Source organism: Halalkalibacter akibai JCM 9157 (assembly GCF_000513135.1).
GTDB classification, from domain to species: domain Bacteria; phylum Bacillota; class Bacilli; order Bacillales; family Bacillaceae_D; genus Halalkalibacter; species Halalkalibacter akibai.
Window position 1 is genome coordinate 1 of record NZ_BAUV01000021.1, and the last position, 57671, is coordinate 57671.

General features: G+C 37.7%; 54 protein-coding genes and 2 pseudogenes (1 of these 56 running past the window's edge). 40 read left to right on the forward strand and 16 right to left on the reverse strand.

Translation table 11 applies throughout. The features are described 5' to 3' along the window. Positions 1–511: 511 nt before the first annotated feature. The 4 genes and pseudogenes from JCM9157_RS12395 to JCM9157_RS12410 all read left to right on the forward strand — a co-directional run bounded on the left by JCM9157_RS12395 (position 512) and on the right by JCM9157_RS12410 (position 4504). A pseudogene (locus JCM9157_RS12395) lies at positions 512–1683 on the forward strand (pyridoxal phosphate-dependent aminotransferase). Between the two features lie 84 nt (positions 1684–1767). Next, positions 1768–2664 carry a manganese catalase family protein gene (locus tag JCM9157_RS12400; RefSeq protein ID WP_035665112.1) on the forward strand — a complete coding sequence of 299 codons (897 nt, stop codon included), beginning with the start codon at positions 1768–1770 and terminating at the stop codon, positions 2662–2664. A gap of 435 nt (positions 2665–3099) precedes the next feature. Beyond that, positions 3100–3714 (forward strand): fumarylacetoacetate hydrolase family protein, encoded by a 615-nt coding sequence (locus JCM9157_RS12405; protein WP_035665113.1) that lies wholly within the window; start codon positions 3100–3102, stop codon positions 3712–3714. A gap of 28 nt (positions 3715–3742) precedes the next feature. Next, positions 3743–4504, forward strand: coding sequence for a glycerophosphodiester phosphodiesterase (locus JCM9157_RS12410; protein WP_035665115.1), 762 nt, complete (start codon positions 3743–3745; stop codon positions 4502–4504). An 83-nt stretch (positions 4505–4587) separates the two neighbouring features. Here the strand turns inward: JCM9157_RS12410 and JCM9157_RS12415 are convergent, their stop codons facing one another. From JCM9157_RS12415 to JCM9157_RS12430, 4 genes and pseudogenes are all read right to left on the reverse strand, one after another. Beyond that, positions 4588–7032, reverse strand: coding sequence for a glycogen/starch/alpha-glucan phosphorylase (locus JCM9157_RS12415; RefSeq protein WP_035665117.1), 2445 nt, complete (start codon positions 7030–7032; stop codon positions 4588–4590). Next, positions 6968–8464, reverse strand: a complete 1497-nt coding sequence (glgA, locus tag JCM9157_RS12420) for a glycogen synthase GlgA (RefSeq protein ID WP_052013119.1) — start codon at positions 8462–8464, stop codon at positions 6968–6970. Before glgA ends, JCM9157_RS12415 begins: the two co-directional genes overlap by 65 nt. Before the next feature lie 25 nt (positions 8465–8489). After that, complete coding sequence (gene glgD / locus JCM9157_RS12425) at positions 8490–9596, reverse strand: glucose-1-phosphate adenylyltransferase subunit GlgD (RefSeq protein WP_035665119.1); 1107 nt, start codon at positions 9594–9596, stop codon at positions 8490–8492. Between the two features lie 23 nt (positions 9597–9619). Beyond that, positions 9620–10773, reverse strand: a pseudogene (locus tag JCM9157_RS12430) (glucose-1-phosphate adenylyltransferase). Between the two features lie 918 nt (positions 10774–11691). Here JCM9157_RS12430 and JCM9157_RS12435 point away from each other — a divergent pair. The 15 genes from JCM9157_RS12435 to JCM9157_RS12500 all read left to right on the forward strand — a co-directional run bounded on the left by JCM9157_RS12435 (position 11692) and on the right by JCM9157_RS12500 (position 29887). Then, positions 11692–12393 (forward strand): DUF2225 domain-containing protein, encoded by a 702-nt coding sequence (locus JCM9157_RS12435; RefSeq protein WP_035665121.1) that lies wholly within the window; start codon positions 11692–11694, stop codon positions 12391–12393. Between the two features lie 98 nt (positions 12394–12491). Continuing rightward, positions 12492–12968, forward strand: a complete 477-nt coding sequence (locus JCM9157_RS12440; protein WP_035665122.1) for a chemotaxis protein CheX — start codon at positions 12492–12494, stop codon at positions 12966–12968. Positions 12969–13091: 123 nt separating this feature from the next. Then, on the forward strand, positions 13092–14633 hold the full coding sequence (locus JCM9157_RS12445) for a bifunctional GNAT family N-acetyltransferase/carbon-nitrogen hydrolase family protein (protein ID WP_035665123.1): 1542 nt from the start codon (positions 13092–13094) through the stop codon (positions 14631–14633). Positions 14634–14698: 65 nt separating this feature from the next. Next, positions 14699–15226 (forward strand): FixH family protein, encoded by a 528-nt coding sequence (locus tag JCM9157_RS12450; RefSeq protein ID WP_052013120.1) that lies wholly within the window; start codon positions 14699–14701, stop codon positions 15224–15226. A gap of 210 nt (positions 15227–15436) precedes the next feature. Next, positions 15437–17173 (forward strand): phospho-sugar mutase, encoded by a 1737-nt coding sequence (locus JCM9157_RS12455; RefSeq protein ID WP_035665124.1) that lies wholly within the window; start codon positions 15437–15439, stop codon positions 17171–17173. Between the two features lie 159 nt (positions 17174–17332). Further along, entirely contained in the window at positions 17333–18748 is a 1416-nt protein-coding gene (locus JCM9157_RS12460; protein WP_035665125.1) for a SpoVR family protein, read from the forward strand. Between the two features lie 389 nt (positions 18749–19137). Then, on the forward strand, positions 19138–20886 hold the full coding sequence (locus tag JCM9157_RS12465; RefSeq protein WP_035665127.1) for an ABC transporter ATP-binding protein: 1749 nt from the start codon (positions 19138–19140) through the stop codon (positions 20884–20886). A 13-nt stretch (positions 20887–20899) separates the two neighbouring features. Next, on the forward strand, positions 20900–22708 hold the full coding sequence (locus tag JCM9157_RS12470) for an ABC transporter ATP-binding protein (protein WP_035665129.1): 1809 nt from the start codon (positions 20900–20902) through the stop codon (positions 22706–22708). A gap of 94 nt (positions 22709–22802) precedes the next feature. Next, positions 22803–23504: a response regulator transcription factor gene (locus JCM9157_RS12475; RefSeq protein WP_035665130.1), complete on the forward strand. Its 702-nt coding sequence runs from the start codon at positions 22803–22805 to the stop codon at positions 23502–23504. After that, positions 23504–24850, forward strand: coding sequence for a sensor histidine kinase (locus JCM9157_RS12480; protein ID WP_035665131.1), 1347 nt, complete (start codon positions 23504–23506; stop codon positions 24848–24850). The genes JCM9157_RS12475 and JCM9157_RS12480 overlap by 1 nt, the downstream gene beginning before the upstream one ends. Positions 24851–24868: 18 nt before the next feature. Then, positions 24869–25612: a PepSY domain-containing protein gene (locus tag JCM9157_RS12485; protein WP_035665133.1), complete on the forward strand. Its 744-nt coding sequence runs from the start codon at positions 24869–24871 to the stop codon at positions 25610–25612. A 99-nt stretch (positions 25613–25711) separates the two neighbouring features. After that, positions 25712–26191 carry a PepSY domain-containing protein gene (locus tag JCM9157_RS12490; protein ID WP_035665135.1) on the forward strand — a complete coding sequence of 160 codons (480 nt, stop codon included), beginning with the start codon at positions 25712–25714 and terminating at the stop codon, positions 26189–26191. Continuing rightward, positions 26188–26325: a PepSY domain-containing protein gene (locus JCM9157_RS26075; protein WP_369384745.1), complete on the forward strand. Its 138-nt coding sequence runs from the start codon at positions 26188–26190 to the stop codon at positions 26323–26325. Before JCM9157_RS12490 ends, JCM9157_RS26075 begins: the two co-directional genes overlap by 4 nt. 398 nt (positions 26326–26723) lie before the next feature. After that, on the forward strand, positions 26724–28484 hold the full coding sequence (locus tag JCM9157_RS12495) for a methyl-accepting chemotaxis protein (protein ID WP_035665136.1): 1761 nt from the start codon (positions 26724–26726) through the stop codon (positions 28482–28484). 194 nt (positions 28485–28678) lie between these two features. Continuing rightward, complete coding sequence (locus tag JCM9157_RS12500; RefSeq protein ID WP_035665137.1) at positions 28679–29887, forward strand: aminotransferase-like domain-containing protein; 1209 nt, start codon at positions 28679–28681, stop codon at positions 29885–29887. Between the two features lie 461 nt (positions 29888–30348). Here JCM9157_RS12500 and JCM9157_RS12505 read toward each other — a convergent pair whose 3' ends face one another. The 5 genes from JCM9157_RS12505 to JCM9157_RS12525 form a co-directional block, all read right to left on the reverse strand. Further along, entirely contained in the window at positions 30349–31701 is a 1353-nt protein-coding gene (locus tag JCM9157_RS12505) for a sodium-dependent transporter (RefSeq protein WP_439644346.1), read from the reverse strand. A 124-nt stretch (positions 31702–31825) separates the two neighbouring features. Next, positions 31826–32701 carry a zinc metalloprotease HtpX gene (htpX, locus tag JCM9157_RS12510; RefSeq protein WP_035665204.1) on the reverse strand — a complete coding sequence of 292 codons (876 nt, stop codon included), beginning with the start codon at positions 32699–32701 and terminating at the stop codon, positions 31826–31828. 46 nt (positions 32702–32747) lie between these two features. After that, the gene (locus JCM9157_RS12515; protein WP_035665141.1) at positions 32748–33299 is read right to left on the reverse strand and encodes a LemA family protein; all 552 of its coding nucleotides are present in this window, start codon (positions 33297–33299) and stop codon (positions 32748–32750) included. A gap of 145 nt (positions 33300–33444) precedes the next feature. Continuing rightward, entirely contained in the window at positions 33445–33810 is a 366-nt protein-coding gene (locus JCM9157_RS12520; RefSeq protein ID WP_035665142.1) for a globin family protein, read from the reverse strand. After that, positions 33807–34112, reverse strand: a complete 306-nt coding sequence (locus JCM9157_RS12525; RefSeq protein WP_035665144.1) for an antibiotic biosynthesis monooxygenase family protein — start codon at positions 34110–34112, stop codon at positions 33807–33809. Before JCM9157_RS12525 ends, JCM9157_RS12520 begins: the two co-directional genes overlap by 4 nt. Before the next feature lie 100 nt (positions 34113–34212). On the opposite strand from JCM9157_RS12525, the gene iadA reads away from it, so the two are divergent. From iadA to JCM9157_RS12575, 10 genes are all read left to right on the forward strand, one after another. Beyond that, a complete protein-coding gene (gene iadA / locus JCM9157_RS12530; RefSeq protein ID WP_035665145.1) occupies positions 34213–35382 on the forward strand; it encodes a beta-aspartyl-peptidase in 1170 nt (389 codons plus the stop codon). Between the two features lie 167 nt (positions 35383–35549). Next, complete coding sequence (locus JCM9157_RS12535) at positions 35550–36692, forward strand: acyl-CoA dehydrogenase family protein (protein ID WP_035665146.1); 1143 nt, start codon at positions 35550–35552, stop codon at positions 36690–36692. A 15-nt stretch (positions 36693–36707) separates the two neighbouring features. Further along, the gene (locus JCM9157_RS12540; RefSeq protein ID WP_035665147.1) at positions 36708–38051 is read left to right on the forward strand and encodes an acetyl-CoA carboxylase biotin carboxylase subunit; all 1344 of its coding nucleotides are present in this window, start codon (positions 36708–36710) and stop codon (positions 38049–38051) included. 7 nt (positions 38052–38058) lie between these two features. After that, positions 38059–38277 (forward strand): acetyl-CoA carboxylase biotin carboxyl carrier protein subunit, encoded by a 219-nt coding sequence (locus JCM9157_RS12545; RefSeq protein WP_035665148.1) that lies wholly within the window; start codon positions 38059–38061, stop codon positions 38275–38277. A 7-nt stretch (positions 38278–38284) separates the two neighbouring features. Further along, positions 38285–39220: a hydroxymethylglutaryl-CoA lyase gene (locus tag JCM9157_RS12550; RefSeq protein ID WP_035665205.1), complete on the forward strand. Its 936-nt coding sequence runs from the start codon at positions 38285–38287 to the stop codon at positions 39218–39220. Next, positions 39201–39980 (forward strand): enoyl-CoA hydratase, encoded by a 780-nt coding sequence (locus JCM9157_RS12555; RefSeq protein WP_035665150.1) that lies wholly within the window; start codon positions 39201–39203, stop codon positions 39978–39980. The genes JCM9157_RS12550 and JCM9157_RS12555 overlap by 20 nt, the downstream gene beginning before the upstream one ends. 12 nt (positions 39981–39992) lie before the next feature. Beyond that, a complete protein-coding gene (locus tag JCM9157_RS12560; protein WP_035665152.1) occupies positions 39993–41522 on the forward strand; it encodes an acyl-CoA carboxylase subunit beta in 1530 nt (509 codons plus the stop codon). 17 nt (positions 41523–41539) lie between these two features. Then, positions 41540–43480, forward strand: coding sequence for an AMP-binding protein (locus JCM9157_RS12565; RefSeq protein ID WP_035665153.1), 1941 nt, complete (start codon positions 41540–41542; stop codon positions 43478–43480). Between the two features lie 287 nt (positions 43481–43767). Continuing rightward, on the forward strand, positions 43768–43974 hold the full coding sequence (locus JCM9157_RS12570) for an alpha/beta-type small acid-soluble spore protein (protein ID WP_035665154.1): 207 nt from the start codon (positions 43768–43770) through the stop codon (positions 43972–43974). Between the two features lie 90 nt (positions 43975–44064). Further along, complete coding sequence (locus tag JCM9157_RS12575) at positions 44065–44310, forward strand: hypothetical protein (protein ID WP_035665156.1); 246 nt, start codon at positions 44065–44067, stop codon at positions 44308–44310. A 90-nt stretch (positions 44311–44400) separates the two neighbouring features. On the opposite strand, the gene JCM9157_RS24910 is transcribed toward JCM9157_RS12575, so the two are convergent. The 3 genes from JCM9157_RS24910 to JCM9157_RS12585 form a co-directional block, all read right to left on the reverse strand. Continuing rightward, positions 44401–44571, reverse strand: a complete 171-nt coding sequence (locus JCM9157_RS24910; RefSeq protein WP_162831764.1) for a hypothetical protein — start codon at positions 44569–44571, stop codon at positions 44401–44403. A gap of 55 nt (positions 44572–44626) precedes the next feature. Continuing rightward, the gene (locus JCM9157_RS12580) at positions 44627–44842 is read right to left on the reverse strand and encodes a DUF5342 family protein (protein ID WP_035665157.1); all 216 of its coding nucleotides are present in this window, start codon (positions 44840–44842) and stop codon (positions 44627–44629) included. Positions 44843–44908: 66 nt separating this feature from the next. Further along, on the reverse strand, positions 44909–45376 hold the full coding sequence (locus JCM9157_RS12585) for a hypothetical protein (protein ID WP_035665158.1): 468 nt from the start codon (positions 45374–45376) through the stop codon (positions 44909–44911). 162 nt (positions 45377–45538) lie between these two features. On the opposite strand from JCM9157_RS12585, the gene JCM9157_RS12590 reads away from it, so the two are divergent. Both JCM9157_RS12590 and JCM9157_RS12595 read left to right on the forward strand, forming a co-directional pair. After that, on the forward strand, positions 45539–46669 hold the full coding sequence (locus JCM9157_RS12590) for a DUF445 domain-containing protein (protein WP_235714982.1): 1131 nt from the start codon (positions 45539–45541) through the stop codon (positions 46667–46669). A gap of 82 nt (positions 46670–46751) precedes the next feature. Continuing rightward, positions 46752–47105 (forward strand): YlbF/YmcA family competence regulator, encoded by a 354-nt coding sequence (locus JCM9157_RS12595; RefSeq protein WP_035665160.1) that lies wholly within the window; start codon positions 46752–46754, stop codon positions 47103–47105. A 244-nt stretch (positions 47106–47349) separates the two neighbouring features. On the opposite strand, the gene JCM9157_RS12600 is transcribed toward JCM9157_RS12595, so the two are convergent. Next, positions 47350–47535 carry a hypothetical protein gene (locus tag JCM9157_RS12600; protein WP_035665161.1) on the reverse strand — a complete coding sequence of 62 codons (186 nt, stop codon included), beginning with the start codon at positions 47533–47535 and terminating at the stop codon, positions 47350–47352. Positions 47536–47724: 189 nt separating this feature from the next. Between JCM9157_RS12600 and JCM9157_RS12605 the strand changes: the two genes are divergently transcribed. Beyond that, positions 47725–48567, forward strand: a complete 843-nt coding sequence (locus JCM9157_RS12605; RefSeq protein ID WP_035665162.1) for a Cof-type HAD-IIB family hydrolase — start codon at positions 47725–47727, stop codon at positions 48565–48567. Positions 48568–48729: 162 nt separating this feature from the next. Then, positions 48730–50577, forward strand: a complete 1848-nt coding sequence (locus JCM9157_RS12610) for an LTA synthase family protein (RefSeq protein ID WP_035665163.1) — start codon at positions 48730–48732, stop codon at positions 50575–50577. Positions 50578–50630: 53 nt separating this feature from the next. Here the strand turns inward: JCM9157_RS12610 and JCM9157_RS12615 are convergent, their stop codons facing one another. Beyond that, positions 50631–50813 (reverse strand): YhzD family protein, encoded by a 183-nt coding sequence (locus JCM9157_RS12615; protein ID WP_035665165.1) that lies wholly within the window; start codon positions 50811–50813, stop codon positions 50631–50633. Between the two features lie 189 nt (positions 50814–51002). Here JCM9157_RS12615 and JCM9157_RS12620 point away from each other — a divergent pair, with 189 nt between their 5' ends. The 7 genes from JCM9157_RS12620 (at position 51003) to JCM9157_RS12650 (ending at position 56645) form a co-directional block, all read left to right on the forward strand. Beyond that, positions 51003–51275, forward strand: coding sequence for a hypothetical protein (locus tag JCM9157_RS12620; protein ID WP_035665167.1), 273 nt, complete (start codon positions 51003–51005; stop codon positions 51273–51275). 31 nt (positions 51276–51306) lie between these two features. Continuing rightward, positions 51307–52071 (forward strand): membrane protein insertase YidC, encoded by a 765-nt coding sequence (gene yidC / locus JCM9157_RS12625; RefSeq protein WP_035665168.1) that lies wholly within the window; start codon positions 51307–51309, stop codon positions 52069–52071. 165 nt (positions 52072–52236) lie between these two features. After that, positions 52237–52680 carry a hypothetical protein gene (locus JCM9157_RS25900; RefSeq protein ID WP_035665169.1) on the forward strand — a complete coding sequence of 148 codons (444 nt, stop codon included), beginning with the start codon at positions 52237–52239 and terminating at the stop codon, positions 52678–52680. Between the two features lie 452 nt (positions 52681–53132). Next, positions 53133–53816, forward strand: a complete 684-nt coding sequence (locus tag JCM9157_RS12635) for a response regulator transcription factor (protein ID WP_035665170.1) — start codon at positions 53133–53135, stop codon at positions 53814–53816. After that, positions 53813–55180, forward strand: a complete 1368-nt coding sequence (locus tag JCM9157_RS12640; protein WP_035665172.1) for a sensor histidine kinase — start codon at positions 53813–53815, stop codon at positions 55178–55180. Before JCM9157_RS12635 ends, JCM9157_RS12640 begins: the two co-directional genes overlap by 4 nt. Positions 55181–55348: 168 nt before the next feature. Then, positions 55349–56308 (forward strand): 3'-5' exoribonuclease YhaM, encoded by a 960-nt coding sequence (yhaM, locus tag JCM9157_RS12645; protein ID WP_035665173.1) that lies wholly within the window; start codon positions 55349–55351, stop codon positions 56306–56308. A gap of 61 nt (positions 56309–56369) precedes the next feature. Further along, entirely contained in the window at positions 56370–56645 is a 276-nt protein-coding gene (locus tag JCM9157_RS12650) for a sporulation YhaL family protein (RefSeq protein ID WP_052013122.1), read from the forward strand. A 55-nt stretch (positions 56646–56700) separates the two neighbouring features. Here the strand turns inward: JCM9157_RS12650 and JCM9157_RS26080 are convergent, their stop codons facing one another. Continuing rightward, on the reverse strand, positions 56701–56799 hold the full coding sequence (locus JCM9157_RS26080) for a YjcZ family sporulation protein (protein ID WP_081734166.1): 99 nt from the start codon (positions 56797–56799) through the stop codon (positions 56701–56703). 125 nt (positions 56800–56924) lie between these two features. Further along, on the reverse strand, positions 56925–57671 hold the 3' portion of the coding sequence (locus tag JCM9157_RS12655) for a peptidylprolyl isomerase (protein WP_035665175.1). 156 nt of this gene lie beyond the right edge of the window; 747 of the gene's 903 nt are visible here — the last part of the coding sequence; its start codon lies off the right edge, out of view — the gene reads right to left on this strand; the stop codon is at positions 56925–56927.

The window sequence follows — 57671 nt, forward strand, 5'->3', positions numbered from 1 at the left end:
GCTTCGCACTGTGGGGTCTCACCTTTGCTTTTCATCCCGCAGGAGTCTACGTGTATTTCATCCGCTAAGTGACTTCGATAACGACGTTAGTTATCTCCCAGCCTTTTTCAACCATAGTGTAATGGAGCGGAAGGCACTTGACTCCTGCGGGAAGAGAGGGAAGGGCAAGACCACACAGACGACGTCGTGGGGGCTTGGCAACACCCCTCGGAGGAGGAGCCTTTTTAGCAGGTTCAAGGAAGCAGCAATGGATCCACACGTTGCGTGCCTGCTATGAGAAACCCACTCATAGCAAGCTTAAGAGCATGCAACGGCTCCTCTCATTGCTTAGAGACCACAAAAAAAGGGGAAAAACACACCTTTTTTTGTGGCCTTGGAAGCAAGTGCCTGCAGCGCAATGGAACGAAGCCAGAAAGGGAAACAAAGTATACAAACAAATAAGACTTGAGTCCATTTTAATTACCTAAAAGTGGCTCTTTTTTCGACACATAGAAAAGGTGGCATTATTATTATGAAAACATTCAGTCAATCAGAGGCGTTACAACGTTTACCAGAACAATTTTTCTCGAAACTCGTAAACAAAGTGATAAAAGTAAATCAGAAACATGATGATGTGATTAATTTAGGTCAAGGAAATCCTGACCAACCTACTCCGCAAGGAATTGTTGAGAAACTTAAAGAAGCTGCAGATAATCCGACATATCACAAATATTCTCCTTTCACTGGCTATGCTTCTTAAAGGAAGCTGTTTCGACTTATTATCAAAGGGAGTTTGGAGTCGAAGTAGATCCGAATAGTGAGATAGCCGTATTAGCTGGTACCAAAACGGGGCTCGTCGAAATAAGTCAATGTTTTTTAAATGCAGGAGATGTTGCTTTAGTTCCTGATCCTGGCTACCCAGATTATTGGTCAGGCATTGCATTAGCTGGAGCAAAAATGCACGGAATGCCACTTCGAAAAGAGTTAGGATTTCACCCCGATTACTCAGAAATTGATGAAAAGACTTGGAAAGCAGCGAAGTTAATGTTTTTAAATTATCCTAATAATCCTACCGGAGCTGTTGCAACAAAGGAACTTTTTGAACAAACGATTCAATTAGCAGATGAACATGATGTATGTGTGATTCATGATTTTGCTTATGGAGCGATTGGGTTTGATGGAGAGAAACCATTAAGCTTTTTACAAGTAGAAGGGGCCAAAAATGTTGGGGGAGAGATGATTACCCTTTCCAAAACCTACAATATGGCAGGATGGAGAGTGGGCTTTGTTGTTGGAAATCCAAGTGTCATCCAAGCAATCGAATTAATACAAGACCATTACTATTGTTCTATTTTTGGTGGTATACAAGAAGCGGCAGCTCACGCTTTATTATCCGATCAAACAAGCGTTAAAGAGCTGGTTAGCCTTTATGAAGGAAGAAGAAAGGCTCTTGTTGCTGCCGCTCAAGATAATGGTTGGAAGGTTGAAGCTCCAAAAGGATCTTTTTTTGCGTGGTTTCCTGTTCCACAAGGACTTAGCTCTGAACAATTCGCCGACCTGTTATTAGAAAAGGCTAGGGTCGTTGTCGCTCCAGGAATTGGGTTTGGCGAACATGGTGAAGGGTATGTACGAATTGCATTATTAAGTGATGAAAAAACGTTAGAAGAAGCGATGAAACGAATTGGAGAGCTTCACCTATTTTAAGAAGTTAATATTGTGTCATAGGACAATCGTCTTTTCTCATATGAACATAAAGAAGCAAATATTGTTCGAATGGAGGGAAGGCGAATGATCATACGCCTCGATAAGTTGCTTATTGACCTGCCTAAGCCTGAGCATCCAGATGCCAATGCAGCTGCTGCAGTTCAAGAGCTACTTGGTGGTAAATTTGGTGAAATGTCGACACTTAATAATTACATGTACCAATCTTTTAATTTCAGAAGTAAGAAGAAGTTGAAGCCTTTCTATGATCTGATTGCTAGTATTACCGCAGAAGAATTTGGTCATGTTGAACTTGTTGCCAATACGATTAACCATATGATTGAGGGAACGACTTTTCCAGGCGATCCGGATATCACACCGATGCAAAATGCCAAGGATAAAAGGGTAACAAGACATTTTATCGAAACGGCTCAAGCGTCTTATCCGATGGACTCAATGGGAGCTCCGTGGAGAGGAGATAATGTTTTTAATAGTGGGAATCTGATATTGGATTTATTGCATAACTTCTTCCTTGAGTGCGGAGCGAGAACACATAAGATGAGAGTTTATGAAATGACCGATAATCCAGTAGCGAGAGAAATGATTGGCTATCTCCTTGTTCGTGGGGGAGTTCATGTTGTTGCTTATGCGAAAGCATTAGAAGTAGCAACAGGTGTTGATATGACGAAGATGGTTCCGATTCCTAACTTAGAGAATAAAGCATTTGATTATGCTCGCAAATTTGAAGATCAAGGAATCCATCGTAAACTGTATACGTTTAGTCCAACTGACTATCAAGATATTGACAAGATCTGGAAAGGAACACACCCATCTGACGGAAAGCCAGTAGAAGTGATACGAGGTGCACCAGAGGGAGCGCCAATGCCAGATTACCCTGAAATCCCAGAAGAATTCGCCCCAGGAATTTCTTATGAAGATTATTTAGAAATCGCAAAAAGATTACAGCGCAACGCCGGAATTTAGATAGGGTTACTCAAAGCCTATTTTTAAGATTAAAACATAGAAAAATTAGAGCGTCACAGCTCTATAAATTAAGGATGTCTTAAAAGGGCCAGTAAAAACCTTTAAGGCATTCTTTTTTTACTAGATGTAATGATTATTGCTTTGTAATTTTTTTAACCTCTTAGTGTAGTGGAGCGGAAGTCACTCGACTCCTGCGGGATTAAGAGGTAGGGTCAAGACCCCACAGGCGCAGCCGAGGAGGCTTGACACCTCCCCGCGGAAAGCGAGTGACTGGAGCGAAACGAAACGAACCGAATACGGCACTTTTCTCTCTTTTTTTCAAAGTACAAACTATACGAAAACGACAATATTAATAATAAGTACTTTTAAACAATAATCGCTATTTAGTACAATAGAAAAGAACAAAGAGAACGGTTAAAAAACCATAAAGAGGTGATGAAATTGAATATATATTGTATAGGACGAAACTATGTCAATCATGCCAAGGAATTAGGAAACGAAGTACCAAAAGAACCTCTATTATTTTCAAAACCAAGTCACGCCTTAGTAGAAACAAAAGGGCAAAACATAGCACTACCTCAACAACTAGGAGATATTCATCATGAAATAGAGATTGTTTTAAGAATAAATAAAGATGTGAAATCAGGCGACCGTCTTGAAGACGTAGTGAGTCAAATGGCACTTGGTTTAGATTTAACCCTACGAGATGTGCAATCAAAGTTAAAAACAAAGGGGCATCCATGGCTGAGAGCAAAGGGATTTAAAAACTCAGCCATCATTACTCCATTCTGGAATATCAGCAAAAAAGAAGATTTAAGTGAGTTTGATTTTTCTTTGTTCAAAAACGGTCAAGTTGTTCAAAAAGGGAATAGTCAAGCAATGATTTTTGATTTTCAAAGAATCATTGATGAATGTGAGCAATTTTTTGGCTTAGGAGAAGGAGATCTCCTTTTTACTGGAACTCCTGAAGGGGTAGGACCTATAGTTTCAGGCGATGTCTGTCAATTATTTTGGGGAGAGATAGAGAAAGGCTCTTTTACAGTTGAATAGAAGGTTACATAGAGAAGGGGAGAGATGAATGGTGGTAACACAAATTTTGGCACACCGTGGTTTTTCTAGTCAATACCCTGAAAATACAATGGCAGCTTTTCAAGCTGCGATTGATATCGGAGCAGATGGAATTGAATTTGATGTCCAACTTACCAAAGATCATGTGGCTGTCGTCATCCACGACTTGACATTGGAGAGAACTACGACAGGGACTGGTTTTGTACGGCAACATACTGCTAGCGAATTAAAGGAATTAAGTGCAGGTGCTTGGTTTAGTGAGAAGTTTAAGGAAGAAAACATTCCAACTCTAGAAGAAGTATTAATTTGGGCCAAAAACCATAAACAGTCTTTTACGTTGAATGTTGAGGTGAAAGGTAGGGTAGAGGACAGGGACTTGGCTCTTAAGACGATTTTACCGCTTATCAGAAACTATAAAATGGAAGATAGAATTATTGTATCTTCTTTTGATCATAAAACGGTCTGTCGTTTTAACGAACAAGCCCCTTTTATAGAGACAGCTGTAATTGTCATGGCGGCTTTATATAAGCCAGAAGATTACCTAAGGCAAATGAACGTTTTAGGCTATCATTTTTCTTTTGTTAGTTTATTAGAGGAAGAAATTCAATCCCTATTAAAAAAGGGGTTTCGACTTAGACCTTACACGGTTAACGATGAAAAAGGGATGAAACGGTTTATTGAATTGGGCTGTGATGCGATCTTTACTGATGAAGTTCAAAAGGCTTTGGAGATTCGAGATAAGTGCTTAAAGGAAGTTCGAAGAGAACAATAAAAGGGTTGAATTTATTGCTGGATCATTAATAAAGGCTATCTTAGAAGGTCAACTAGTTCCCTCTTAGATAGCCTCTTTTTTGTTTAATTAATAATCAAATTACCTATTTTCGTTGGCTTAATGTTCCAAATATCATTAGCGTATTCTTGTATCGTTCGATCACTAGAGAACTTTCCAGATCTCGCGATATTAATGATGCTTTTATTTACCCAGTCTGTTTGATTTTGATAAGTTTGCTGAACATCATTTTGAATTTTAATATACTCATCAAAATCTCTCAAGACGAAGTACTCATCGTTATTATATAAAAGAGAATAGAATATATCTTTGAATTCTACATCGTCTCCAGAAAAGTGTTGATTCACTAATAAATCCATGACGTTGCGAAGTCTCCGGTCATTATTGTAATAATCTCGGGCACGGTAGTCACCGCTTCGCTGATAGTTAAAAACTTCATCAGATGTTAAGCCAAACGTAAAAATATTTTCTTTGCCGACTAATTCTGCAATTTCTACATTCGCACCATCTTGAGTACCAATCGTAAGAGCTCCGTTCATCATTAACTTCATATTTCCTGTGCCAGAGGCTTCTTTACTAGCTGTTGAGATTTGTTCACTTAAATCAGCTGCCGGTATGATTCGTTCAGCAAGCGTAACGGAATAGTTTTCTAGAAACAGCACTTTAATCTTAGAGCTAATTTGCGGATGCTTATTGATTTTCTCTGCAACTGCATTTATTAATTTAATGACTTGTTTTGCAAACGAATAGCTAGGTGCTGCCTTTGCGCCAAAGATAAACGTACGTGGCGTTAAATCAAGATTAGGGTCTTCGAGACAGCGATTATAAAGGTGAATAATATGAAATAAATTTAAAAGCTGTCGTTTATAACCGTGTAGTCGCTTAATCTGAACATCAACAATCGACTGATCATCTATCGTAATTTGATACTGCTCTTTGATGAGAGCAGCTAGCTTCAGTTTGTTATCATGTTTTACTTTTGCAATAGCTTCTTGAAAGCTTGAGTCTGAGGCAAAAGAGATAAGGTCTGTTAGCTTTTCAGGAGAGTGAATCCACTCTTTTCCAATTGCTTCTGTGATCACATTCGCTAACTCAGGATTGGCATTTAATAACCATCTTCTATGGGTGATTCCATTGGTCTTGTTATTGAAACGCTCTGGAAATACAGTATAAAAAGGTTTCATCACGCGATTCTGTAGGATACTTGTATGTAATTTCGCAACCCCATTTATACTGAAGCTTCCGACCATAGCAAGGTGTGACATATGAACTTGTTCGTAGGAGATAATTGCCATCTCTGCGATTTTATCTCTTAACTCAGGATAATCATACCAAAGCATTTTACAAAAACGTTCGTTGATTTCATGAATAATTAAATAGAGTCTAGGAAAAAGGGTTTTAATCATTTCTTCTGGCCATTTTTCTAGAGCTTCACTTAATGTTGTATGATTTGTATAAGCAACGGTTTTCTCAGTAATCGTCCAGGCTTCATCCCAACCTAGTTTTTCCTCATCAATTAATAGTCGCATTAATTCTGGTACGACTAAGCTAGGGTGAGTGTCGTTAATCTGAATGACGACATGATCAGATAATTGACTAAGTGGTTTATTTCTTTTTTTATAGCGCTGAAGGATGCTTTGAAGTCCGGCAGAAACTAAGAAATATTGTTGTTTTAATCGTAATATTTTACCTTCATAGTAGGAATCATCCGGATATAGAAATTCCGAGATTTTTTCAATCGACCGTTTATAATCAAGATAGTGATAATAATCATGTCCACGACTCGAATGAAAGTGAAAAGAATTCGTGGTCGATTCAGCACTCCAAAGGCGAAGCGTATTCACTGTATTGTTGTCATAACCTACAATCGGTACATCATATGGAACGGCAAGAACACGTTCGTAATCATGATGAGAAAATTGTAAGTGTCCATTTTCCACTTTGGATTCAACCGTGCCACCAAACCGGACTTCAATTGCCTTGTCATCACGTTTCGTTTCCCACATATATTCATCTTTCAACCAATTGTCTGGTAACTCTACTTGATAACCATTAACAACCTTTTGTTGAAAAAGGCCGTATTTGTATCTGATACCCATGCCGTGACCTGGTAGTTGAAGAGAGGCAAGAGAATCTAGGAAACAAGCTGCAAGCCGTCCGAGACCTCCGTTACCGAGCCCAGCATCATGCTCTTCTCTAAACACTTCTTCTGGATTGAAGCCTAACGATTTCAATGTGTCGTGATAAAGATCAAGCATGCCCATATTTAATAGGTTAGACTCTACTAAACGACCTAACAAGAATTCCATAGAAAAGTAGTAAACTTGCTTACTTTCGTTTTCATCGTAGGTTTGTTGAGTCATTTGCCAATTTGCGTGAATGGAATCTTTCATTGTGAGACAAATTGACTGAAACAATTCTTTTGTCGTAGCATCTTCAATATTTTTACCGAATGACGAGGTGAGCTTCTCTTTTAGAATTTGGCTCAGTTGATCTACTGTCAATGACATAAGGATCCTCCTTATTTGTTGGGTTCAGTAGCTTCATATAGATGTTTTCATACTGTGCCGCCGAATGTTCCCAGTTCAATTTGCTTTTGTATACATTTTTTAGAATCTGATTCCAATGCCTTGGTTGATGATAGAGATGGATGGCGTAGCGAATTGTATTTAGAAAGTCATCTGCATTATAATTCGTGAATGAAAAGCCATTTCCTTCTCCAGTATATTCATTATAAGGAACAATCGTATCTTTTAGACCACCTGTTTCTCTTACAATTGGAACACTCTCATAACGAAGAGCGATTAATTGACTTAACCCGCAAGGCTCAAACCTAGATGGCATCAGGAAAAAGTCAGAAGAAGCGTATAATCTTCGAGCAAGTCCTTCTTGGAACACATTCATAAACCGGCATGAATTAGGATAGCGGTTTGCAATTTCCTGAAAATGTTCTTCAAAGCGTGTTTCCCCGGTTCCCATTATCACAACTTGAACGGATTCAGTTGTGAGTAATTCATCAAGAATATGAACGAGAAGAGGCAGACCTTTTTCCTCGACTAATCGACTAATTAAGACAAACATAGGAATTTCCTTTGAAACGGTCAGGTCAAACTCTTGTTGCATGATGCGTTTGTTTTCTTTTTTTCTTGCAAAGTGTTTCTTATAAGGAACAGACACATAAAGATCGGTAGCTGGGTTATAAACGTCTTCATCAATACCATTTACAATGCCAGTTAAGCTAGTATTCCTAGCATGTAGAAATGCTTCTAAGCCTTCACCAAAATAGGGATCCATAATCTCTTGCGCATAAGATGGACTTACAGTTGTGACCCAGTCAGCATGAATCAGAGCAGCCTTCATAAAGTTAATAGCTCCTTCATACTCCAATCCGCCCAAATGAATACGATCTAAGTGTAACAATTCATCAAAAACAGAGAGTGGGAAAATCCCCTGGTATTTTAAATTATGAATCGTAAAAACAGTTTTCGCCTTTGTGTTCACGACACCCGCTTTTGTGTAAAGAGGAATTAAGGCAGTTGGCCAATCATGGCAATGGATGAAGTCAGGATCGACTTCAAGAACATCCAAGGCTTTAAAGAAAGCATGTGTGAAATAGGTGTAGCGCTCCGCATCGTCCATTTCTCCGTACATTTGAAGTCGGTCAAAGTAATATTGATTATCGATAAAATAATAGGTGACTCCTTCAGCCTCGTACTTAAAAAGACCGCAATATTGCTCGCGCCACTTCACGTGAACGGTAAATGAAGTGATAAACTCAAGTTTTGAAGCGATTTCCGAAGGGAGACAACGGTGTTTCGGTATAAAAACTTTTAAATGGTGATCCTTTTTAGTTAATGCCTTCGGAAGGGAGGCGACCACATCAGCTAATCCTCCTGTTTTAAAGAAAGGTGCACATTCAGAAGCAACCATCACTATGTTCATAAGCAATACTCCTTTACGTTTATAATTACATTACTTTTCTTTTAGCGAAAACATAAGGATTTTCGGGAGCACCAATGAAAGTCCGATTGGGTGAAATGACAATGTCCTTATCGAGGATGACATTTTCAAGCACGGTCCCTTCTTGAATCTCACATCGTTGCATGATGATGGAATTGCGGACAACAGCATTCTTGTGAACATGGACACCTCTAAATAAAATGCTGTTTTCAACCTGGCCCTCAATTACGCATCCATTAGCAAAGATTGAATTTCTAGGCTGAGCAGTTTTCGTATATTTTGTTGGTGGCTCATCTTTAGGTTTAGTGAAGATCGGCTTTCTCGTTAAAAACAGCTGTGTGTAAACATCTATATCAAGTAAGGATAGACTATGTTTATAGTAACTTTCGATCGAGTTCACAACAGCAAGATAGCCATTATATTCATAAGGTCTAACAGTAAGGCGATCAAGGTTCGCAATAATTCCATCATGTAGTAAATTTTCTTTTTTTCTAGCAATACAGTAATCAACCAATTCTAATAGAAGAGTTTTCTTGATGATAAACATATCCATAAATACGTTTTTATTATGACTATCGGTGGTAATATTAGTCACTTTCCCGTCGGCGCTAATTTCTAATTTCTTCTCGGTCATATGCTCGTGCTCAAGCGAGGGAACAGGTTGGTAAATCGCAGTCACATCTGCCCCTGTTTTAAGGTGTTCATGAAACACTTTCTCGTAATTAATGTTGCAAATATGATGTGTACCCGTAATTAGAACGTAATCAGCTAAACTGCGATCAAAGAAATCTCTGTTGTTATGGAAGTGTTGGAGATCTCCTCTGGATAAATCAGTCGGATCATTCCAATCAGGAGGAAGGATGAAAAGTCCACCTCTTTTACGATCCAAGTCCCATGGTTTCCCGTTGCCTAAATGATCCATAAGAGAGCGGTATTTTTTTCTTGTGAATACGGATATTTCGAATATTTGCGAGTTAACCATGTTGGAGAGGACAAAGTCTATTAAGCGATAACGACTCCCAAACGGAACCGCCGCCCCGCAACGAAAATACGTAAGTTCCTTTAATAAATCCTGTTCATTATCTAAATGTACAACACCCATTAATTTTTCCATTCTTTTCTTCCTCTCTAGTGTGGTTATCTAGAATTAGTAGTAGCGTGATTTTCAATCTTTGTTCCTTTATCTATTACTAAAATTTCATCAGTAGGTGAGGAGATTTCGGTATAGTCAGGAATCGTTACACCTTCAGCAACAATGACTTTTTTTAATTTTACATGATGACCAATTTTGACATGAGGCATGATGACAGATTGCTCAATCTCACTGTGACAGCCAACGCCTACTTGATGAAAAAGAATGGACTGAGTGATCGTTCCGTAAATTAAACATCCTTCGTTAATAAGTGAATCTGTAATGATCGCATGTGGTGAAATAAATTGAGGTGATTGGCAAGCATTAACTGAATAAATTCGCCAATTATACTCATGAAGGTTTAAAGAAGGTTTGGTAGCGAGTAAATCCATATTGGCTTCCCAATAACTTTGAACAGTTCCAACATCTTTCCAATATCCAGAAAAAGGATAAGCAAACAGTTTTCTTTGATCTTGCAACATAGTTGGAATTATGTCTTTTCCAAAATCGTGACTAGACTGCAATTCAGCATCCTCATTTAGATATTTTTTTAAGACGGACCAGTTAAAGATATATATTCCCATAGAAGCAAGATTACTGCTTGGATTAGTCGGTTTCTCCTCAAAATCGGTAATATGTCCACTATCGGTGGCATTCATGATGCCAAATCGACTAGCTTCATCCCATGGAACTTCAATGACGGAAATCGTTGCATCAGCTCCGCGTTCTTTATGGTAATCAAGCATTAAACTGTAATCCATTTTATAAATATGATCTCCTGATAAAATAAGAACATATTCTGGATCATACTGTTCAATGAAGTATCTATTCTGATAAATGGCATCAGCTGTACCTAAATACCAAGAACCACCACGTTTTTCAACAAAAGGTGGGAGGCAAGTTAATCCGCCGCTGTGTCGGTCAAGATCCCAAGGTGTCCCAATGCCTAAATGCGCATTTAAGGCGAGTGCTCATATTGTGTCAAAACCCCTACTGTTTCAATTCCAGAATTAATGCAATTACTTAGTGGGAAATCAATGATTCGATATTTACCACCAAAATAAACAGCAGGCTTAGCTAGTTTCCTTGTTAAGTCTCCTAGTCGTTTTCCTTCTCCTCCTGCAAGTAACATAGCGACACATTCTTTACCTCTATTCATATATACAGCCCCTGTCTATAGGATAAAATGGATAAAGGGACACCTTAACGGACTAAACAGTCTATAAAACGTAATCCCTCTTTTGTGGTCACCCCACTAAGATATTAATGTTTATGCTTGAATAGGGGCTGAACATTCCTAACAAATGAAACAAAGAGGGAATATATTTTTTTAAAAAATCATAGACCGTTTCGGATAGTTTGATGACATTAATCTATCTTCTGGCTCCGTTTCATTGCGCTGCGGGCACTTGCTTTCCGCGGGGAGAAAGGCAAGACCCCTACGACTTCGTCTGTGTGGTCTTGCCTTTTCCTCTTTTCCCGCAGGAGTCAAGTGCCCTCCGCTTCATTCCACTTTAGTTGTAAGCGGATATTAGTAGTTAAGATTTTTGATAAGAAAAAGGCTGTTTTTGATAAACGTTGCATTAGAACGTTGAAGAGAAGGAAAATTCTATCTTTCCTCTCATTAAAGCGGACGGGATGGGGGGCCGACTCCTGCAGGAGGGAAGGGCAAGTGGAAATCCACTGGCGCAATCGGTTAGTTCCACGCCCGCCTGCGGAAAGCGTGTCCCCCATCCCGGTAGCGGGTTCGAAGCGACTTTCCAAGGCCACTCTTTTTATATAACAACTAGCCTGTCGACCGTCTCGCTCCGAGAGACTTGGTGGACAGGCTAGTCTTTTATGAAATTAACCTTGTCACTTTACGAAAAAATAAGTACTTTTTAAGTGGCATTGCAGTACACAGCCGAGGAGATGTGACACCTCCTCGCGGAAAACGAGTGACTGGAGCGGAATGGAACGAACATGTGGATATAGATAAACCCAATCGTAAATCCTCTAATCTTAAAAATAAACACTAGTCAAAACAAGTACTTTTAGACTATTATTAAGGTATAACTTTTAAACTAGGGTGAGAGACATGGAAAATAATATTGCTCCCTTGTATGATAAAAAAGTCCTTTGTTTTTATTGTGGTCATTCGTTTCAATCTAAAAGAGTGCGATCAAGGTTTATTCGAGTTCAGAAGGTAGAAAGCGATTTTTGTAAGATTTATAAAGATGGTTCGTTTAATCCGACTTTGTATGAAGCTGATGTTTGTCCTTCATGTGGATTTACGTCTACCGAGGCGTTTAGTTCAACCTTCCCTATAGGTACAAAGGAAGAAATTGCAAAACACTTCTCAAGTTGGCAAACCCAAGAGTTTGGTAAAGAGAGAACGGTTGCTGAAGCGATCAAAGCGATGAAATTAGCGTTTCTGTCGGCAACTTTGAAAAAAGAGAATCCAGTTGTTATTGGCGGAATCTGTCTACGATTAGCATGGATTTATCGTTCAATCCATAAACAAGATGATGAAAAACGGTTCCTTAAAGCAGCTCTAACTCATTACAAAGTTTCATATGAACAAGGCGATTATCAAGATACGCAAATGAGTGAATTACATTTGTTATATTTATTAGGTGAACTTGCACGAAGAATCGAGAGAACAGATGAGGCTAGTAAGTATTTCACCAAGATTATTCAACATAAAGAACGTTCAACTAATGAAAAAATAGTTGAGATGGCCAGAGAACAGTGGTATGAAATCCGTAACAATTCAGAAAAGGGAATTCCTGCAAAATAACAAAAACTGCACACATTCGAAAAAAGCTGTGATAAACTATAGAAAATGTTACAAAAATCGACACGGTTCTACTGTGGTTGAGCCTTGGAGGAAATGAAGTGAATGTAAACCATATTAATGCGATTTGTCGTGCAACGAAAGAAATTTTAACAACTCATTTTGGTCTTCAAGTTTCACCGCTTGCTCCGAGCGCTGGTACTGGAACGATTCCGTCTAATGATATTGCTGTTATTTTAGGTATTAAAGGTCAATTGAAAGGTCAAATTGTTTGTACGTTTTCAACTGATACAGCGAAAAAGCTGGTAGGTGTGATGATGGGTGGCATGCAGATTGATCAACTTGATGATATGGGTTGGAGTGCCGTTCAAGAATTTGGGAATTGGGTTGCTGGAACGACTGCTACTGAGTTATCAAAAGAGTCTTGTATCATTGATGTTACAACTCCGATGATTAATGAAGGTGAGTCTAAGTTTCATTCAAGTAATCCTTTTGTAACGGTTCCGCTAGATACCCCTATTGGCAAACTTAACGTCCATATCGCTGTGAAAGAAGAACCTAGTTCTCCAACCACCTAATCTAGGTGGTTTTTTCATGTGTTCTTATCAGATTTAGTAGTCGTTAGTTGGGCAAATCTGTGTTCAATTGAACCGAAAACGGGTAAACTTCAAGAATGGAACGGTAAAGGAGCTGAAGAATAAATGTCAAAGAAAATAGACATCTCAAAATTTGAGAAAAAGATGATTATTCGTAACATCGAAGAAAAGGATTTCGATGCCATTATAGAAATGCAAAAGCTATGTTTCCCAAATATGGAGCCGTGGGAAAGTGAACACCTAAGAAGTCATATTCAAATCTTTCCTGAAGGTCAATTTTGTGTAGAGTTTGATGGGGAAATTATCGGTTCATGTTCAAGTTTAATTATTAATTTTGATGAGTACGATGATCAACATACTTGGGATGAAATTACGGCTAATGGCTATATTACAAATCATGATTATGAAGGCTATAATTTATACGGAATTGAAGTGATGGTACACCCTGATTATCGCCGAATGAAAATAGGTCATAGATTATACGAAGCTAGAAAAGATCTAGCTAGAGAGTTAAACCTGAAAAGTATCATCATCGGGGGAAGAATTCCAAACTATTATAAACATGCCAAAGAAATGACTCCACGACGTTATGTAGAAGAAGTAACGATGCATAATATTTATGATCCCGTCCTTACTTTTCAAGTAATGAATGGTTTTACGTTAAAACGTATCAACCCTAATTATCTTGATGATGACAGAGCTTCATTGCGCTATGCCACACTTATGGAATGGAACAACATCGACTATCGTCCGACAGTACCAAAACGTCAATTTAAGACGTCATTTCCTGTTCGGATTACAACGATACAGTATGCGATGAAGAAAATCTCTTCCTTTGAAGATTTTGCAGTTCAATGTGAATATTATACGGATGTTGCCGCAAGTTATCATTCTGATTTTGCCGTATTCCCGGAAATCTTCACATTACAATTGTTGTCTTTCCTCCCAGAGAAAAGTCCTAGCTTAGCGATTAGGAGATTAACAGAGTTTACCGAGGATTACATTGAATTGTTTACAAGTTTAGCGGTTAAATACAATGTAAACATTATTGGTGGGTCACACTTTGTTGAAGAAGAGGGCAAAATTTACAACATTGCTTATTTATTCAGAAGAGATGGAACGATTGAAAAACAATATAAACTTCACATTACTCCAAATGAACGTAAATTCTGGGGGATTTCAGGTGGAGACCAAGTGAACGTATTTGATACAGATTGCGGGAAAATAGCAATTCAAATTTGTTACGATATCGAATTCCCTGAACTAGCAAGGATTGCTGTAGACAAAGGTGCTAATATTATTTTCACGCCGTTTTGTACCGATGACAGACAAGGCTATCTACGTGTGCGTTATTGTTCGCAAGCGCGTGCGATTGAAAATCAAGTGTATACCGTTTTATCTGGGACGGTCGGAAATTTAACCGATGTTGAAAACATGGATATTCAATATGCACAGTCAGGTATTTTTAGCCCTTCAGATTTTACATTTGCAAGAGACGGTATTGTTGGGGAATGTCAGGCCAATATTGAAACAGTCGTAGTCGGCGATGTTGATCTTGAAATCCTAAGGCGTAATCGTCGTGCAGGAAGTGTGAATCAATTAAAAGATCGAAGACATGACATTTATCAAATCAACTATAAACAGTAGTAGAAGGTTTACCTCCGAGCTAGTTTGGCAAAGCTGAATGTTGTCACAACTAAGAGGAGGTAAGTATGCTGCATTTAGAACGAGAAAAGACGTTACGTCAATTATTTTTAACTTTGAGTATTATGTATGTTGTTGTCATATCAATGTTCTTGTTTTTTACCTTGCCTACTGAGAAACAGTTAGAGACAAATTGGACGATTTCCTTTCCGCAAGCGGGAGATATATTAAAAACAGGGAGAGCAGTAGACTTTCACCTTTTCCTTGAAGACGAATATGGGCAACCAATTGAGGACGCTACAATGAAAGTTGTGTTTGATCGTCCTGGTACGGTGCACCAAATAGAGAAAACATTTAGTCGAGTAGAAAATGGTCTGTATGAAAATGACATCATTTTTTCAGTACCTGGTACGTGGATCGCCATGATTGAAGTAACAAAAGGAGACCGGATCTATCGTAATCAAATTTTATTCGATGTTGAAGGTCCTGTCATTGCAGATGCTGATCGTGACCCTAATGATTCTTTTCGATTGACTCAGAACTTACCTAAAGACGTGGAACTGCTTTTAAATGACATTCCAGTCATAAATAAATAAATAAATAAATAAATAAATAAATAAATAAATAAATAAATAAGTGGATATGTAAGATCTTCTTATTAGGGGTTGTCCAAAAGGTTAATAAACAAACTTTTGGATAACCCCTTTATCTTTTTATCTGATAAAAAAAGGAATTACAGCGCTGGTCTAGAATTGATTTGATGTATAATAAAAAATTGAACTACTTGCAACTAGGGGGATAAATGAATGAATTGGAAGACACAGTATGATAAATGGCTTAATTTTGATGCACTAGAAGCAGAGTGGAAAGATGCTCTAGAGAAAAGAAAAGATGATGAAGTAGAATTAGAAGATTGTTTTTATAAGAATTTAGAATTTGGAACTGGTGGAATGCGTGGAGAAATTGGGCCAGGACCAAATCGCATGAATACATATACGATTCGTCGTGCTGCAGAAGGGCTTGCTAGATTTATTGAGAAAGAAGGGGAAGAAGCGAAGGAGAGAGGTGTTGCGATTGCTTTTGATTCTCGTCACAAATCAAATCAATTTGCATTAGAATGCGCTCTTACATTAGGTAAACATGAGATACGTTCGTTTTTATTTCATGATCTTCGTCCTACTCCAGAGCTATCTTTTGCAGTTAGGCATTTAAATGCTTTCGCTGGTATTGTTATTACGGCAAGCCACAATCCACCAGAGTATAATGGTTTTAAAGTGTACGGTGATGATGGCGGACAATTACCACCTGGCCCAGCTGAGGAATTAATTCAATTTGTAAACGAAATTGATGATGAATTAGTTATTGAAGTGGCGAATGAACTCGAGTTAAAAGGAAATAGAACTCTTCAGGTCATCGCTGAGGAAATAGATGAAGCTTATAATGAACAACTAAAGTCAATTATTGTTCAAGAAGAGATCATCTCACAATTTGGTGATAAAGTGAAAATTGTCTTCACTCCTCTTCACGGAGCAGCCAATCTTCCTGTTCGCCGTGTACTAGAGACAACTGGCTTTTCGCAATTAACAGTCGTTCCTGAACAAGAGTTACCTGATCCTAATTTTACAACGGTGAAATCACCAAATCCAGAGGAACACGCAGCCTTTGAGTTAGCGATTAAACATGGAGAAAAGTTAGATGCTGATGTACTTTTAGCGACTGATCCAGACGGAGACCGTGTAGGCGTGGCTGTAAAGGATCCAACTGGACAATACGTTGTGTTAACAGGAAATCAAACAGGTGCTTTAATGCTCGATTATATTCTATCAAAGAAACAAGAGCAGAACACGCTACCTGCAAACGGAGTTGTTCTAAAAACCATTGTAACGTCTGAAATTGGTCGCGCGATTGCTGAGAGGTATCAGTTAAAATTAGTGGATACCCTTACTGGATTTAAATTTATCGGCGAGAAAATTAAGCAATATGAGCAAACAGGTGAGCATAGCTTCTTATTTGGATATGAGGAAAGTTACGGCTATTTAATAGGCAACTTTGTCCGTGATAAGGATGCTGTTCAAGCTTGTCTTTTGGCAGCGGAACTTGCGGCATACTACAAATCGCGTGGTATGAACTTATACGATGGATTAATTGAAGTTTTTGAGAAGTATGGTTATTATCAGGAAGGGTTAGAATCACTAACATTAAAAGGGAAAGCTGGGATCGAACAAATTAATCACATTCTTGCTTCTTTCCGAGAAACTCCACCAACTGTTCTTGCTAATCAAAATGTAGCTGTTATAGAAGATTATAAAACAAGTGTTGCTGTAGATGCTTTAGCGGGTTCTCAATCAGAAATCCAATTACCTAAATCGAATGTATTAAAATACAAATTAGAGGACGGATCTTGGTTTTGTATTCGTCCATCAGGTACGGAACCGAAAATTAAATTCTATTTTGGTGTGAACAAAGAAACACTAGAAGAAAGTAAGCGTTCATTAGACGAGTTAAAACAAGCTGTGATGACGCTAGTAAAGCAATTTTTATAAGGTATTCATCAAGTTTTTCAGGGTTGTCCATGAAAGGTCAAAAGCAGACCTTTTTGGACAACCCTTTTGTCGTTGTTCCATAGTCAATTAGATTGTTCTACACATTATTTTCAATCCGTGATCATAAATTGGAAGAAAGAGATTCAAGGAGGGGATTGAATGTCACTCGATAAGTGGAAGGATCTTGAATATTCCATTGCTGAGATTACGGAAATAGCGGATGGATTTGGGTTAGATTTTTATGAAATGAGATATGAAATTTGTCCTGCTGAGATTATTTATACATTTGGTGCGTACGGAATGCCGACAAGGTACAGTCATTGGTCATTTGGAAAACAATTTCATAAGATGAAATTACAATATGATTTTGGATTAAGTAAAATTTATGAGTTAGTTATTAATTCAGATCCTTGCTATGCTTTCTTATTGGACAGCAACTCTCTAATTCAAAACAAGTTAATTGTCGCTCATGTACTTGCTCACTGTGATTTTTTCAAAAATAATGTCAGGTTCTCAAATACGAGACGTGATATGGTTGAGAGTATGAGTGCAACAGCTGAGAGAATTGCTCATTACGAACATCTTCATGGGAAAGAAGAGGTTGAAAATTTCCTCGATGCGGTTTTAGCTATTCAAGAGCATATTGATCCAAGTCTTCTTAGACCTAAATTAGATTGGAGCATAGAAGACAACGATGATGATGTGAAAAGAGTGAAAAGATCAGAGTATGATGATTTGTGGGAGCTTGAAGGAAAACAAACGAAATCACATGAAAAAACTTCTAAGAAAAAACATTTCCCTCCAAACCCCGAAAAAGATATTCTTCTATTCATTGAGGAATATAGTCGTGAATTAGAGCCTTGGCAACGTGATATTTTAACGATGATGAGAGAAGAAATGCTTTACTTCTGGCCGCAATTAGAAACGAAAATAATGAATGAGGGTTGGGCATCGTATTGGCATCAAAGAATCTTGAGAGAGATGGATTTAACGAGTGAAGAAACGATTGAATTTGCAAAGCTAAACGCTGGAGTCGTCCAACCCTCAAAAACAACAATCAACCCGTATTATCTAGGCTTGAAGATCTTTGAAGATATTGAAGAACGTTATGATAAACCGACAAAAGATATGAAAGAGCGCCAAGGAATTAAACCTGGTAGTGGTCGCGAAAAAATATTTGAAGTCAGAGAAATTGAATCTGATATTTCCTTTATCCGAAATTATTTAACAAAAGATTTAGTAATGCGTGAAGACATGTATCTGTTTCAAAAGCAAGGTGCTGATTATAAAATTGTTGATAAAGGCTGGGAAAGTGTACGTGATCAATTAGCTTTATCCAGAGTCAATGGGGGATTCCCATATTTAGTTGTAACCGATGGGGATTATCTTAAAAATGGCGAGCTATATATTAAACATAATTTTGAAGGGACCGAGCTTGATGTTGGCTATTTAGAGAAAGTTTTGCCTTATATGTACCAGCTTTGGGGACGTCCGGTTCATATTGAAACGATCATAAATGAAAAAGAAATCTCCTTCGTCTATGATGGCAAGAAAGTACACCGTAAGTATCTTTAGTTGTTTCTGTATGGTGCATGACTCTAAAATGAAATTTGGTAAGCTCTGTCCCACCAAAGAGCTTACCTGTTTTATTTTGCTTTTTTGATTTAGCTGTTCCATAAAGAGCGTTGCTTAGAATAGAGTTATTTCCTCTTAGTGTAATGGAGCGGAAGTCACTCGGCACCTCCCCGCGGAAAGCGAGTGGCTGTAGCGCAATGGAACGACAAAGTCAGTTCCTCTTAACTGAAAATAAAACCAAAAAGTCTTCGGATTAAAAACTGAAAATTTAAAATTCATCTTGACTTATGACAAATAGTAGGAGTATTATGAACGTTGACTATTGTTATTATTCGTATGTCTAAATATTCGGTTGTTGAAATAATTATGTATAGGGTGGTGAAAACAGTATGGAGACATTTAAACGACTTAAACAATTTTACTGGCCATTTAAAAAGTACTTCATTTGGTCGCTTTTTTCGTTGTTATTTGTCACAGGTATGACGGTCCTTTACCCAGTCATCTTACAATTCACAATTGACCATGCAGTTCGAGCAGGAAATTATGAGTTAATTCCTTACCTTGCTTTAGCTATCGTGGTAGTGATGACCATTAAAGGGGTGGCAGTCTATATTCATCAATATTATGGAGATCTGTTTGGGATCACGACTGTTCACAAATTAAGGAATTCACTTTATAAAAAGTTACAATTTTTACCGTTCAGATACTATGATAATGCAAAAACAGGGGATTTAATGTCGAGACTAACTGGTGATGTTGAAACATTTCGTTTTTTCTTATCATTTGGATGTGCTCAAGTTGTAAACTTTCTATTGCTAGTAGGATTTAGTTTTGCCGTTATGTTTTATTATTCTGTTCCGTTAACTTTGCTTACGATGGCGATGTTACCATTTTTAGCGGTAGTTGTTGCTAAATTTGATAAACGAGTTCATCCTGGTTTCCAGGGAATCAGAAAGTCCTTAGCGCGTTTGAACACGAAGGTACAAGAAAATGTTAGTGGAATGCACACGGTTAAAGCGTTATCACAAGAAGATCAAGAAATTTCAAGATTCTCTGAATCGAATGAAGACTACCGAAAAAAACATTTAGATATTTCGAAAATTTGGGGAAATTACTTTCCACTGATGGAATTAATCGGGAACCTGTCAGCTGTTATTCTACTAGCTTTTGGAGGTTATTTGACGATTCAAGGAAGTCTGCAACCGGGTGAATTAGTAGCCTTTTTTAGTTTAATTTGGTTTATCCTCGGGCCGATTATGAATTTAGGTTTTATTATTAATATGTTTTCTCAATCAAAGGCATCTGGCGAACGTCTTCTAGAAATATTGGATGAACAAGAGCGTAAAGATTCAATGGCTTCTTTCGATCAGCATGAAGATTTAGTAGGGGAAATTGTATTTAAAGATGTCGCACTTACATATGGAGATAAAAATATGGCGGCATTGAATAACATTTCTTTTGAAGCGACACGAGGAAAAACGATTGGTTTAGTTGGAGCAACTGGCTCTGGGAAATCTAGTATCATTCAATTAATTACTAGATATTACGAAAGAAGTGCAGGTGAGATCTTAATCGACGGAAAATCAATTGATGAATACTCATTGAAGTATCTTAGAAATCAAATTGGAGTCGTATTGCAAGAGACCTTTCTATTTTCGTCGACTATTCGCGATAATTTAGCTTATGGTAGGCCGGATGCTACGATGGAGGAAATTATTGAGGCAGCAAAAAAGGCAGACGCTCATGAATTTATTAAAGAGTTACCAAAAGGTTACGATACGGTACTTGGTGAACGTGGATTAGGTTTATCAGGTGGGCAGAAACAAAGAATTGCAATTGCACGCGCGATCATTATGGATCCAAAAATTTTAATCTTAGATGATGCGACGAGCGCTGTTGATATGCAAACAGAAGTGAAAATTCAAAAGGCTTTCCGCGAACTAATGAACGGAAGAACAACTTTTATTATTGCTCATCGTATTTCTTCTGTAAAACAGGCAGATGAAATTCTTGTTCTTGAAGATGGCGAAATTTTTGAACGTGGAACTCATCACGAACTTTTGAAAGCAGATGGGATCTACCGGAGAATCTATGATATTCAAAACCAAGATCAAGAGTATGTGTTACAGCGGGCATAGAAAGGAGGACATGATGGAACAAACGACAAAACGAACAAGATTTCACTATTCAACAGAACAAGTGATTGAGAAACCTTTTAACTGGTCTCAAATGGCTCGTCTGTTTAGTTATATGAAACCTTATGCTTGGACGTTACTACCTAAAACGATATTAATGATGCTTATTGTTACAGCTGTGCGTATAGCAGTTCCTATCTTCATAGGTGTCCTAGCACTTGATTATGCGATTATTCCAGGAGATTTAAATTTACTTTATACATTCGCGGCTATTGTATTAGGCTTATATATCCTATCATGGGTAGCCAATGTGTTTCGGATTCGTTGGATGAATGAGATTGGGCAGCATATGATCTATGATATTAGAACAGCCCTGTTTAATCATATCCAACGATTATCCCATCGTTTTTTTGATCAACGATCTGGGGGATCAATCTTAGTTCGAGTGATCAATGATGTAAACTCTATGCAAGATCTTTTTACGAATGGGGTAGTTAACCTCCTCATGGATATTGTCATGCTAGTTGGGATAGTCGTCATTTTATTCATGCTTAGCCCAGAACTAGCTATATTAATATTAATTGTGTTGCCAATTATGTTCTTTATTTCTACGAAGCTCCGAAGAAAGATTCGTAGGTCTTGGCAAACCGTTCGCGTTAGACAATCAAAAATGAATTCACATCTAAATGAAAGTATCCAAGGAATTCGAGTGACTCAAGCATATGCTCAAGAAAAAGAAAACATGGCTTTCTTTCATGATGTTAATACAGATAACTATGAAAGCTGGAAACATGCAACGAAAATGAATGCTATTTTCCGGCCGTTTGTTGAATTGTCTAGTGCAATCGGTGCGGTTGTATTAATTTGGTACGGAGCCAATTTAATCCAATCTGAAGTATTAACCATTGGGATTTTTGTATCTTTTGCTTTTTATTTAGGTATGTTTTGGGAGCCAATTTCTCGTTTAGGGCAAGTTTACAATCAATTACTTGTTGGAATGGCCTCATCCGAACGTATTTTTGAATTTCTAGATGAAAAGCCATCAGTACCAGAAAAAGCTGATGCAAAACCTTTAACAAATGTTAAAGGAGAAATCGTATTTGAAAAAGTTGAATTTGCTTATGATGAATCAAGAAAAGCTCTGCATGAGATCAATTTAACATTTAATGCTGGGCAAACAATCGCGTTAGTGGGTCATACTGGTTCAGGTAAATCAACGATCGTTAACTTGATGAGTCGTTTCTATGATCCAACGAAAGGTAGAGTGTTACTTGATGGCAGAGATCTTCGAGATTTGAAATTAGATGATCTCAGAAAAAATGTCAGCTATGTGTTGCAAGATACTTTTATTTTCGCTGGAACGATTATGGATAATATCCGATTTGGTAGACCAGATGCGACAGACGCCGAAGTTCTTCAAGCTGCCAAAGCAATCGGTGCGCATGATTTCATTGCAAAACTGGAAAAGGGTTATAACACCGAAGTGGAGGAAAAAGGAAATGTCCTTTCAGTTGGGGAAAGACAACTTTTATCTTTTGCAAGAGCCTTGTTAGCCGATCCTAGAATTTTAATTTTAGACGAAGCAACGGCAAGTATTGATACAGAAACAGAAGTAAAGATTCAAAAAGGATTAAAAAAATTACTAGCAGGTCGTACAGCGATCATGATTGCTCATCGTCTATCAACCATTAGAGATTCAGATAAAATTATTGTGTTGGAGCATGGGAATGTGCTTGAGGAAGGAACTCATGATTCCTTAATGCAAACTCAAGGTGCGTATTACAACCTAGTTAAATCTCAATATGCAGCAATAGCAGAGAACTAAAAGGAAAACACTCCAGTAAAATGGGGTGTTTTTCCCTTTTCAGTTATGATGATAAAATATAAACTGGATGAAACAAATAGAGGGAGATTTGAACATGGAATCTATTAAAATTTTAATTGTAGAAGATGAATCAAATATTGCCCGTGTTATTCAACTTGAATTAGAGCATGAAGGATATGAAACGGAGATTGTTTCTGATGGCGGGAAAGCATTGGAAAGAATAGAAAAGCAAGAATGGTCTCTTATTTTACTTGATATTATGATTCCAGTTTTAAGTGGCATGGAGGTTCTAAGGAGAATACGTTTATCAGGAAATCAAATTCCGGTCATTCTTCTTACCGCTAGGGATACGATTGTTGATAAAGTGGCTGGACTTGATCAAGGTGCGAACGACTATGTGACAAAACCGTTTGAAATAGAAGAATTGCTTGCTCGAATTCGAGCCTGTTTAAGGAATAATGTTGCTGTAGGGAAAGAAATAGAGACAGCGGTGGATGAACTAAGAGTAAGTGATTTGACTGTAAATGAGAAAACAAGAGTAGTCAGAAGAGGTGAAGTAGCCATTGAGTTAACTCCGCGTGAGTTTGATCTCCTTGTTTTTTTAATAAAGCATGAAAAACAAGTGCTTTCTCGTGAGCAGATTTTAGAACATGTGTGGGGATTTAATTACTACGGTGATACGAATATAGTGGATGTTTATATAAGATATGTAAGACAAAAAATGGATAAGCCTTTTAAAACTTCATTGATTCAAACCGTAAGAGGCGTAGGATACGTCTTGAGGGAAGAAAACTAATGAGTATTTCAAAAAGAATTACCTGGTTCTCAACGGTGTGGTTATTCATTTTATTGGTTTTAGTAAATAGCGGTATCTACATCTTATTTGGACAGATGACAGCTAGGGTTGAATTAGAGAGGGTTAGTTTACAAACGCAAAATATAGCGGAAGCAATCAGAACAGATAGGGGAGGAGCTACGAATGCCGGAGATATATTACGTGCGTATGCTCCCGGCAATGGTTTAATCCGAGTGATCCGAGAAAACGGGGAGCCTTTTATTTTAACAACGAAAAATTTTGACTTAAGAGAGATGCCTGCTCATTACTCTATTCAACAACAAACAAAGCAAATTCAGTTTAATGGGGATAGGTATGCTGTTTCTTATTTTCCAGTAATATGGAATGATGGCTCTGTTGTTACGTTAGAATATAGTGAACAAATGACGACCTATGAATCAACTCTTACTACTTTAAGGCTAGTCTTATTTATCGCTTCTATTTTGGTCATCGTACCCGTCTTTTTAGCTGGTCGAGCTTTAGCTAAAGTGATATTACGGCCCATTCAAGAATTGACGAAGACGATGGAGAACATTAGAAAGAAAGGAACGTTTGAGCGGATTAATGTGAAAGAAGAGTCGAAAGATGAAATTGATCAACTAGGGAAAACGTTTAACGAAATGATCAAACTTCTTGAAGAGAACTTTGAAAAGCAACAGCAGTTTGTTTCAGATGCTTCGCATGAACTTAGAACTCCGCTGACCGTAATTGAAAGTTATGCTAATTTACTAAAACGATGGGGAAAGTCGAAACCAGAGCTACTAGAAGAGGCGATTGAGGCTATAGCGGAAGAGTCAAGTCGCATGAAAGGTTTAACGAAGCAGATGTTAGCTCTTGCTACAGGAAACCAAGAGAAGGTACAGTTAGTTGAGCTAAATATTTCTCAACTAACTATAGATATTGCAAGAAGATTAGAATTAGCTTTTAACCGTCAGATACATGTTGAAGTTTTATCAGAACGTTTCATGAATGCAGATGAAGCTCAGATAAAACAATTGCTATTTATCTTATTGGAGAATGGACTTAAATATAGTGAACTACCGGTGTATGTAGAAATTTCAGAGCAGGAAAGATTTGTGAAAATTAATATAAGAGATCAAGGGATTGGAATTCCTGAACGTGATCTGCCTCATGTATTTGAACGATTTTTTAGGGTTGATAAAGCGAGAAGCAGGGAAACAGGAGGAAGTGGACTTGGTCTTGCTATAGCAAAAACGATTATTACGTCCCACAATGGCCAAATCACAGTAAATAGCATAGAGAATGTAGGAACAACGTTTACGGTATTGCTCCCCTACTACACTTAACTGGAAAGGAGTGATGATATGATTAATGGATTGCTAGGAAGAGTCATCGGCATTTTGATTGTTGCCGTTCTTATCATTATTTTAGTTCTTTCTTTTCGTGGTGGTGATCAAGTTTGGGATGAAGACAATATTAGATTGTTTATTTCAGAACAATACAGTGGTTCTATTCAACAAATAAATGAAACAATTGTTGATGGCCAGACTGTCTATGAAGTGGACCTATTAGAGGCTACAGGTCTTTATCAAATTGTTATTGACCCTGCAACACAAACGATTTTATCTCTTACTCAACTATCTAAAAGAGAAAATGTCACAGTTGAGAAAGATGCCTCTCAACTTGAAGCTATTTCGACTGAGAAAGTTAGAGAGATCGTAAATCAGACCATTGAAGGGGATTATTCAGATATGGAAATAACACTTCGTGAAAGTGGGGGCAACTCCATATATGATATCCTTGTCTATCAAGAGGAAGCGTATACTGAAATCGTAATGGATGCTCAAACAGGAACGATTAATACGATTACGCTGAGAGAAAAAGGCGTGGAAAATGAGCAACCTCCTGAAACATTAGACGTAATTGGAGAAGAAGAGGCTGTCAGAATCGCTTTAACACATGTCGCGGGAAAAGTGGATGATGTTGAACTTGAAGAGGAAAACGGCAGATTAGTGTATGAAATTGAAATAGAGGTCGGTGAAAGTGAAGCAAATGTTTATATTGATGCATTTACAGGAGAATTAATCACCATTAAATGGGAAGATTGAAATGTTTCATTTTCTCATCAAAATCTCATTTTCTTCTAAGGTGTTCTTAATATTACCTGGATATGATGGTATTGAACATAAAACTAGGAGGGAACAGAGATGAAAAAGTTAATAATTATGTCAGTGAGTTTAGTAGTTACTTTAGGTGTAGTAGTAGCGGGAGTTTCAGCTTCCGATCGTGAGTTTACAAGCATTACCGAACCGCTTGTTGCAGTTTCTTCACCAACAGAGGATCAAGAGGGGAATAAAGAATCTAAGAACCAATCATCAGACTTAATCACACCAGAAGAAGCGGGGGAAATTGCCTTAGATTATTTAGGAACCGGCATGATTGAAGAAATAGAGCTTGAACAGAAAAAAGGAAGACTTGCCTATGAAGTTGAAATTGACACCTACGACGAAGACGGAGACATCTACGTAGATGCAAGAACAGGAGAAATTCTCTATGTTGAAGATGATTTAGGAAAAATGCTAAACAAAAAAAACACTCACCCAGAAACAACAGATAATAAAGGCAACATGTTGATAGAGAAGAAGCAATTGAGGTTGCTTTTAACCATGTTGGAAAAGGCGACATAGATGATTTTGAACTTGAAACAAAAGGTGGAAAAGTCGTCTTTGAAATTGAAATTGAACAACAAGATGACCAAGAAGTAGAAGTGAAAATTGATGCATTTACTGGAGAAATACTATCAGTAAAATGGGATGATTAAAGAAAATAAGAAAATTGATTAGACACTCGTACTTATAACGAGTGTTTTTTCTGTATAACTATTACAAATAAGAGCTTTTAGTAATGCTGTTTAACATAAACTTGTTCTAAATTTAGTGAAATGGAGAGGTTAAGAGAAAACAAATTGCAAGAAACCAACCTTTACCTAGAGTTACAAGTGTTCACACAATTTCTATAGACAAATTACTAAATTAAATATAAACCAATCTTTTCCTTTAAAAAGAATTATTCTACTGAATTCGTAAAAAAAGCAGAAGTATGTAAATTTATAAAATATTATGTAGAAAACATGTTATTATAGTACTACATTTATTAATTCGAAAGCCGAAAAAGGTAAAGTTTATTAGGTAATATCACCTAGAAAGGGGTCTACTAGAAATGAAAAGGCTAAGAAATAAAGTCCAAAAGAAGAAAACTGGTGAAAAAAAGCAAAGTACACCTAAAGTGGGGTTCTCAAGCTCGCTTGGCCTCAAATTAATTACCGCATTTATAACAGTTGCTTTCTTATTTGCTGTTGTAACAGTATACACAACGTTTAAAATGGAGCAAGTGACAAATGCCTATCAAAATATAACAGAAGTTGAGGATAAAATTAGAGTTAATGTTTTGAAAATTGAAGCAGGAGTTAACCGACAAAATAGTGATTTAAGAGGTTATTTATTAACAGGAGACAGAGAGCAGCTCAATCGTTTTTATTTAGTTAATCACGAAATCAATCAGAATATAGAAGAAACGCTTGAGATGACTCAGCACGACGTCGCCATTGAACAATTACATAAGTTGTCTGAGTTAAATGCACAGTTTTTACAAGAATCCAATCAAGTAATCAATCGGTTTCGCTTAGATCCAGAACGTGCCATTATTGAAGCGAATGAACAAGTCATTCCTATTAGTTATGTGATGAGTGATGAAACAGCTGAATTCACAGCTGAAATTACAAAATATATGGAAAGTGTAGTTGCTTTTGCACGAACAACTGCTGACCAAGCTAGACTCTCTACTATTATTGGTGGAATTGTTGCTGGTACGATTGCTTTAGGGTTAGGTGTTATGTTCTCAAGGTTAATTGTCAAACCACTAACTTCATTAACGCTAATGGCTCAACGAGTGGCGAGTGGTGATTTAACAGGTACAAATGTGAACATTAAGAGTAAGGATGAAATCGGAAAATTATATACCTCTTTTGAAAATATGAGATTGAGTTTAAGAAAGTTAATTGAACAAGTTTCCACAAGTTCTGATCAAGTTGCAGCTTCTTCGGAAGAGTTATCAGCTAGCGCTGAACAAACTGCTCTTGCAACTGAACAGACAGCTTCAGCAACTGAAGATATCTCAAAAGGATCAGAAGAACAAACAGCTGCTGCTAGTCAGAGTGTACAAGCCCTTGAGGAAATGACAAAAGGGTTACAAAAGATGGTCACAAGTTCCTCTCACATTGAACAACAATCTAATCACTCTCTTTCGTTTGCAGTAGATGGAGGAGAACTAGTTGAGCAAACGGTTAGTAGTATGGAATCAATTGATCGTTCGGTTGAAAACTCTGATAACGCGATTCATCTTTTATCTGAAAGAGGAGCAGAGATTGGATCCATTTTAAGTGTCATTAGAGGGATAGCTGATCAAACGAATTTGTTAGCTTTAAACGCAGCCATTGAAGCTGCTAGAGCGGGGGAGCATGGTAAAGGATTTGCCGTAGTAGCCGATGAAGTTAGAAAGCTAGCAGAACAATCATCTCAATCAACAGTAAAAATTGATGCGCTTATTAAGGACATGGAAAAAGAAACAGCTAATTCTGTTCACATGATGGCGCTTGTAAAGGATGAAGTAAAACAAGGTAAAGAAGTGGCTCAAATAACAAAAGAGAAATTTGATGCTATCATGAAGGCGATCAAAGAAATGACTGTCCAAATTAATGAAATGAATCAGACCGTTCATAACTTATCGGGGCAATCAGATCGTGTGTTAGAATCAGTAGACATGATGTCGAGTATTGCTAAAGTAACAACAGATCACTCTGGAAGCGTTAGTGCCGCAGCGCAAGAAACAATGGCTTCTATGGAAGAAATTACTTCATCAGCCAATTCATTGACGAACATGGCTGAAGAATTACAGGAACTAATTAGAGCCTTTAAAATTTAAGGGAGAAACACGTTGAATAAATCAAAGGAAATATAGAGAAAATAAGAGTACTATAGTGTAAAAGGAAAATAAAGAGCAAATACCCTTTTATAATGGGATTTGCTCTTTTATCATGTGATTTCTGTTGACATTTAAGGCAAATCAGGTAGTATGGATATAATATTCTAAATTTTATAACAAATAGAGGTGCCACCATGAAGTATGCTTTTGCAAATAGAGTTCGTCATTTGCAATCTTCTGCAGTTAGAGACATTTTAAAAATAGTTGGTAAAGGAGATGTTATTTCCTTTGCTGGCGGATTACCAGATGACGATTTATTTCCATTAGAAGGATTGGAAGATGCATTTACCCGAGTTTTTAGGACGGGAAAAAAATCATTACAATATATGGAGACAGAAGGCTATCGTCCATTACGAGAAGTCATTCTAGAAAGGATGTCAACTAAAGGAATTTCTGGTTTCACAGCAGACGAAGTCCTTGTAACAACAGGTTCGCAACAGGCTATTGATTTATTTTCAAGAATTATGCTAAGTCCTGGGGATGTGGTACTAACGGAAGACCCGACTTATTTAGCAGCTCTTCAAGTTTTTAAATCGTATGAAGCTGAAGTGGTTGCTGTACAGTCAGATGACGATGGGATGCTACCAGACGACCTTGAGGAAAAAATCAAACAATTTAATCCTAAATGTATTTATGTAGTGCCTACTTTTTCAAATCCGGCAGGAAGAGTATGGTCATTAGAACGCCGCAAACAATTAATTGAACTCGTTCAAAAGCACCGAGTTGTTGTGTTTGAAGATGATCCTTATGGAGAGCTTCAATTCACTGAAAATGAAGTGTATACTCCATTGGCTGCATTGGATGATGGAAAACATGTAATGTATACGAGTACTTTTTCAAAAACGGCAGTTCCTGCGTTAAGAACAGGTTGGATCGTTGGACCTTATCAAGTCATTCGAATGATGTCGCAAGCTAAACAGGCCAATGATCTTCATTCCAACTCTTTAGCTCAGCAAGCACTATACCAGTTATGTACACATTATGATTTAAATGCTCATATTGAACATCTAATTAAAGTGTACAAGAGTCGAATGGAAGTTATGGTTAAATGTCTTGAAGAAGCAAATATCCCTAATATCCATTTTGTTAAACCAAAGGGTGGGATGTTCCTTTGGATTGAAATGGACGAACGAATGGATTTAACTTCTTTATTAAATACGGCGGTGGAGCATGGGGTTGCTTTTGTTCCGGGAGAGCCATTTTATGCGGGAACACCAAAACGAAATACTATGAGGCTAAATTTTACTCATTCTACTCCAGAGAAAATTGAAAAGGGCATGAAGTTGCTTATTGAGGTTCTTACGGCAGAGATGAATAAACATTTAGTGGAGATTGGTGAGTAGATTCTTTTAGTTTGTTAAATATAATCCCTTAACATACTCATTAATGAATGTTGTTTTCGTTCATCCTCGAAAAGGTTTAGGGCATTTCCTAACGAATCCGTTTCATTACGCTACAGGCACTTGCTTTCCGCGGGGAGAAAGCCAAGCCCCCACGACATTCGTCTGAAGGTCACTGAAAAAGGTGTGTTTTTTCACCTTTTTCAGTGGCCTCTTAGCAATGAGAGGAACCGTTGCATGCTCTTAAGCCTGCTATGAGTGGGTTTCTCATAGCAGGCGCGCAACGTGTGGAGCCATTGCTACTTCTTTGAATCAGCTACTCTGTGTGGTCTTGGCCTTTCCTCTTTTCCCGCAGGAGTCAAGTGCCTTCCGCTTCATTTCACTGTGAAAACAGACTTTAAAAATAAACACGAAAAAGCAGACGACCGTTTGGTTGTCTGCTTTTTTGTATGTTTTAGATTAAATTAGAATAAGCCGATTGAGCTTAAGAAGACTGCGAAAATGAAGATTGGTGCAATCCATCTGATTAAGAACAACCAAATGTTTCCGAGTACCGTATCTCCGAAATCTGAATCGCGAAGGGCGTCTGCTTTTTTCCATCCCCAACCCATGAATAGGGCGATAATTAATCCGCCAAGAGGGAGGAAGATGTTCGAAGCGATAAAGTCGATTGAATCGAGAATATCACGCCCGCCGATAATACGTACATTAGAAAGTACACCTTGACCAAGTGAAGAAGGAATACCTAAAGCAAAAATTAATGAACCGATGATTAATGATGCTTTCTTTCTTGACCAACTGAATTTACGAATAAAGTAAGCTACAGCAACTTCTAGTAAAGATACTGCTGAAGATAGTGCAGCAGCCGCTAATAAGAAGAAGAATAGTAAACCAAAGATTCCACCGAAGCCAATGCTATCAAATACATCAGGCATTACCATGAAAACAAGTCCTGGTCCACCAGCTGGGTCCATTCCTAAAGCAAACACCGCAGGGAAAATCATTAAACCAGCAACGATAGCAAATAATGTATCTAGTGTAGCTACACTTGCTGCAGCGCCAGGAAGACGCTCTTTATTTGATAAATAACTACCATACGTAATTAAAGCACCCATCCCTAAACTTAAAGAGAAGAAGGCCTGACCTAACGCAGCTAAATAAATGTTAGGATCTTTTAGAGCATTCCAATCTGGTGTGAATAAAAAGGCAAGACCTTCTTGGGCTCCACCAAGGGTTAAGCTATAAATAGAAAGAACAATTAAAAGTACACCTAATAATGGCATTAAAATTTTGTTAGAACGTTCAATTCCTTTTTTAACTCCGACAAAAACAATTCCAATCGTTAAAGCCATGAAAATAAATTGCCATAAAAGTGGCTGAACAGGGTTTGTAATAAAGGAAACAAAAAATGATTCATATCCTTCAGCTGGAGCTGACCATAGAGAGCCTGTTAAATAATTAACAAAGTAGTAAGAAATCCAACCTGCAATTACACCATAAAACGAAAGAATTAAGAATGCGGCTCCAACGCCCATCAACCCAGCAACTTTCCAAGGTTTACCTGGAGCTAATTTTTCGAATGAACCGACTGCATCACTTTGAGCTTTACGCCCAATTGTAAACTCTGCCATGATAATTGGAATACCAATTAAAATGATAAAAGCCACGTAAATTAATAAAAAGGCTGCCCCTCCATTTTCTCCTGTTACATATGAGAAACGCCAAACGTTTCCTAATCCTACAGCGGAACCCATCGCAGCTAAGATAAATCCTAGTCTAGATGCCCACTGCTCGCGTCCTGGTTCTAATGACACGATACACTCCTCCTTTAAACTGCTAAATTGTTTTGTGAATATACTATATCACACGAAATTAAAAATGAATAGAAAATTTTCTGACAATGTAGTTTTTTGTTGAAAAAAGTAGCTAGCAGGGTACTAGCTACATTAATTCTAAGCGTTTAATTCGTTCTTGTGGGATGGGATGTGTGGAAAATAAATTTGTTACTTTTTTCTTTAAGGGATCTGCAAAATATAGCGGGGCAGATGTACTGGATGCTTCTTGAACTGGGGCGTCAATTGCAGTTATCTTCCTTAGCGCAGAGGCTAGGGCTAGTGGGTTTCGGGTTAATTCTACAGCACTGGCATCGGCTAAATACTCTCGGTTTCTTGAAATAGCGAGTCGAATGAGAGTGGCAACAATCGGTGCTAACACTAATAAGAGTAGGGCAAGAATTAGGACGGCTGGATGTTGTTGTTTATTGCGATTCCCCCTAGAAAAGAACATCAACCTAGCGCCGAGATCACTTAAAATAGCTACTGCCGATACAAGTGCTATTGCGATAGTTGCTAACCGGATATCGAAATTTCGAATATGTGCCACTTCATGGGCTAACACACCTTCGATTTCCTCTCGATTTAATCGCCTCATCAAACCTGTAGTGACCGCAACTGCCCCTTTCTGAGGAGAAGTACCAGTTGCAAATGCGTTTGGGCTATTGTCATTAATGATATAAATTTGTGGCATAGGAATTCTAGCAGCCATTGCTAAATTTTCAACTGTATTCCATAAAAAAGGGTCATCGTTCTTCGATTTAATGTGTTTAGCATGGTTCATTTTCATCACAACATTCGTGCTTGAAAGAAGCATCATAATCGTGTAAATACCGCCAATAATACCAGCCAGTATCATTCCACTATAGTAATCGCCTGCTGTTAGATAGGTGAGGGAAGCACCGACTGCTAGGACAAATAGTACAAAACCGGCAACAATAAAGACTGTGTTTCTTTTATTCCGTTCAATTTGTTTATACAAAATCATGAACGTTCCCCTTTTCTACAAAAGTCATGTCGTTTGCCAATCATTAGAAGGTCACTTTCACATTTTCGCGTTCTTCAACTGGAATTTCCAACATGTCCCGTCTTGTGAAATTATGAATAGAGGCAACAAGATTTGTAGGTATCGACTCTGTTTTTGTGTTGTATTCCATGACTGTTTTATTATAAAGCTGGCGAGCATAGGCAATTTTATTTTCTGTTCCTGCTAGCTCTTCTTGTAACATATTGAAATTATTACTTGCTTTTAGATCAGGATAAGCTTCTCTTAACGCAAAAAGCTGCCTTAAGGCTCCTGATAATTCGTTATTTGCTTCGATTTGTTCTTGTCTACTTTTCTTGGGAGCTGTGATTTGATTGCGAAGTTCAACGACTCTAGCTAAAGTTTCTTGCTCGTGTTTCGCATAACCTTTTACTGTTTCAACAAGATTAGGAATTAAATCAAAGCGTCTCTTTAATTGAACATCAATTTGAGCCCATGATTCTTCTACCCAATTACGGTACTTAACTAAACTATTGTAGCTTGTGATCCAAAATAAAACACCAATTCCTAAAACGACTAAAAGAATAATAAAACCCATGTTTTTAATCTCCTCTCAAATACAGTGGTTTTTAATCTATACGTTTATGAATGAGATTCGTTTCATTTTTAGTAGTGCACAGTAAAATTAAAAGTATGTAGGGTTCACTATATAAATAGGAGACTAGTCTAGATGTAGTTCGTGTTTAAACTTTTAAACTAGAAAGACTCTCTAAAGCTTTAGTTAAGTATTGTTTATAGTTTAAAAACCGTTCTTCTTTGAAATCTTGTATAGCATCTTGTATTCGCTCAAAATTATCAATAAGGTGAGCTGTCTGCATTCCTCTTGAAACAAGAACATTATTTAACCAAAGGGCATAGTCTGTGAAGATTTTCTCTTCTCCAATTAGAAAAGCTGTTTCTAAATAATTAAGGTGGTGTTCATTATCTTCACGGCATTTAATTTTGCCACGTTCTCCAAACTTTTCTTCTAATTCAGGGTATTGCTTATAAATGCCGCTTACTATTTGGTCTACTAGTGTAGGATACTGTGTGAAAGGGAATTTTGTCATTCTGCTACCACCTTGAATTGTTGGACTTGAGGGATTATAGCTGCTAATTCTTGATCAGGATACTTTTTTTCGAGTTCATGAATTTGTTTGAATTCCTCGCTTCTTACCCAGTTTAAATATTCTTCTCTTGAATCCCATTCAAGCTGAACAGTTAGTTCACCTTTTTTCGTATTATTTTGAAGGAGTAAAAATCGTTTGAACCCCTTTGCTTGATCTACTAGTTTTGAGCGATTTTCATAAATAGAAATAACTTCTTGTGCTTTTTCTTCTGGTACTTTAAATGTTGAGTGAACGATGTACATGTTGAGCCTTCCTTTCCTTTTTTCCTTTATATATCGTATCATTGTTTAAGAGGAAATTTAAGTGGTTTCTAGTGCAAAACAGAAAGGCAGGAGTGGAAGCATGATGATCGTGATTAGAAATGGTGAAGTGTACTCACCTGAATATATAGGTAAAAAGGACTTATTAATTGCAGGAGAAAAGATTATAGCAATAGCTGATTACATTGATATCTCAACTTTAAATGTGGAAGTAAAAGAGGTTTTTGCGGAGGGACACCTTATCGTTCCAGGATTTATTGATAGTCATGTACATATTATTGGTGGGGGTGGAGAAGGTGGCTTTATGACTAGAACCCCTGAGTTGATGTTAACTCAAGCTACAAAAGCTGGTGTGACAACGATTGTTGGCGTGATTGGAACAGATGGAACAACACGAACGATGCCTGATTTAATTGCAAAAGCAAGAGGTTTAGAAGAAGAAGGAATTACTTGTTATGTTCATACTGGCTCTTATCAAATTCCTGTGAAATCATTAACAGGTTCGATTCAAAGTGACTTAATTCTTATAGATAAAATTATCGGTGTTGGAGAAGTAGCTATTGCTGATCATCGCTCTTCACAGCCTACGGTGGAAGAGCTTAGTAGAATCGCTTCTGAGGCAAGAGTAGGAGGGATGTTGGCTGGAAAATCGGGAGCCGTAAACATTCATGTAGGAGATGGAGATCAAAAGCTATCTTTACTTGAACAAGTAATAAAGACGACTGACATTCCGATTAGCCAATTTATCCCTACGCATATAAATCGTAACCAAGAGCTTTTTCAAGCTGGGGTAGAATACGCTAAAAACGGCGGTTATGTTGATTTCACGACAAGCACGATAAAACAGTTTCTAGAGGAAGGCGAAACTAAATGTAGTAAGGCACTTAAGACGATGCTTGATGCAGGCGTAGACTTAAGACAAATTTCTTTTACATCAGATGCACAAGGAAGCTTACCTGCATTTGATTCTGACGGCAAATTAATAGGATTAAAAATTGGAGATATCAGTTCTCTATTTAATGAAGTTCGCGATGCGGTGTTAGAGGAGAGTATTCCTCTAGAGCAGGCTGTACAAGTTATCACGGTAAATCCCGCAAACGCCCTTAAATTAAAAGGGAAGGGAGAAATTAAAACGGGATATGATGCCGATTTAGTTTTATTAACAAAAGATCTTGAAATCAAAACTGTTATTGCTAGAGGACAGTTGATGATAGAGGATTTTGACATAAAGATTAAAGGGACTTTTGAATAGAAATTGTTAGGGGTTATACCAGGTTATGATACTGACCTAGGGATAACCTCTTATTTTTATTGGTAACGCTTACAATATTGTCATGAATACATTTTTTTCGACGTATAGTGAATGGAGTAGAAGTTACAACTGAGCGACCGCTCACTATTGTCTAAGGGGGAAAGTAGATGAATTTTGAATTGACGAAGGAGCAACAAATGATAAAAGATATGGTTCGAAACTTTGCGACAACTGAAATTGAACCGCATGCGCAATTATGGGATAAAGATTCCACCTTTCCAGAAGAAGTATTCAAAAAAATGGGAGAGCTTGGGTTGCTCGGAATTCCTTTTCCGGAAGAGTACGGTGGTATTGGTGGTGATACGATTTCTTACGCAATTGCTGTTGAGGAGATTGGCCGTGCTTGTGGTGGAACCGGGTTAAGTTATGCAGCTGCCGTTTCACTCGGTGCTAGCCCTATTTACTACTTTGGTACAGAAGAGCAAAAACAAGAATTTCTAGTTCCACTAGCAAGTGGTCAATCACTAGGATCGTTTGGCTTAACAGAGCCGAACGCTGGATCTGATGCAGGAGGGACAAGAACAACGGCTTTTTTAGATGGCGATGAGTATGTGATTAACGGAGAGAAGTGCTGGATTACCAATGCAGGCTATGCCAAATGTGTCATTGTCACGGCGAAAACGGGAGTAGATGAGAGAGGGAAAAATATTATTTCAGCATTTATTGTTCCAACCGAACCAGAAGGTTTCACCATACGTTGCAACTACGACAAAATGGGAGTCCGTGCTTCTAATACTTGTGAACTCATTTTAGAAAATGTCAGAGTTCCGAAGAAAAATGTCCTAGGAGATCTTTCAAAGGGATTTAAGCAATTTCTATATACATTAGATGGTGGAAGAATTTCAATTGGATCCTTAGCAGTGGGCATTGCGCAAGCGGCGTTTGATAAGGCCCTTGCATACTCCAAAGAACGCAAACAATTTGGTCAAACAATTTCAAACTTTCAAGCGATCCAATTTAAGCTTGCTGATATGGCAATGGAGATTGAACTTGCTAGGAATATGATTTATAAGGCTGCTTGGTTAAAAGATGAAAAGAAGTCATTTGCAAAAGAAGCGGCGATTGCAAAACTCTTCTCCTCTGAAATGGCCACTAGAGTTTGCAATCAGTCACTGCAAATTCATGGGGGATACGGCTATATGAAAGAATACGGAATAGAAAAAATGCTAAGAGACGCTAAATTATTAGAAATAGGTGAAGGGACTTCAGAAATCCAACGGCTTGTTATCGCAAGAAAGCTAGGCTGTTAAGGGAGGTGAGCTCAAATGTTTAAAAGGATACTCATCGCTAATCGTGGCGAAATAGCGTTAAGAATTATTCGAACATGTAAGCGCTTGAACATCGAGACCATTGCCATTTATTCAGAAGCTGATAAAGAAGCTCTGCATGTTAAAGAAGCTGATTCTTCTTATTGTGTTGGCCCACCAAAAGTGAATGAAAGTTATTTAAATATCAATAAAATTATTGAAATTGCTAAAGACAGTAAGGCAGATGCTATTCACCCAGGTTACGGGTTGTTATCTGAGAACGCACCATTTGCTAAACGGTGTCACGATGAAGGGATAATTTTTGTTGGACCGAGTGTGGAAATGATTGAATTAATGGGTGAGAAAATCGCTGCGAGAAAAGCGATGAAAACAGCAGGGTTCCCTATTATTCCTGGTACTGAAAAGCCAATTAATGAGGAATCAGAGTTGGTTCAAGCAGCTGAAAAAATTGGATTTCCACTTATGCTAAAAGCCTCTGCTGGTGGAGGGGGGATTGGTATGCAAATGGTTGAAACTAAAGAACAATTATTGAAAGCGGTTACCGGAGTTCGAAAGCGTGCTGAAATGTTTTTTGGGAATGGAGAGATATTTCTAGAGAAAGCTGTTCAAAATGCAAGGCATATTGAGGTTCAACTCCTAGCTGATCATCATGGTCACATCATTCATTTGTGGGAGAGAGATTGCTCTGTTCAACGGAGGCATCAGAAGGTTGTCGAAGAATCACCTTCCCCTTTTTTGAATGACGAACTCAGGAACAGATTGGGTGAGATGGCCGTTACAGCAGCAAAGAAACTCGGCTATACAAATGCCGGAACAATTGAGTGTCTAATTGATAAGGATCACAACATATACTTTCTAGAAATGAATACAAGATTACAAGTGGAGCATCCGGTTACCGAGGAGATAACTGGTTTAGATTTGGTCGAATGGCAGTTGCGGATTGCGGCAGGGGAACAGCTTGCCATACAACAAGAAGAAGTGAAACGTGATGGTCATGCGATTGAAGTAAGGGTATATGCAGAAGACCCTAATACGTTTTTCCCATCGCCTGGGGTGATAAATGAGATTACTCAGCCGTTTGGAAGTAAGATTCGCCATGAATGCGCCGTAGAAGCAGGCAGCAAGGTAACGCCTTATTATGACCCGATGATTGCTAAGTTAATTGTAAAAGGTCAAACAAGACTAGAGGCACTTAAAACACTAAAGGGAGCCTTGAATACGTATCAAATTGAAGGAATCAAAACCAATCTACCGATGCTTAGAAAAGTGATCGACCATCCTGTTTTTCAAGCTGGTGGGGCAACAACTTCTTTTGTGGAAGAACATTATAAAAAAGGATGAGATAAAAATGAATGTAATTAAAACGACGATGGCAGGGAACATCTGGAAAATACTTGTTGCTGTAGGGGATCAAGTAATAGCGGGTCAAGAAGTGGCCATTTTAGAGTCAATGAAAATGGAAATCCCAGTAGAGTCTTTACAGAGTGGAAAAGTTAAAGCGATTAAAAAAGCTGAGGGAGAATTTATAGATGAAGATGAAGTGCTAATTGAGCTGGAAATTAGTTAGGAGGAGCATCTTGACAGATAACGTGAAAATACGTGAGGTTGGGCCGAGAGATGGCTTGCAAAATGAGAAAGTTTGGATTGATACATCAGATAAGGTGGAATGGATCAATCAGCTTTCAGAAACGGGACTATCTTATATTGAATTAACTTCGTTTGTTCACCCGAAATGGATTCCAGCATTAGCTGATGCAAGTGAAGTGGTAAAGGCAGTGAAAAAAAAGAGCAGTGTTACATTTGGAGCATTAGTTCCTAATGAACGCGGACTAGAGCGGGCCCTAGAAGCTAATATTGACGAGGTTGCTGTTTTTTTATCAGCAAGCGAAACTCATAATTTAAAAAACATTAATAAATCAATTAAAGACACAATCCCTGTTCTAAGAGACGTGATCAGAGGCGCCAAATCAAATGGCAAGTCAGTTAGGGCCTATGTGTCGACAGTTTTTGGTTGCCCATATGAAGGGGCCGTCGACATCTATCAAGTAAAGAAACTAGCTGTCTCCTTAATGGAACAAGGGGTTGATGAACTCTCGTTAGGAGACACGATAGGTGTAGCTACACCTAAAGAAATTATAAATGTGATAACAGAGATAAAAAAGGAGATAAAGGTGAGTCAGATAGCACTTCACGCACACGACACTAGAGGAACCGCATTAGCTAATGTTTATGCTGCCTATCTCCTCGGGGTACGCGCTTTTGATGGGGCAGTCGGAGGGCTTGGTGGTTGTCCTTACGCACCCGGAGCATCTGGTAATGTAGCAACGGAGGATTTGGTTTATTTACTAGAAGGACTAGGGGGAAAAACAGGAATTGAATTACAAAGTTTAATAGAAAGTGGAAAATGGATTCAGTCTAAATTAGGGAGAGACCTGCCAAGCCATCATCTTCAACTCGCGTTAGCCACGGAAAATAAGGAGGGTTTTAAAAATGAAAACACTGCTTATTGAACGCAAAGAAAACGGAATTGTTCTTGCCACGTTGAACCGTCCGAAAAAAGCTAATGCGTTATCTCTTCAACTGCTCAGAGAGTTAAATGACTTCTTGTCTTCTATAGAAAATGATCCATCGCTTCGTGTCGTTATTTTTACAGGAAAAGATCATCACGTTTTTTGTGCTGGAGCGGACTTAAAAGAAAGAAAAGAAATGGATGAGCATGAAGTTAGATTTGCCGTTCAAAAGATCAAAATGACAATTAACAGAGTGGCGAACCTAAAGTTGCCAACGATCGCCGCAATGAATGGAACTGCTTTAGGTGGAGGGCTAGAGTTAGCTCTTGCTTGTGATATTCGCATCGGAAGCATGGATGGACTGTATGGCTTAACAGAAACTTCTCTTGCGATTATACCAGGAGCCGGGGGGACGCAACGTCTATCTCGATTAGTAGGGATTGGAAAAGCAAAGGAAATGATTTTCACAGCGAAAAGAATAACAGGTTCCATTGCAGCGGAAATCGGGTTAGTAGAGCAAGTTTGGGAAAAGGAAGAGGTTCTAAATAAAGCGATTGAATTAGCAAGTACCATTGCTCATAATGGACCAATTGCTATTAAAGAAGCTAAAAAAGCTATTAATCTTGGACTTGAAGTTGATTTAAATACCGCATTGACAATTGAAACGAACTCTTATGAAGCGACTATTTTAACAGAAGATCGACTAGAAGGATTAGTAGCATTTCAAGAAAAAAGAAAACCTCATTACAAAGGAAAGTAGGGGAGAGTGAAGATGGAATCAAAAAAAGGATACACAGACTATGTGGAGCAAATAGAGCAAGGAGGAGCTGAAAAATACCATCAACTTAATAAGGAAAAAGGCAAGTTATTTGTGAGGGAACGGCTGAAGCAACTATTTGATGAAGGCACGGAAATTGAAGATGGTTTTTTTGCTAATGCAGTAAAAGATGGACTACCTGCTGATGGAGTCGTAACAGGTATTGGTTCGATCCACGGTCAAACCGTTTGTGTCATGGCAAACGACTCCACTGTTAAAGCAGGTTCTTGGGGGGCAAGAACGGTAGAGAAGATTATTCGAATTCAAGAAACCGCAGAGAAGCTTAATGTTCCCATGCTGTATCTAGTTGACTCGGCAGGTGCGAGAATTACGGACCAAGTTGAAATGTTTCCTGGAAGACGGGGAGCTGGCAGAATCTTCTACAATCAAGTGAAATTGTCTGGTAAAATCCCTCAGTTATGTTTGCTATTTGGCCCATCTGCAGCAGGAGGAGCTTATATTCCCGCTTTTTGTGATGCTGTCATTATGGTGGAGGGTAATGCGTCTATGTACTTAGGATCCCCAAGAATGGCTGAGATGGTGATCGGGGAAAAGGTCTCCTTAGAGGAAATGGGAGGAGCACGCATGCATTGCTCTGTGTCTGGGTGTGGTGATATTCTTGCTTCTTCAGAACAAGAGGCCATCTCATTAGCTCGCACGTATTTGACATACTTTCCTTCAAGTTATAAAGAAAAAACAAAAGAAACAAAGTCGAAAGCAACAAAACCCTTTGACAAGACGATTGAAGACATCATTCCTTTCAATCAAAATGCCCCATTTAACATGTATGATCTAATCGAGCGCTTAGTGGATGAGGAATCATTTTTTGAGATAAAGAAATTATTTGCTCCAGAACTGATTACTGGTTTTGCTCGGTTAGAAGGCCGCACGGTTGGAATTGTGGCAAATCAGCCTAAGGCAAAGGGCGGTGTTTTATTTCCAGATTCAGCTGACAAAGCAGCTAAATTTATTTGCTTGTGTGATGCTTATCATATTCCTCTTTTATTCTTGGCTGATATACCAGGTTTTATGATTGGAACGAAAGTAGAACGAGCAGGCATTATTCGACATGGTGCTAAAATGATCGCGGCTATGTCAGAAGCGACAGTACCCAAAATTTCCGTTGTAGTAAGAAAAGCTTATGGGGCAGGTTTGTATGCAATGGCTGGTCCTGCTTTTGAACCAGATTGCTGTTTAGCTTTGCCGCAGGCTCAAATTGCGGTAATGGGCCCTGAAGCAGCGGTCAACGCAGTGTACGCAAATAAAATAGCCGAACTAGAGGAAAAAGAAAGGCTTGCTTTCATTCAAGCAAAAAGGGAGGAATATAAAGAAAACATCGACATCTATAGACTGGCTTCCGAACTAGTCATTGACGGCATCGTAGAGGGAAATCAATTGAGAGATGAACTTGTCAAACGATTTAAAATGTATGAGACGAAACAACTTCAGTTTAGTGACCGAAAACATCCAGTTTATCCTGTTTGATGAAAAAAGGTGATAATATGTCAACCGTACAATGGAATCCCTCAACGGAAATGATCGCAAACACGAGATTGTATAAGTGGATGAAGAAGCTTGGTTTTACCGACTATAATCAATTTTACAAACGTTCGATTACAGATAGCGAATGGTTTTGGAAGGAGGCTGAAAAAGAATTAGCTATTCCTTGGTATGAACCTTATGACCGGGTGCTTGATGACTCGCACGGGATTGAATGGCCAAAATGGTTTGCAAAAGGAAAATTAAATGCATATAACATGTCTATTGAAAAATGGGTCAATGACCCGGAGCAAAAAAATAATGAAGCTTTAATATGGGAGGGAGAGGATGGGGAAAAAAGAACGTATACTTTTACTACGTTAGCAGGTGAAATAAATAGAGTTGCTGCTGGTCTTGAAAAATTAGCAATTAAACGTGGAGACGTTGTTGCGCTGTATATGCCGATGATTCCTGAAACGGTTATCGCGATGATGGCTGTGGCCAAAATAGGAGCCATTTTTACGCCTATTTTTTCAGGGTATGGTACTGAGGCGATAGCGACAAGGATTAACGCTTCAGATGCGAAGTTAGTCATTACAGCAGATGGTTTTCAAAGAAAAGGCAAAGCAGTCTATATGAAAAAACAGTTAGACGATGCCCTAAATTCTTGTCCAGAGGTTAAAAAAGTTGTAGTTGTGAATCGTCTCGATTCTTTAGCGATAGAGGGCACACAGGATGAATTAAGTTGGAATGATCTTATCAGTAACGAAAGCTTGAGCGAAACAGAACAAATGAACAGTGATGATCCTTTAATGCTTATTTATACATCGGGAACGACAGGCAAACCCAAAGGTACGGTGCATACTCATAGCGGTTTTCCAATCAAAGCCGCGTTTGATGCGGGCATCGGCATGGATGTTCAACAGGGAGACACGCTGTGTTGGTATACGGATATGGGTTGGATGATGGGACCGTTCCTTGTATACGCTGGATTAATAAATGGAGCAAAAATTGTTTTATACGAAGGAAGTCCAGATTTTCCAGAACCAAACCGCTTATGGAAACTAGCCTCCACCTATCAGATTACACACTTAGGTATTTCTCCAACCCTTATCCGAAGTTTAATGAAAGCAGGAGACAGTTGGATCGCTTCTGAATCACTTTCGACTTTACGCGTACTTGCATCGACGGGTGAACCGTGGACGGATGATGCTTGGCTTTGGCTTTTTGAACAGGTTGGAAAAAGAAACATCCCAATATTTAATTACACGGGTGGTACTGAAATTGCTGGAGGAATCTTAGGTAATATTCTCATCAGACCAATTAAACCTAGTTCATTTAATGCAGCTTTACCAGGCATGGCTGCATTCGTTTATGACGATTCAGGGCAATCATGCATCAATCAAGTAGGTGAATTGGTTTTAACAAAACCGTGGGTTGGGATGACAAAAGGTTTTTGGCAACAGCCAAAAAGATATATAAAAACCTATTGGTCAACATGGTCAGAAACGTGGGTTCACGGAGATTGGGCCATTAAAGATCAATCAGGTTACTGGAAAATTACAGGACGCTCTGATGATACGATCAATGTGGCTGGTAAACGGATTGGACCGAATGAAATTGAGTCTGTATTAGCTAGTCACGAATCGGTACACGAAGCAGGTGTCATAGCTGTACCTGACCAGGAAAAAGGTGAAGTAGCAGTTTGCTTTATCGTCTTAAAGCAATCGTCCACTGAAGAACTAGAACAAGAACTATTATCGTATGTAAGCTCAAGGCTTGGAAAGGCATTGAGACCAAAAAGAATACACACCGTAACCGAATTACCAAAAACAAAAAACGGCAAAATCATGAGAAGAGTGCTAAAACAGGCTTATCTACACAAACCAATGGGAGACATCTCAACAGTAGAAAACCACACCGTATTGCAAGAAATAGCTAATTTAAATAAAACGAGGGAGTAATGACTAATGTCTTACTCTCTTTTTATAGTTAAGGTTTATTTCAGGGCTTCTTTGTAAAGAGAGTTCTAAAGTGTTTTTCCACTTATTGAAATGGAGCGGAAGTCACTCGACTAGAGGTAGGGTCAAGACCCCACAGGCTTGACACCTCCCCGCGGAACGCGAGTGACTATAGAGCAATGGAACGAGCAAACAAAGTACGCGATAACACTACCAGATTTTCTCAATAAATATTTCGCATAACAAACAAGAAATGACTCACAATATAAGTACACAAGGAGGTGAGACACATGGCAAGTAACAACAGCAATTCAAACCAATTGCTTGTACCTGGTGTACAACAAGCACTTGACCAAATGAAGTATGAAATTGCTTCTGAATTCGGTGTTAACCTTGGAGCAGACACTACAGCTCGTGCAAACGGATCTGTTGGTGGAGAAATCACTAAGCGCCTAGTTCAGATGGCTGAACAACAAATGGGCGGAACACAACTTTAATAAAATATTATGGCTTTAGGGGGTGAGTTCGCTCACCCCTTATTTTTCTAGAAAATTTTTGATAATGGTGTTTAACAAGGAGTAAGGACTATGGGAATGTGTCCAATATGTAATGGTTTACAGTCATTAAATCTTTCTTGTGAAAAGTGTAAACAGGAACTAATTGATTACGGGAAAGTAATGGACTATTATGGGAAATACGAGGCATACATGCCAATTGATCTCAATAAATTAAACAACGGGATTAACAATGATTTAGCTGATGAATTATGTCCGCACTATATTATTTGTAGTCAATGCGGAGAAGAATCTGTTTATCTCGTACAAGAAGAATAAAGGGTGGGGCTGCATGGGCAGCCTTTTTTAAATAACAAACCAAAAAGGTGATTAAGACCAGATTGGTATCTAGCCCTAACCACAAATAAGTTACTTATTAGGTGGGTCTTCATTCTCTAGGTCGCCTCTAGATTCCTCTATTAACCCTGATTGGTGTCCGTGAACCGTACCGCCACCTAAGCCTTCGTTAATCATTCGATCCACATCTACATACTTTTTATCGCGACCTTCATAGCTTGAGCCAGTCTTTTTCTTAGACATAAAACCACTCCTTTTTTATTAGCGTGGTCCTATGATGATTAAATTATTCAGTCATTTAATGGTTCTCATAAACATGAAATAGCATTAAATCGTGAAGTTTGGGTTCTAACAGCTTCTTTTTTTCAAGAGTCAATGTATCTTGATTCCAGTTAATTGAACCGTCCTTAAAATAAGTTCCTGTGTAATAGTGTCCTTCATGAAAAAAAGAAAAAGCCCATTCGCTGCGAACGAGGTTATTTTTCAGCTCTTTCCATTGAAAATGACTAATCATATTATTCTTCCCTTCCTCCTGGTAAAACCGCTTTCTTTTATCATACCATGAGTTAGAGTAATTACGTTATGCCTCTTTTTCGGTTATATCGGTGGTGTGCCAGTGACCTCCACCAAACCAAAGGTAAATCTCATTTTCTTCACCTTTTAAATAAGCAAAACAAACAAGGCCAGCTTGTAAGGCAAACTTAATTTTAGTTTGATCATCATATCGTATCTTCGTATAGCAAACTCCAAGTTCGTCGAGTAAAGAATTATACAAGTTCACTTGAACCTGGGTTGGTAAGTATCTTGGTGATACGACAATCGTCGAATGTGTAGTTCCATAATCAGAGACGGCAGCAACAGCTATAATTTTCCCTTCCCAAAGAGCTAATTGAATACTCGTTCCTGGTTCAAGAAGATCATGTTTTTTAAAGTGGAAAAGCCATGAATAAGTAGATTTAACGTCACAGTGATCGTAGCGTTTAACAAAATTCAAAATAGGCCTGCGGTATTGTTCCCATTGATGACTTTTTAATGAAACGATTTTCATGGAGTACCTCCTTTTGAACAAATAACGTAGATGACTGTTTAAATAAGGCTTTTGTTGTTGAAGAATACAAGTGAGAAGTAGCGAGGCGAAACATCCTATCGTATACTATGTGATAGACGCCTAGATGGTGAATGGTCAAAGGAGTGTTCTACATTGCATACTGTGTATCTAATAGCTTTTATGGTATTAATTGGAGCTGTAATAGGGGGATTAACAAATTCTCTTGCCATTAAAATGTTATTTCGGCCTTATAAAGAAATAAGAATTAAATCATGGAGAGTTCCTTTTACCCCAGGTTTAATTCCAAAGCGACATGATGAACTGGCGATACAGCTTGGGAAAATGGTTGTTGATTATTTGATTACAGCAGAAGGATTAGGGAAAAAATTAAAAAGCAGTGTTTTTTCTGAAGGTATGATTAGTTGGTTAAGAGTAGAAGCCCAAAAAGTGTTAACGAGTAATAAAAGTGCGGCTCAATTGATTGAAGAAAACATGAGAATTAACCAACCCAAAAAGGTGATGTTGGAAAAAACAGAAAGCTTTGTCCAAAAGGGGCTGTCTCAATTTCTCGAAGAAAACAGGGAGAGAACATTATCGGATCTATTGCCGGAGACGTTGCAACAAACGGTTGATAGTAAATTACCGGATATTACCCAATATATTCTTGATCGTGGACAGGCTTATTTGGAAAGTCCAGAAGGGAAAGAAAAGGTAAGTGTCATGATCGATCGTTTTCTAATTCAAAAGGGAACATTAGGTAATATGATCTCAATGTTTTTAGGAAATGAACGTTTAGTTGATAAAGTACAACCGGAATTGTTAAAGTTCTTACGCGATCAAGGAACATATCAATTGCTACTCACTCTTTTAGAAAACGAATTGGTCAAGTGGAAAGGGAAACAGTTAAAGGACTTTGAAAACTACATTAATCAGGAAGAAGTGGTTTCATTTGTCGTACATACTGTCCACAAACATGTTCCGTTTTTTGAATGGATTGACCAACCGATGGAAGAATGGAGTGGGGCGTATAGCGATTTTGTTATGAATAATCTTATTCCAAGAGGAGTTGAGCTTGCGTTAACAGTTTTATCTAGTCATTTAGAAGAGTTATTAAAGAAATTCCATTTAGAAGACATTGTTACAGAGCAAGTGAAAACTTTCTCGGTTGAACGATTAGAAGAATTAGTGCTATCCATTTCCAAGAAGGAATTTAAGATGATTACATACCTTGGGGCCTTGCTTGGGGGAGTGATTGGGTTTATTCAAAGTTTAATCGTTTTATTAATCGGGTAAAGGACAAATATGGTTATCGGGTGAAATGTTTCATTGAACATGTTATAGTCGATAAGACTAATTTTTTAGGAGGACGTTATTTATGTCAAATGTCTATGATAAGGCTCATGAATTAAAGAATACCCTTGCAGAAAGTGGAGAATTTCAAACGTTGAAATCTTTACATGAACAAATTAAAGCTGATGAAGTGGCTACGAGAATGTTAAATAATTTCCGTCAACTTCAATTAGAGCTTCAACAAAAGCAAATGCAAGGCATTCAAATTACAGAAGAAGAAGCGGTAAACGCGCAACAACAGTTTGAGCTTGTTCAACAGCACGAACTTATTTCTAAGCTTATGGATGCTGAGCAACGCCTTAGCGTGATCATCGGAGATGTAAACAAGATCATCACAGAACCATTAGAAGAAATTTACGGAACTCCAGGACAAGAATAAATAAGAACTCCTAACTAGTTACCATGCAACTTTTTGTATTCGGTATTCGCGTTAGGAGTTTTTTTTATTTGTCTGTAGATTACACGTCCTCCACGTTCGTTGCATTCCGCTCCAGTCACTCTCTTTCCGCAGGGAGGTGGCTCGCCCCTACCTCTAAATCCCGCACGAGTCGAGTGACTTCCGCTTCATTTCACTAGAGGGAAAACTACCTGTATAGCTAATTATCTTTATGAAAACAGCCCTTTTATTTCGTTACCTTTTTCATAACAAGAACAACCATATGCAGGACAAATCCTGAAAAAAGTCCGATTGATATAGAGGCAAGAATCGTCATAAGAACCGTTTGAATATCTGGTTCGTACAATTGAGACAAAGATAACAACAAGAAAAAGAGAATAGGTAAATAATAATAGGATAAGACTTGTTTCATAGTGGTCCCCTTTAAAGCTGAAGTAGACAAATAGTTTTTTCAGTTAAGCTTAAATTATTATAGAAAAGATTTGCTTATTCGTCTAGGTTCTAATAAAGCATCTTCATTCATAGTCTTATGTATAAAGAGCAAGTCTATAAAATAAGACAGCTCGATAAGAGACAACATGGAGAAGGGGGACATACGGAAATGACTTACAAACTATTAGCCCTAAACATCGACGGGACGATTTTAAAATCAAATTCGCGAGTTACTAAGCAAACGAAAGAAGCAATTGAATATGTGAAAGAAAAAGGGGTTCACGTAACTTTGGCAACATCGCGTCCTTTTCCAGCTGCCAAAAAAATCGCAAAGTCTTTAAAGTTGGAAGATTGTTTAATTACTAGTGATGGTGCTTTCATTGCGTCCGAAGTAGATGAACCGATATTTGTTAGGCGTATAAAAGAAGAAAAGGCACTCCAAATTGCTGATGTTCTTGAACGATATGAGTGTCATATTCGTGTCATGCATGATCATTATTCAATTGGAAATAAGGTTAAGCAACGAAATCACTTAATTGCAAAGATGACGATAGGGGTAGGTGATCCTTTATTCTATCCTATTACTTTTGTAGATTCTATTTGCGATCAATTAATGGAAAATCCGATTGCGCCTCCGAAAATACAAGTTCAATTTTTTAATAAAGAGGAAGAAAGAAAGGCTATACAACAACTTGAGACGATGGTTGCTGGGATTAGACTATTCGAGTCAGAGAAAGGCAGGCTCGAAATCGTAAGTGCTGGTGTGTCTAAAGCACGTGGTTTACAGACGCTCGGGCATTATTTAGGAATCTCGTCAGATCAGATGGTTGCAATTGGATCACAAGATAACGATCTAGATATGATTAGTCAGGTTGGTTTAGGTGTCGCAATGGGAAATGCTACTAATTCGGTTAAGGAAGTAGCAGATTGGGTTACAAGGTCAAATGAGCAAAACGGCGTCGCATATATGGTTAGAGAAGTTTTTAGAAAGCAATTAAGATTGCCATTATAAGGTTGAAAAAGCATCTACCTCAAGGAGAGGTGGTGCTTTTTTAGTTACGTTTTCACAGACAATTACACAATTTTATTATTGACTTGCTACAAGAAAGGATTAAGATATTATAAGGGTAGGCACTAATTGTAAATTTTTTGTAATTGAAAGGAGTAAGACAATATGGCTAAAATTAAAGCCGCTTATGATCATTATAAATTTTTCTTGTTAGCAGTCTTTTTCTTATGTATGAAAACATATATTTTATACAAATTTGGGTTTAAAATAAAAACGGACAATATACTGCAGGAAATTCTCTTGATGGTTAATCCATTAAGTTCAGCTGTTTTCTTAATTGGTCTTTCTTTTTTATTTTCAGGGTTAACAAGAAATATAATCGTTGTTGTAATGAGTTTGTTTACAACGGCTATCTTATTTTTTAATTTGTTATATTTTCGTTTTTTCTCGGATTTTCTTACTTGGCCAGTTTTGTTTCAAACGAGTAATGCCAAAGATTTATCAGGAAGTGTAACGGAACTTCTTAAGTTCACTGATTTATTTTTATTAATGGATATTATCATTCTAGCAATCTTAATTGTTATGAAGATGATCCCACAGCAAACGCAAGTGAAGCGTCAATTTGTCTATGTTTCTCTAGCTGCATTAAGTATTTTTCTAGTCAATTTAACTATTGCTCAAGTAGAAAGACCACAGTTACTCACTCGTTCTTTTGACCGAGAAATGTTGGTCAAGAACATTGGAATTGTTAATTATCACGTGTATGACGGTTATATCCAATCACAGTCAAAAGCACAACGAGTTTTTGCAGATAGCTCAGATATTACTGAGATTTTAGATCACAGAATTGAAAATTATAAAGAACCTGATCCTGAACTGTTTGGGATTGCAGAAGGTAAAAATATAATTGTTTTATCTTTAGAATCTTTACAGAGTTTTGTTATTAACGAAACACTCTTTGGAGAAGAAATTACACCGTTTTTAAATGAGTTAATTAAAGATAGCTATTACTTTGATCAGTTTTATCATCAAACCGAGCAAGGTAAAACATCAGATTCAGAATTTATTGTAGCTAATTCTTTATATCCAAGAGATAGTGGAGCAGTATTTTTTACACATGCTGGCAATGAGTATCATAGCTTACCAGAGATCTTAAACGAAGAAGGTTATTATACGTCTGTCATGCATGCCAATAACAAAAGCTTTTGGAATCGTGACATGATGTATACAGCTTTTGAATATGACCAATTCTTTGATATTAATTACTATGATGTAAACGAAGAAAACTCGATTGGCTGGGGTTTAAAAGACTTGGATTTCTTTGAACAATCTATTCAACTATTAAAGGAACAACCAAAGCCTTTTTACTCTAAATTTATTACATTAACCAATCATTTTCCATTTGAACTAGAAGAGGAAGATCATTTGATTTCAGAGTTTGATTCAAATAGTAGAACGCTGAATCGATATTTTCCAACAGTGCGCTATATGGATTATGCATTAGAACACTTTTTCGAAAGGTTGAAGGAAGAGGGTATCTACGAAGAGTCGATCTTTATTATTTATGGGGATCACTATGGTATTTCTGAAAATCATAAAAGAGCGATGAGCTTATTTTTAGAAAAAGACGAAATCACTGACTTAGATCAACTGCAACTTCAAAGAGTTCCTATGCTAGTTCATATTCCAGGTCACAAACAGAATGAGATTAAGCACAATGTGTCAGGACAAATTGATATAAAGCCAACCATTATGCATCTATTAGGTTTAAATACTAAAAATGATGTACAGTTTGGATCAGATCTATTCTCTCCTGAACGAGAAGAGTTTACTGTTTTAAGAGATGGAAGTGTGATTACAGATAAAGCTGTATACACAAAAGGAACCTGTTACCGGAAAATGGATGGGCTAGAAGTCTCACAGTTAAATTGTCAGGAGGCCGTAGAAAAAGGGGCTACTGAATTAAGGTTATCAGATAAAGTTATCTATGGGGATTTACTTAGATTCTACTAATGAATTGTAGTTTAAGAGGAAGAGAAGGATAGGACTTCTCTTCCTCTTTTTGGTTAGCGGTGAAATAAAATTAATTTTCCAGAGCGAGTTAAGCGGTGCGTATGTTCTAAAAGATTAGCTTCAGCAAGGATAGCTTCTCCTTTAGCTTTAGCGACCTCGTCAGTCTCAGCTTCTACTCGTTTTTCTAAAACGGTTTCTCCAGCTGGATTAAATACAGTTAAGAAATATTCAAACATGAACAATCACCTCAGTATCATAAAATAGTTTAAGAAAAGATTTACTACTCCTTAGTTTACTTTAGAAGCGCTTACATTAACAAGGGTGAATTTTATAGAAACATTTGTGTCTAAACTAACTGTTTAATTGGTATGTCGTCCTTTTTATGATAATATGTAAAAGTGATTAACAGAAGGAGGTGGATGAGCTTGATTGAAATATTTTCAGATGTAACTACATTATGGGCGAGTGTGGTCATGACAGTTTTATTTTTTGCTGCGACTACGAAGGCTAATCTTCTATTCATAGAGTGGGAGCTTCGCTCAGGGTGGAAAAAACACTTTCTTGTTCTAAATGATCAAGAACCAGTTGCCCTTGCTCTCATCCATCACTGTAGTATGCAGTACAAACCGAAAATACCTTCCACAAAAGATCACAATAATCAAGATGATGAAGAGGCAACTTTATTTGTTTTCGCTTAAAGGAATTGAAAACAAATAAGGAGGAAGTAGTTTGAAGAAAAATATTGTATTCATGTTGATTATTTGTATGGCGTTATTACTAACAGCGTGCGGAGTAACCGAACAGGTGCCAATTACTGCAGAGACACAGGGGGTTTGGAATCACTTCTTTGTGTACCCGATGTCATGGTTATTAATTTATGTAGCCGAACTTTTTAATGGTAGTTATGGTTTATCCATTATTCTTGTTACAATAACGATTCGTTTATGTTTGCTACCTTTAGTATTGAAGCAACAAAAAAGTACTAGGGCTATGCAATTATTAAAACCCGAAATGGAAAAATTACAAAATAAATATAAAGAGGCATCGAAGAAAGATCCAGCGAAGCAACAAGAAATGCAAAAAGAACTATTTGCTTTGTACAAATCGAATGGTGTTAATCCTATGGCTGGATGTTTACCGTTGTTTGTTCAAATGCCTGTATTAATGGCATTTTACTTCGCCATTATTAGAACGGAACAGATTGCCTTGCATAACTTCTTATGGTTTGATCTTGGGAATCCTGATCCCATGTATATATTACCACTTGTTGCTGGACTGACGACTTTTATCCAAGTGAAAATGACATCTGCTCAACTAACAGAGCAAATGAAAATAATTATTTATATTATGCCTGTCATGATTATTGTTGCAGGTGTGACGTTACCGGCAGCTCTTTCCTTATATTGGGTCGTAGGAAATGTTTTTATGATTATTCAAACTTATTTTACAGTCACTAAGTTTGAACAACAGCCAGCTCAAGTAAGTAAAGTGTAAAATAGAATTTTTAGGTTAACTCAACTGTCTGAAATAAGATGGTTTGAGTTAACCTTTTTTATTGAATGCTGTTAATCAATTATGCTGATGGATTAATCCAACTTGTAGTCACTCTTTCTCCTGATTCAGAATAGGCTATTATCACGATGGAGGAGGGGAATGGTCATGAGTCAATCTTATAACCAGATGAAATCACAATGTCAACAATACCTAAATCAACCTGTTAATGTTCAGGTACATGGTCAGTACAGTTATAACGGAATAGTCGATTATGTTGACGATGAATATGTTTATTTAATGGTACCGATAGATGAGACGGGTCAGTATATGGATTTATCACAGCTTATGCAAGGCTTAAATTCGCAATCCATGTATGATTATAGTAATCATGAGCAGGCGTATTATCACATACAAGAGCAACCATTAGCAAGACAAGGAGAAGTTGATCAACGATATCCGCTATACCCAATGGGTTACTATGGTTATCCTGGGTTTTATCCTCCTTATCCTTTTTATCCGCCATACCCTTATGCCCCGTTTCCTAGACCACGAGGCTGGAATCGGTTAATCTTGCCTTTAGTAGCATTAACAGCAATAGCAGCTCTTTAATTAAATAAGGATGTTTTTTATGGGGCGTTGTCTATTATGAAAATTAAAGAAAAGTAAAACAATTTTTTAATTACAAGGATTAGTGCTGTTCGTAATCTCTAAACAAAGTGAAATGGAGCGGAAGGCACTTGACTCACTGCGGGAAAAGAGGAAAAGGCAAGCCCACACAGACGGAACGTCGTACTTGCCTTACTCCCGGCGGAAAGCAAGTGCCTGAAGCACAATGTAACGGTTGCGATAACGAAAAGAACAGTTAAGCATTTAATACCCGCTTCGACAATTTTCCCCGGGAAATAGGAAATTTCTCTTCGTTCTAGATTGTGAAAAATATTGTAAAAAAAGAGTAATTGTTGCGATTATAAGGTTTTGAACTCGTTTGATATCGTAAAATAAGATACAATGTCTATTAAGAATATGAAATTAAAGGTTCTATATATAAGGAGGAATGAGGTATGAGTGAATATCTCGTCTATCTAGTTGAAGATGAAGAGAATTTATCAGAGGTATTAAAAGCATATCTAGAAAAAGAAGGATGGAACGTTCGCGTTTTTCATGATGGCGATGCTGCCCGTGACGTTATTGTGGATAAGCCTCATCTTTGGATTCTTGATATTATGCTTCCAGGTACAGATGGGTATCAATTACTTAAGGCAATAAAAGAAGAAGCAGATACTCCTGTTATATTTATCTCAGCTAGAGATCAAGATTTAGATAGAGTGTTGGGACTTGAAATGGGAAGTGATGATTATTTGGCTAAACCATTCTTGCCTCAAGAGTTAATTATTAGAGCAAAGAAATTACTAAATCGAATTTATGGGACAACCACGCAAGAACAAAAGAAAATAGATTTGAACCAATATACAATTGATCCTGTTGGAAGAACAGTAGTGGATGAAGAAGCAGAACAAGATTCTTTAGTTGATTTAACAACTAAGGAAATGGATTTGATTTTGCTTTTAACTGGAGATATAGGAAAAGCCTTTTCACGTGAGAAAATTATTGAACATGTTTGGGGAGAGAACTACTTCGGTTCTGAGCGAGCTGTCGATGATGTAGTGAGACGTGTTCGTAAAAAAATGCCTCGTATTCATTTAGAGACGTTGTATGGTTACGGGTATAGGATTTTATCTTCATGATTAAAGTCAATTTAACGCAACGAATTTGGCTTGCGTTTATTTCTATCATCGTTTTGGTTGGTTTATCTATTATCATTATCTATCCAATTTCCATAAAAGGCACGTTAACGGAAGAAACGTATAGAATAATAGAAACAGAACAGATTAGAATTGCCTATCCTTTATGGGATTTATTAAACCCACGTAGTGAAAATGAATTTACAAACCGAGAAGCTGGTGCAGTTGGACATTTTTTTATTTATGAGTCTCCAAGACGCCCTCCAGAAGGGACGCCTCCACCGCGAGAAGTGTTACAAGAAATGGCTCAAAATGCTTATAAGCAAGAAGTGCATAGAGGGCGGTATGAGATTCAGTACGGGGATGCTACAGTGTTTTATGTGATTGGCAAGGCAACTATTAATGAGTATCCGGCATTTCATATTTCGTATATGTGGGATACATATCGTGATCAGATGGTGAACCGATTATGGGAAAGGCTCCTATACATCTTATTACTAACAAGTGGACTTAGTTTACTGCCAGCCATGTGGTTAAAACATTATTTAAGACAACCATTGATCATACTTGGGAACCACTTAGAGCAGATTGCGAATCGAGATTGGAAAGAACCTTTAAAGTGGAAAGGTGATGAAGATTTCCAACGGTTATCTGATCAATTTGAAAGAATGCGTGAAAACTTAAATTTATATGATCGCGCACAGAAAACATTTATTCAACATGCTTCTCACGAATTAAAAACACCAATAATGGTCATTAAGAGCTATGCGCAGTCTGTAAAAGATGGTATTTTACCAAAAGAGAACATGGAACAAACGATGGATGTTATTATTGAAGAAGCAAATAGAATGGAACGGCGTGTAATAGACATGCTTTATTATACAAAACTCGATTCTTTAAAAGAAGAAAGTCCGAAACATGAGGAGATTCTATTTGGACAAGTGGCTTTCAATATAGAAGAGAGATTTAGAGTTCAACGTGAGGATGTTAAGATCATTATAGATGGTGCTAATACCCGGTTGTTATGTGATAGAGAACAATTAGAAGTGCTGTTAGAAAATTTAGTTGAGAACGCGTTGAGATATGCGAGGGATCGTATTTGGATTTCGGCAAAATCAAATGATACAGAGGTTGTCATTACGGTTGAAAATAATGGAGATCCTATTCCATCAAAAGATTTGCCTCAATTATTTAATCCTTTTTACAAGGGAAATAAAGGCAAGTTTGGACTTGGTTTGGCCATTGTTAAGAGAATCACTGAATTACATGGAGGAACGCCTAAAGTTGAAAATAGTGATCTTGGAGTGAAGTTTACTATTTCTTTCGCAAATCATCTCAAGCCATCAACTAATGACCGCAATAAATGAAAATAATACTTGTGAAAAAGTGAAGCTACAGCTCATAACGAACTGTTTCTTCACTTTTTTAGTCTTACAGATTACGCTAGTTCGCGACTAACAATCTATTAATAGATTATATTCATCTTATGCTATACTAAAATAGAAGATTATGAAATTAAAGACGGGGTGACGAATATGAGCAAGGGGATCCGTTTTCATCAAGTGGGGGATCGAGTAGAGTCGTATTACTTAATAAAATCTGCTGTAAAAGGGGTAGCTAGTAACGGAAAACCTTTTTTAACGTTACAACTATCCGATCATACTGGTGATATTGAAGCGAAGTTGTGGGGGTGCTCTCCTGACGATGAAATGACTTTTACGAGTCAGGCGATTGTTTATCTACATGGTGAAGTGTCTGATTATCGAGGTCGATTGCAGATGAAAATTAGTAGTATTCGTCCTACAACAGCGATGGATCAAGTTAAAGTAGCAGATTTTGTTCGCTCCGCGCCGATAGCTCCACAAGATATGTTAGAAGAGATTACACAATATATTTTTGAAATGAAAAATGCAAACATACAACGAATTACGAGACATCTTTTAAAGAAACATCAGAAAGCTTTCCTTGAAAGCCCAGCTGCTACTAGAAATCATCATGAGTTTGTTTCTGGACTAGCTTATCATGTTGTCTCGATGTTAAAAGTGGCTAAGAGCCTTGCGGAGTTATATCCGACACTAGATACGGATTTATTATATGCTGGTGTGATTTTACATGACCTCGGGAAAGTAAGAGAGCTATCAGGTCCAATTGATACCACATATACGTTAGAAGGAAAACTAATAGGCCATATTTCGATAATGGTTACAGAAATTGCTGAGGCTGCAAAAGAATTATCTATAAGCGATGAGGAAGTATTAATGCTTCAGCACCTCATTCTAAGCCATCACGGAAAAGGAGAATGGGGGAGTCCTAAGGTTCCTGTAATCCGCGAAGCAGAGGTCTTGCACATGATTGATAACATTGATGCGAAGATGAATATGATGGACAGAGCTCTAGAACGGGTGCAACCAGGCGAATTCTCCGAAAGAATTATGGCAATGGACAATCGTAGTTTTTATAAACCGAGTTTTCATGAGCCTCCGCTAGATTATTAGTTCTAACTTGTCATGCTTGTACATATCTATAAGTAAAGATATAAGCATGGAGGGGAATTTTATGAAACACACACAATCAAGTAAACGATTAGCATTATTCTTACTAGCCATCCTTGCAATTGGTTTTATCCTAACACAAACGACAATCGGTAGTGTATTACTAGCAAGTCCTTGGTGGGTTTATTTTGTTCTGGCGGGAATTGTCTATACAGGGTACTTATCTGTTAAATACACCTTAGAAGATAAGCGTACAGAGCAAGAATGGATAGAGAATGAAGGTAGAGTTTACATGACTCGAATGGAAGAAGAGAAAGAGCGACGTAAAGTGAGTAAATAAGATAAAAGGAAAAGTCCGTTAACATGTTAACGGACTTTTCCTTTTATAAAACTTCTTAACAAACATATGCTGTTCCAATAATTATTAACAAAATAAACAATACAACAAGCATTGGAAAACCAAAATGTGAAGTAGGTGCCACAGCTCCTGACATTTAAATCACCCTTTCAACGAAATTAGGGGAGTATCCCTAATGATAAGGTATGCATAGGCAAATATAACGTACTAGGCATTTGCGGAAAAAAGGAGCTAAAGATAAAATTCTTTAGCTCCTTTCTCTTATTCCTCTTCTTGGTCTGAAAATAAGTCAGCAAACTGACTGTCTTTGATTTTAATATCAGCTTGAGCCATAATTTCTTCCATCACAGCATCTCTAGACTTTGATTGTTGAGCCAATAGGGTTTGCTCAATTTGATCAGCATAATCTTCGTAAGAATCTCTGCGATCCGTTACTTTGATAATGTGATATCCGAATTCTGATTCTACCGGTTCACTAATTTCATCAATAGCTAAAGAAAAAGCAGCTTCTTCAAACGGGGCAACCATTTGCCCTTTACCAAAGAAGTTCAAATCGCCTCCGCGAGGCCCAGATCCTGGATCAGTTGAATACTCAATAGCTAATTCAGCGAAATCTTCTCCCGCTTCAATTTTCTCCATTACTTCAGCAGCCGTTTGCTCATCTTCAACTAAAATATGGCTCGCTCTAACTTGTTCAGGAAACTGTGCTTCATTTTCTTCATAAAAAGCGATCTTGTCTTCTTCAGTTATTTCAACACCTTCAGTGGCTAACTTCTGTACAGCTACGTGAGGACGAAGATATTCTTCGATGAACTCGTCCATTGTTTCAAAAGGAAGGTTAAATTGAGTTTGAAGAGCTGCGATTAAAGCGTCATTATCCTCAACACCCATTTCTGTTCGTAACTTTATTAATTCATCTTCAAGTTCTTCCTCTGTTATCTCCAAATCTTCAATCACTTGATTCAAAACGATTTCCTGGATCATAAATTCAAGTGTTTGATCACCATA

What these genes read in the sequence shown, in the direction of transcription:
- JCM9157_RS12615 (WP_035665165.1), bottom strand. Translation starts at nt 50,813, where the DNA reads ATGTTTGAATATTTCTTAACTGTATTTAATCCAGCTGGAGAAACCGTT.
- JCM9157_RS12455 (WP_035665124.1), top strand. Translation starts at nt 15,437, where the DNA reads ATGAATTGGAAGACACAGTATGATAAATGGCTTAATTTTGATGCACTA.
- JCM9157_RS12650 (WP_052013122.1), top strand. Translation starts at nt 56,370, where the DNA reads ATGAAACACACACAATCAAGTAAACGATTAGCATTATTCTTACTAGCC.
- JCM9157_RS12640 (WP_035665172.1), top strand. Translation starts at nt 53,813, where the DNA reads ATGATTAAAGTCAATTTAACGCAACGAATTTGGCTTGCGTTTATTTCT.
- JCM9157_RS12410 (WP_035665115.1), top strand. Translation starts at nt 3,743, where the DNA reads ATGGTGGTAACACAAATTTTGGCACACCGTGGTTTTTCTAGTCAATAC.
- JCM9157_RS12635 (WP_035665170.1), top strand. Translation starts at nt 53,133, where the DNA reads ATGAGTGAATATCTCGTCTATCTAGTTGAAGATGAAGAGAATTTATCA.
- JCM9157_RS12610 (WP_035665163.1), top strand. Translation starts at nt 48,730, where the DNA reads ATGGCTAAAATTAAAGCCGCTTATGATCATTATAAATTTTTCTTGTTA.
- JCM9157_RS12565 (WP_035665153.1), top strand. Translation starts at nt 41,540, where the DNA reads ATGTCAACCGTACAATGGAATCCCTCAACGGAAATGATCGCAAACACG.
- JCM9157_RS12515 (WP_035665141.1), bottom strand. Translation starts at nt 33,299, where the DNA reads ATGGGTTTTATTATTCTTTTAGTCGTTTTAGGAATTGGTGTTTTATTT.
- JCM9157_RS12525 (WP_035665144.1), bottom strand. Translation starts at nt 34,112, where the DNA reads ATGTACATCGTTCACTCAACATTTAAAGTACCAGAAGAAAAAGCACAA.
- JCM9157_RS12490 (WP_035665135.1), top strand. Translation starts at nt 25,712, where the DNA reads ATGAAAAAGTTAATAATTATGTCAGTGAGTTTAGTAGTTACTTTAGGT.
- JCM9157_RS24910 (WP_162831764.1), bottom strand. Translation starts at nt 44,571, where the DNA reads ATGTCTAAGAAAAAGACTGGCTCAAGCTATGAAGGTCGCGATAAAAAG.
- JCM9157_RS12585 (WP_035665158.1), bottom strand. Translation starts at nt 45,376, where the DNA reads ATGAAAATCGTTTCATTAAAAAGTCATCAATGGGAACAATACCGCAGG.
- JCM9157_RS12435 (WP_035665121.1), top strand. Translation starts at nt 11,692, where the DNA reads ATGGAAAATAATATTGCTCCCTTGTATGATAAAAAAGTCCTTTGTTTT.
- JCM9157_RS12575 (WP_035665156.1), top strand. Translation starts at nt 44,065, where the DNA reads ATGGGAATGTGTCCAATATGTAATGGTTTACAGTCATTAAATCTTTCT.
- glgD (WP_035665119.1), bottom strand. Translation starts at nt 9,596, where the DNA reads ATGGAAAAATTAATGGGTGTTGTACATTTAGATAATGAACAGGATTTA.
- JCM9157_RS26080 (WP_081734166.1), bottom strand. Translation starts at nt 56,799, where the DNA reads ATGTCAGGAGCTGTGGCACCTACTTCACATTTTGGTTTTCCAATGCTT.
- JCM9157_RS12460 (WP_035665125.1), top strand. Translation starts at nt 17,333, where the DNA reads ATGTCACTCGATAAGTGGAAGGATCTTGAATATTCCATTGCTGAGATT.
- iadA (WP_035665145.1), top strand. Translation starts at nt 34,213, where the DNA reads ATGATGATCGTGATTAGAAATGGTGAAGTGTACTCACCTGAATATATA.
- JCM9157_RS12580 (WP_035665157.1), bottom strand. Translation starts at nt 44,842, where the DNA reads ATGATTAGTCATTTTCAATGGAAAGAGCTGAAAAATAACCTCGTTCGC.
- JCM9157_RS12545 (WP_035665148.1), top strand. Translation starts at nt 38,059, where the DNA reads ATGAATGTAATTAAAACGACGATGGCAGGGAACATCTGGAAAATACTT.
- JCM9157_RS12445 (WP_035665123.1), top strand. Translation starts at nt 13,092, where the DNA reads ATGTCAAAGAAAATAGACATCTCAAAATTTGAGAAAAAGATGATTATT.
- JCM9157_RS12595 (WP_035665160.1), top strand. Translation starts at nt 46,752, where the DNA reads ATGTCAAATGTCTATGATAAGGCTCATGAATTAAAGAATACCCTTGCA.
- JCM9157_RS12535 (WP_035665146.1), top strand. Translation starts at nt 35,550, where the DNA reads ATGAATTTTGAATTGACGAAGGAGCAACAAATGATAAAAGATATGGTT.
- JCM9157_RS12465 (WP_035665127.1), top strand. Translation starts at nt 19,138, where the DNA reads ATGGAGACATTTAAACGACTTAAACAATTTTACTGGCCATTTAAAAAG.
- JCM9157_RS12400 (WP_035665112.1), top strand. Translation starts at nt 1,768, where the DNA reads ATGATCATACGCCTCGATAAGTTGCTTATTGACCTGCCTAAGCCTGAG.
- JCM9157_RS12480 (WP_035665131.1), top strand. Translation starts at nt 23,504, where the DNA reads ATGAGTATTTCAAAAAGAATTACCTGGTTCTCAACGGTGTGGTTATTC.
- JCM9157_RS12415 (WP_035665117.1), bottom strand. Translation starts at nt 7,032, where the DNA reads ATGTCATTGACAGTAGATCAACTGAGCCAAATTCTAAAAGAGAAGCTC.
- JCM9157_RS12470 (WP_035665129.1), top strand. Translation starts at nt 20,900, where the DNA reads ATGGAACAAACGACAAAACGAACAAGATTTCACTATTCAACAGAACAA.
- JCM9157_RS12450 (WP_052013120.1), top strand. Translation starts at nt 14,699, where the DNA reads ATGCTGCATTTAGAACGAGAAAAGACGTTACGTCAATTATTTTTAACT.
- yhaM (WP_035665173.1), top strand. Translation starts at nt 55,349, where the DNA reads ATGAGCAAGGGGATCCGTTTTCATCAAGTGGGGGATCGAGTAGAGTCG.
- JCM9157_RS12500 (WP_035665137.1), top strand. Translation starts at nt 28,679, where the DNA reads ATGAAGTATGCTTTTGCAAATAGAGTTCGTCATTTGCAATCTTCTGCA.
- JCM9157_RS12495 (WP_035665136.1), top strand. Translation starts at nt 26,724, where the DNA reads ATGAAAAGGCTAAGAAATAAAGTCCAAAAGAAGAAAACTGGTGAAAAA.
- JCM9157_RS12605 (WP_035665162.1), top strand. Translation starts at nt 47,725, where the DNA reads ATGACTTACAAACTATTAGCCCTAAACATCGACGGGACGATTTTAAAA.
- JCM9157_RS12600 (WP_035665161.1), bottom strand. Translation starts at nt 47,535, where the DNA reads ATGAAACAAGTCTTATCCTATTATTATTTACCTATTCTCTTTTTCTTG.
- JCM9157_RS12555 (WP_035665150.1), top strand. Translation starts at nt 39,201, where the DNA reads ATGAAAACACTGCTTATTGAACGCAAAGAAAACGGAATTGTTCTTGCC.
- JCM9157_RS12405 (WP_035665113.1), top strand. Translation starts at nt 3,100, where the DNA reads ATGAAATTGAATATATATTGTATAGGACGAAACTATGTCAATCATGCC.
- glgA (WP_052013119.1), bottom strand. Translation starts at nt 8,464, where the DNA reads ATGAACATAGTGATGGTTGCTTCTGAATGTGCACCTTTCTTTAAAACA.
- JCM9157_RS25900 (WP_035665169.1), top strand. Translation starts at nt 52,237, where the DNA reads ATGAGTCAATCTTATAACCAGATGAAATCACAATGTCAACAATACCTA.
- JCM9157_RS12475 (WP_035665130.1), top strand. Translation starts at nt 22,803, where the DNA reads ATGGAATCTATTAAAATTTTAATTGTAGAAGATGAATCAAATATTGCC.
- JCM9157_RS12570 (WP_035665154.1), top strand. Translation starts at nt 43,768, where the DNA reads ATGGCAAGTAACAACAGCAATTCAAACCAATTGCTTGTACCTGGTGTA.
- JCM9157_RS12560 (WP_035665152.1), top strand. Translation starts at nt 39,993, where the DNA reads ATGGAATCAAAAAAAGGATACACAGACTATGTGGAGCAAATAGAGCAA.
- JCM9157_RS12540 (WP_035665147.1), top strand. Translation starts at nt 36,708, where the DNA reads ATGTTTAAAAGGATACTCATCGCTAATCGTGGCGAAATAGCGTTAAGA.
- JCM9157_RS12485 (WP_035665133.1), top strand. Translation starts at nt 24,869, where the DNA reads ATGATTAATGGATTGCTAGGAAGAGTCATCGGCATTTTGATTGTTGCC.
- JCM9157_RS12520 (WP_035665142.1), bottom strand. Translation starts at nt 33,810, where the DNA reads ATGACAAAATTCCCTTTCACACAGTATCCTACACTAGTAGACCAAATA.